Source organism: Streptococcus sanguinis (assembly GCF_003943735.1).
Classification (GTDB): domain Bacteria; phylum Bacillota; class Bacilli; order Lactobacillales; family Streptococcaceae; genus Streptococcus; species Streptococcus sanguinis_E.
Window position 1 is genome coordinate 113,954 of sequence record NZ_RJMV01000002.1, and the last position, 57,671, is coordinate 171,624.

Annotated in this window: 54 protein-coding genes, 1 tRNA gene, 1 other RNA gene and 1 pseudogene (2 of these 57 running past the window's edge); 46 read left to right on the forward strand and 11 right to left on the reverse strand. The window is 42.5% G+C overall.

What is annotated here, in order from left to right; translation table 11 throughout:
• The 18 genes from D8877_RS03005 to D8877_RS03090 form a co-directional block, all read left to right on the forward strand.
• On the forward strand, positions 1–509 hold the 3' portion of the coding sequence (locus D8877_RS03005; protein ID WP_125340248.1) for a GNAT family N-acetyltransferase. Its footprint begins 37 nt before the window's first position; 509 of the gene's 546 nt are visible here — the last part of the coding sequence; its start codon lies off the left edge, out of view; it ends in the stop codon at positions 507–509.
• Positions 475–1,074: an anaerobic ribonucleoside-triphosphate reductase activating protein gene (gene nrdG / locus D8877_RS03010; protein ID WP_185760148.1), complete on the forward strand. Its 600-nt coding sequence runs from the start codon at positions 475–477 to the stop codon at positions 1,072–1,074. Before D8877_RS03005 ends, nrdG begins: the two co-directional genes overlap by 35 nt.
• A 239-nt stretch (positions 1,075–1,313) precedes the next feature.
• The gene (gene cpsA, locus D8877_RS03015) at positions 1,314–2,786 is read left to right on the forward strand and encodes an LCP family glycopolymer transferase CpsA (RefSeq protein ID WP_446677707.1); all 1,473 of its coding nucleotides are present in this window, start codon (positions 1,314–1,316) and stop codon (positions 2,784–2,786) included.
• Positions 2,783–3,514: a capsular polysaccharide biosynthesis protein Cps4B gene (gene cps4B / locus D8877_RS03020; protein WP_125340251.1), complete on the forward strand. Its 732-nt coding sequence runs from the start codon at positions 2,783–2,785 to the stop codon at positions 3,512–3,514. Before cpsA ends, cps4B begins: the two co-directional genes overlap by 4 nt.
• Before the next feature lie 7 nt (positions 3,515–3,521).
• Positions 3,522–4,217 carry a Wzz/FepE/Etk N-terminal domain-containing protein gene (locus D8877_RS03025; RefSeq protein ID WP_002894051.1) on the forward strand — a complete coding sequence of 232 codons (696 nt, stop codon included), beginning with the start codon at positions 3,522–3,524 and terminating at the stop codon, positions 4,215–4,217.
• Between the two features lie 10 nt (positions 4,218–4,227).
• Positions 4,228–4,926 carry a polysaccharide biosynthesis tyrosine autokinase gene (locus D8877_RS03030; RefSeq protein ID WP_002905547.1) on the forward strand — a complete coding sequence of 233 codons (699 nt, stop codon included), beginning with the start codon at positions 4,228–4,230 and terminating at the stop codon, positions 4,924–4,926.
• A 38-nt stretch (positions 4,927–4,964) separates the two neighbouring features.
• Positions 4,965–6,767, forward strand: a complete 1,803-nt coding sequence (locus D8877_RS03035; protein WP_125352434.1) for a polysaccharide biosynthesis protein — start codon at positions 4,965–4,967, stop codon at positions 6,765–6,767.
• A gap of 15 nt (positions 6,768–6,782) precedes the next feature.
• Positions 6,783–7,388 carry a sugar transferase gene (locus D8877_RS03040; RefSeq protein ID WP_002908523.1) on the forward strand — a complete coding sequence of 202 codons (606 nt, stop codon included), beginning with the start codon at positions 6,783–6,785 and terminating at the stop codon, positions 7,386–7,388.
• Between the two features lie 6 nt (positions 7,389–7,394).
• On the forward strand, positions 7,395–8,255 hold the full coding sequence (locus D8877_RS03045; RefSeq protein WP_125352436.1) for an NAD-dependent epimerase/dehydratase family protein: 861 nt from the start codon (positions 7,395–7,397) through the stop codon (positions 8,253–8,255).
• A 10-nt stretch (positions 8,256–8,265) separates the two neighbouring features.
• Positions 8,266–9,099 carry a glycosyltransferase gene (locus D8877_RS03050; protein WP_185760149.1) on the forward strand — a complete coding sequence of 278 codons (834 nt, stop codon included), beginning with the start codon at positions 8,266–8,268 and terminating at the stop codon, positions 9,097–9,099.
• Positions 9,100–9,190: 91 nt separating this feature from the next.
• Positions 9,191–10,150, forward strand: a complete 960-nt coding sequence (locus D8877_RS03055; RefSeq protein WP_002916687.1) for a glycosyltransferase family 2 protein — start codon at positions 9,191–9,193, stop codon at positions 10,148–10,150.
• Positions 10,151–10,155: 5 nt separating this feature from the next.
• Positions 10,156–11,079, forward strand: a complete 924-nt coding sequence (locus D8877_RS03060) for a LicD family protein (RefSeq protein ID WP_125352440.1) — start codon at positions 10,156–10,158, stop codon at positions 11,077–11,079.
• Positions 11,079–12,404, forward strand: coding sequence for an O-antigen polymerase (locus D8877_RS03065; RefSeq protein WP_125352442.1), 1,326 nt, complete (start codon positions 11,079–11,081; stop codon positions 12,402–12,404). The genes D8877_RS03060 and D8877_RS03065 overlap by 1 nt, the downstream gene beginning before the upstream one ends.
• Positions 12,401–13,123: a 2-C-methyl-D-erythritol 4-phosphate cytidylyltransferase gene (gene ispD / locus D8877_RS03070; protein ID WP_002908531.1), complete on the forward strand. Its 723-nt coding sequence runs from the start codon at positions 12,401–12,403 to the stop codon at positions 13,121–13,123. Before D8877_RS03065 ends, ispD begins: the two co-directional genes overlap by 4 nt.
• The gene (locus tag D8877_RS03075; RefSeq protein ID WP_185760150.1) at positions 13,104–14,189 is read left to right on the forward strand and encodes an NAD-dependent epimerase/dehydratase family protein; all 1,086 of its coding nucleotides are present in this window, start codon (positions 13,104–13,106) and stop codon (positions 14,187–14,189) included. The genes ispD and D8877_RS03075 overlap by 20 nt, the downstream gene beginning before the upstream one ends.
• A 10-nt stretch (positions 14,190–14,199) precedes the next feature.
• Entirely contained in the window at positions 14,200–15,609 is a 1,410-nt protein-coding gene (locus tag D8877_RS03080) for a lipopolysaccharide biosynthesis protein (protein ID WP_125340258.1), read from the forward strand.
• A gap of 440 nt (positions 15,610–16,049) precedes the next feature.
• Positions 16,050–17,066 (forward strand): UDP-glucose 4-epimerase GalE, encoded by a 1,017-nt coding sequence (gene galE / locus D8877_RS03085; protein WP_125340259.1) that lies wholly within the window; start codon positions 16,050–16,052, stop codon positions 17,064–17,066.
• Between the two features lie 184 nt (positions 17,067–17,250).
• Positions 17,251–18,225 (forward strand): acyltransferase family protein, encoded by a 975-nt coding sequence (locus D8877_RS03090; protein WP_125340260.1) that lies wholly within the window; start codon positions 17,251–17,253, stop codon positions 18,223–18,225.
• 118 nt (positions 18,226–18,343) lie between these two features.
• On the opposite strand, the gene D8877_RS03095 is transcribed toward D8877_RS03090, so the two are convergent.
• On the reverse strand, positions 18,344–19,216 hold the full coding sequence (locus tag D8877_RS03095) for an RluA family pseudouridine synthase (RefSeq protein WP_125340261.1): 873 nt from the start codon (positions 19,214–19,216) through the stop codon (positions 18,344–18,346).
• Between the two features lie 176 nt (positions 19,217–19,392).
• On the opposite strand from D8877_RS03095, the gene pbp2a reads away from it, so the two are divergent.
• The 4 genes from pbp2a (at position 19,393) to nusG (ending at position 22,901) form a co-directional block, all read left to right on the forward strand.
• Complete coding sequence (pbp2a, locus tag D8877_RS03100) at positions 19,393–21,621, forward strand: penicillin-binding protein PBP2A (RefSeq protein ID WP_125340262.1); 2,229 nt, start codon at positions 19,393–19,395, stop codon at positions 21,619–21,621.
• Between the two features lie 68 nt (positions 21,622–21,689).
• Positions 21,690–21,842: a 50S ribosomal protein L33 gene (gene rpmG, locus D8877_RS03105; protein ID WP_002914139.1), complete on the forward strand. Its 153-nt coding sequence runs from the start codon at positions 21,690–21,692 to the stop codon at positions 21,840–21,842.
• A 9-nt stretch (positions 21,843–21,851) separates the two neighbouring features.
• On the forward strand, positions 21,852–22,031 hold the full coding sequence (secE, locus tag D8877_RS03110; protein ID WP_002894022.1) for a preprotein translocase subunit SecE: 180 nt from the start codon (positions 21,852–21,854) through the stop codon (positions 22,029–22,031).
• 333 nt (positions 22,032–22,364) lie between these two features.
• The gene (gene nusG, locus D8877_RS03115; protein WP_002894018.1) at positions 22,365–22,901 is read left to right on the forward strand and encodes a transcription termination/antitermination protein NusG; all 537 of its coding nucleotides are present in this window, start codon (positions 22,365–22,367) and stop codon (positions 22,899–22,901) included.
• Positions 22,902–22,986: 85 nt separating this feature from the next.
• Here nusG and D8877_RS03120 read toward each other — a convergent pair whose 3' ends face one another.
• Both D8877_RS03120 and D8877_RS03125 read right to left on the reverse strand, forming a co-directional pair.
• Complete coding sequence (locus D8877_RS03120) at positions 22,987–23,751, reverse strand: hypothetical protein (RefSeq protein WP_125340263.1); 765 nt, start codon at positions 23,749–23,751, stop codon at positions 22,987–22,989.
• 130 nt (positions 23,752–23,881) lie between these two features.
• Positions 23,882–23,952, reverse strand: a tRNA-Cys gene (locus D8877_RS03125).
• Between the two features lie 306 nt (positions 23,953–24,258).
• On the opposite strand from D8877_RS03125, the gene rpsB reads away from it, so the two are divergent.
• On the forward strand, positions 24,259–25,041 hold the full coding sequence (gene rpsB, locus D8877_RS03130; protein WP_002894015.1) for a 30S ribosomal protein S2: 783 nt from the start codon (positions 24,259–24,261) through the stop codon (positions 25,039–25,041).
• A 72-nt stretch (positions 25,042–25,113) separates the two neighbouring features.
• Positions 25,114–26,157 (forward strand): translation elongation factor Ts, encoded by a 1,044-nt coding sequence (gene tsf, locus D8877_RS03135; protein ID WP_002928238.1) that lies wholly within the window; start codon positions 25,114–25,116, stop codon positions 26,155–26,157.
• 104 nt (positions 26,158–26,261) lie between these two features.
• On the opposite strand, the gene D8877_RS03140 is transcribed toward tsf, so the two are convergent.
• Positions 26,262–26,750, reverse strand: coding sequence for a hypothetical protein (locus tag D8877_RS03140; protein WP_185760151.1), 489 nt, complete (start codon positions 26,748–26,750; stop codon positions 26,262–26,264).
• 146 nt (positions 26,751–26,896) lie between these two features.
• Between D8877_RS03140 and D8877_RS03145 the strand changes: the two genes are divergently transcribed.
• From D8877_RS03145 to D8877_RS03185, 9 genes are all read left to right on the forward strand, one after another.
• Positions 26,897–27,361 (forward strand): CtsR family transcriptional regulator, encoded by a 465-nt coding sequence (locus tag D8877_RS03145; RefSeq protein WP_125340266.1) that lies wholly within the window; start codon positions 26,897–26,899, stop codon positions 27,359–27,361.
• Positions 27,362–29,791, forward strand: coding sequence for an ATP-dependent Clp protease ATP-binding subunit (locus D8877_RS03150; protein ID WP_125340267.1), 2,430 nt, complete (start codon positions 27,362–27,364; stop codon positions 29,789–29,791).
• A 127-nt stretch (positions 29,792–29,918) separates the two neighbouring features.
• Positions 29,919–30,629: a DUF4272 domain-containing protein gene (locus tag D8877_RS03155; RefSeq protein ID WP_125340268.1), complete on the forward strand. Its 711-nt coding sequence runs from the start codon at positions 29,919–29,921 to the stop codon at positions 30,627–30,629.
• A gap of 43 nt (positions 30,630–30,672) precedes the next feature.
• On the forward strand, positions 30,673–31,158 hold the full coding sequence (locus D8877_RS03160) for an ECF transporter S component (protein ID WP_185760152.1): 486 nt from the start codon (positions 30,673–30,675) through the stop codon (positions 31,156–31,158).
• Complete coding sequence (locus D8877_RS03165) at positions 31,142–31,543, forward strand: DUF4430 domain-containing protein (protein WP_002911498.1); 402 nt, start codon at positions 31,142–31,144, stop codon at positions 31,541–31,543. The genes D8877_RS03160 and D8877_RS03165 overlap by 17 nt, the downstream gene beginning before the upstream one ends.
• Before the next feature lie 171 nt (positions 31,544–31,714).
• Positions 31,715–32,773: an AAA family ATPase gene (locus tag D8877_RS03170; RefSeq protein ID WP_125340269.1), complete on the forward strand. Its 1,059-nt coding sequence runs from the start codon at positions 31,715–31,717 to the stop codon at positions 32,771–32,773.
• Between the two features lie 21 nt (positions 32,774–32,794).
• Complete coding sequence (pnuC, locus tag D8877_RS03175; RefSeq protein ID WP_009660237.1) at positions 32,795–33,610, forward strand: nicotinamide riboside transporter PnuC; 816 nt, start codon at positions 32,795–32,797, stop codon at positions 33,608–33,610.
• A gap of 54 nt (positions 33,611–33,664) precedes the next feature.
• Complete coding sequence (locus D8877_RS03180; RefSeq protein ID WP_125340270.1) at positions 33,665–34,447, forward strand: NUDIX domain-containing protein; 783 nt, start codon at positions 33,665–33,667, stop codon at positions 34,445–34,447.
• 242 nt (positions 34,448–34,689) lie between these two features.
• A complete protein-coding gene (locus tag D8877_RS03185; protein WP_125340271.1) occupies positions 34,690–35,364 on the forward strand; it encodes a DUF6287 domain-containing protein in 675 nt (224 codons plus the stop codon).
• A 37-nt stretch (positions 35,365–35,401) separates the two neighbouring features.
• Here D8877_RS03185 and dusB read toward each other — a convergent pair whose 3' ends face one another.
• The 3 genes from dusB to D8877_RS03200 are packed head-to-tail and all read right to left on the reverse strand — an operon-like array spanning position 35,402 to position 38,248.
• Positions 35,402–36,379, reverse strand: coding sequence for a tRNA dihydrouridine synthase DusB (dusB, locus tag D8877_RS03190; protein WP_185760153.1), 978 nt, complete (start codon positions 36,377–36,379; stop codon positions 35,402–35,404).
• Positions 36,366–37,238 (reverse strand): Hsp33 family molecular chaperone HslO, encoded by an 873-nt coding sequence (gene hslO / locus D8877_RS03195; RefSeq protein WP_125352444.1) that lies wholly within the window; start codon positions 37,236–37,238, stop codon positions 36,366–36,368. The genes dusB and hslO overlap by 14 nt, the downstream gene beginning before the upstream one ends.
• Positions 37,239–37,297: 59 nt before the next feature.
• A complete protein-coding gene (locus D8877_RS03200; protein ID WP_125340273.1) occupies positions 37,298–38,248 on the reverse strand; it encodes a helix-turn-helix domain-containing protein in 951 nt (316 codons plus the stop codon).
• A 230-nt stretch (positions 38,249–38,478) separates the two neighbouring features.
• Between D8877_RS03200 and ptcA the strand changes: the two genes are divergently transcribed.
• The 4 genes from ptcA (at position 38,479) to D8877_RS03220 (ending at position 43,121) form a co-directional block, all read left to right on the forward strand.
• On the forward strand, positions 38,479–39,492 hold the full coding sequence (gene ptcA / locus D8877_RS03205; RefSeq protein ID WP_125340274.1) for a putrescine carbamoyltransferase: 1,014 nt from the start codon (positions 38,479–38,481) through the stop codon (positions 39,490–39,492).
• Between the two features lie 104 nt (positions 39,493–39,596).
• Positions 39,597–40,955 carry an APC family permease gene (locus D8877_RS03210; RefSeq protein WP_125340275.1) on the forward strand — a complete coding sequence of 453 codons (1,359 nt, stop codon included), beginning with the start codon at positions 39,597–39,599 and terminating at the stop codon, positions 40,953–40,955.
• 15 nt (positions 40,956–40,970) lie between these two features.
• Entirely contained in the window at positions 40,971–42,083 is a 1,113-nt protein-coding gene (aguA, locus tag D8877_RS03215; RefSeq protein WP_125340276.1) for an agmatine deiminase, read from the forward strand.
• Between the two features lie 219 nt (positions 42,084–42,302).
• The gene (locus tag D8877_RS03220; RefSeq protein ID WP_125340277.1) at positions 42,303–43,121 is read left to right on the forward strand and encodes an ADP-ribosylglycohydrolase family protein; all 819 of its coding nucleotides are present in this window, start codon (positions 42,303–42,305) and stop codon (positions 43,119–43,121) included.
• A 34-nt stretch (positions 43,122–43,155) separates the two neighbouring features.
• On the opposite strand, the pseudogene D8877_RS03225 reads toward D8877_RS03220, so the two are convergent.
• The 4 genes and pseudogenes from D8877_RS03225 to gshAB form a co-directional block, all read right to left on the reverse strand.
• Positions 43,156–44,452, reverse strand: a pseudogene (locus D8877_RS03225) (IS1182 family transposase); the annotation flags it as partial.
• A gap of 161 nt (positions 44,453–44,613) precedes the next feature.
• On the reverse strand, positions 44,614–45,870 hold the full coding sequence (locus D8877_RS03230; protein ID WP_002907849.1) for a toxic anion resistance protein: 1,257 nt from the start codon (positions 45,868–45,870) through the stop codon (positions 44,614–44,616).
• Between the two features lie 24 nt (positions 45,871–45,894).
• Positions 45,895–46,740 carry a hypothetical protein gene (locus D8877_RS03235; RefSeq protein ID WP_125352446.1) on the reverse strand — a complete coding sequence of 282 codons (846 nt, stop codon included), beginning with the start codon at positions 46,738–46,740 and terminating at the stop codon, positions 45,895–45,897.
• Between the two features lie 235 nt (positions 46,741–46,975).
• Positions 46,976–49,228, reverse strand: a complete 2,253-nt coding sequence (gene gshAB, locus D8877_RS03240) for a bifunctional glutamate--cysteine ligase GshA/glutathione synthetase GshB (protein ID WP_185760158.1) — start codon at positions 49,226–49,228, stop codon at positions 46,976–46,978.
• Positions 49,229–49,525: 297 nt separating this feature from the next.
• Between gshAB and D8877_RS03245 the strand changes: the two genes are divergently transcribed.
• The 9 genes from D8877_RS03245 to srlE form a co-directional block, all read left to right on the forward strand.
• Positions 49,526–50,818 (forward strand): adenylosuccinate synthase, encoded by a 1,293-nt coding sequence (locus D8877_RS03245; protein ID WP_125340281.1) that lies wholly within the window; start codon positions 49,526–49,528, stop codon positions 50,816–50,818.
• A gap of 244 nt (positions 50,819–51,062) precedes the next feature.
• Positions 51,063–51,566 carry a tRNA adenosine(34) deaminase TadA gene (gene tadA, locus D8877_RS03255; RefSeq protein WP_125340282.1) on the forward strand — a complete coding sequence of 168 codons (504 nt, stop codon included), beginning with the start codon at positions 51,063–51,065 and terminating at the stop codon, positions 51,564–51,566.
• Positions 51,561–51,659: signal recognition particle sRNA small type (gene ffs / locus D8877_RS03260), an RNA gene on the forward strand. The genes tadA and ffs overlap by 6 nt, the downstream gene beginning before the upstream one ends.
• Positions 51,660–52,146: 487 nt before the next feature.
• Complete coding sequence (locus D8877_RS03270) at positions 52,147–53,496, forward strand: glucose-6-phosphate isomerase (protein WP_002917809.1); 1,350 nt, start codon at positions 52,147–52,149, stop codon at positions 53,494–53,496.
• 184 nt (positions 53,497–53,680) lie between these two features.
• Positions 53,681–54,481, forward strand: a complete 801-nt coding sequence (locus D8877_RS03275; RefSeq protein ID WP_002902100.1) for an SDR family oxidoreductase — start codon at positions 53,681–53,683, stop codon at positions 54,479–54,481.
• Between the two features lie 62 nt (positions 54,482–54,543).
• Positions 54,544–56,370: a BglG family transcription antiterminator gene (locus tag D8877_RS03280; protein ID WP_080980480.1), complete on the forward strand. Its 1,827-nt coding sequence runs from the start codon at positions 54,544–54,546 to the stop codon at positions 56,368–56,370.
• Entirely contained in the window at positions 56,370–56,867 is a 498-nt protein-coding gene (locus D8877_RS03285; RefSeq protein WP_049547734.1) for a transcriptional regulator GutM, read from the forward strand. Before D8877_RS03280 ends, D8877_RS03285 begins: the two co-directional genes overlap by 1 nt.
• Positions 56,864–57,406, forward strand: coding sequence for a PTS glucitol/sorbitol transporter subunit IIC (gene srlA / locus D8877_RS03290; protein WP_002893982.1), 543 nt, complete (start codon positions 56,864–56,866; stop codon positions 57,404–57,406). Before D8877_RS03285 ends, srlA begins: the two co-directional genes overlap by 4 nt.
• A gap of 16 nt (positions 57,407–57,422) precedes the next feature.
• On the forward strand, positions 57,423–57,671 hold the 5' portion of the coding sequence (gene srlE / locus D8877_RS03295) for a PTS glucitol/sorbitol transporter subunit IIB (RefSeq protein ID WP_009660130.1). Its footprint extends 732 nt past the window's final position; only the first 249 of its 981 coding nucleotides appear in the window; the start codon lies at positions 57,423–57,425; its stop codon lies off the right edge, out of view.

Genomic DNA, 57,671 nt, shown 5'->3' on the forward strand with positions numbered 1-57,671 from the left:
CAATTTTAGAGATGATTGCTGAGTTCGATGCAGCAAAATCCTATATGCACGGTGGTATGGGCTCCGCTTGGAAGCAAGCAAAGGATTATGAGGATTGGTTAAAGATTGTAGAGCAGCAGGAGGATGCGACCAATTTGCCAGCAGGCTGGGTTCCTGCAATCAAATTTTTATCCTTTGATGAGACTGGCTTGCCTCTGGGGTTTTTAGCCCTACGCCTATCCTTAAATGAGAAATTATTTGTGGAGGGTGGGCATATTGGCTATTCTATCCGGCCCAGTCAACGCAGGAAGGGCCTGGCTAAGTTGCAGCTAGAGCTAGGACTAGCAGAGGCTCGAAAGCAAGGACTAGAACGAGTGCTGATTACCTGCGATGAAGACAACGAAGCCAGTCGACGCACGATTCTCTCTGCTGGCGGTGTTTACGAAAATACAATCGACAGAAGTCAGCGCTACTGGATTGATTTGGAGGATGAAGATGAACAATCCCAAACCTCAAGAATGGAAAAGTGAGGAGCTGAGCAAGGGGCGAATCATTGACTATAAGGCCTTTAACTTTGTGGATGGCGAAGGTGTCCGTAACTCCCTCTATGTCAGCGGCTGTATGTTTCACTGTGAGGGCTGCTATAATGCAGCAACTTGGTCCTTCAACGCTGGCATTCCTTATACCCAAGAGTTGGAGGAGCAGATTATGAAAGACTTGGCGGAGCCCTATGTGCAGGGGCTGACCCTCCTAGGCGGCGAGCCTTTTCTCAATACAGGTATTCTCCTGCCCTTGGTCAAGCGGATTCGGAGAGAGCTACCGGACAAGGACATTTGGTCCTGGACGGGTTACACCTGGGAGGAGATGATGCTGGAAACGGAGGATAAGCTGGAGCTGCTGAGTTTGATTGATATTCTGGTGGACGGCCGTTTTGACCTTACCAAGAAGAATCTCATGCTGCAGTTTCGCGGTTCTTCTAATCAGCGCATTATTGATGTCCAGAAGTCCCTTCAGTCAGGCCAGGTAGTCATCTGGGAGAAGCTCAATGATGGCTTGCAGGCCTATGAGCAAGTTGACAGAGATAAGATGCTTTAAAAAACAAGCAAAATACTGATATAAAAGAGGGTTCACCTCTTTTTCTGTTGCCAAAAACAGTATAAAATATCGGTTTTTCGAGAATGAAGAAGGAATTTACTGAAAATTAATACAGACTGTCCTTTTTTGTCAACAAAATTTGAAAAAAACTAAAATATTTTTAAATATTTTAGTGTATCATAATGCATTTATGATATAATAAAATGTATTTATATCTCAGGGGAGAAAAAGGGAGAATTATGAATCATCATAGGAGAAATGTGCCTGCTTCTAAAAAGGGGAAGAAGCTTAGGCTCTTTAATGCAGCTTTACTGACATTGGTAAGCTTGGTTTCAGGTTTGCTGGTTTTTTCTATATTTAAAAATAATGTTCTGGCGTTTCATCACCTGAACCTTGTTTTGTCTGCTTTTTTGGCGGCTGTTATTTTACTGGCAGCCTTCTTTATATGGAAAAATAAGTTCAAAGTTCTGACCACGGTGCTTTTGTTTGTGACCTTGCTGGTATCTTCAGGAGCCATGTACGGGGTCAAGGAATTGATGGACTTATCTAGAGGTGTGAACTCCACTTCAAATTACTCTGAAATTGAAATGGCCGTTTATGTCCGGGCGGACAGCGATAAATCAGATGTGACTCAGCTGCAGAAGCTGACAGCTCCGACTGAAAATGGAGACAAGGACAATGTAACGGCTCTTCTGGACCACATCAAGAAGACTAAAAAGACAGAGCTCACAGTGGAAAACAGCTCTTCATATATTGCAGCCTACAAGGCCCTCATCAATCAAGAGGCGGAAGCTATTGCCCTCAATAGTTCATTTGGAGATATGCTGGCTTCTCACGATGCTGATTATGCTTCAAAGATAAAGAAAATCTATACTTATAAAATCACCCGTCAAGTAGAGACAGGCAAGCGCAGGGATGATGCCAATGCGGATGTCTTCAATATCTATGTCAGCGGTATTGACACTTATGGGTCTATCTCATCTGTCTCACGCTCAGATGTCAATATCATCATGACGGTCAATCGCAAGACCAAGAAAGTCCTCTTGACTACAACTCCTCGTGATTCTTATGTGGCGATTGCAGATGGAGGGGCTGGGCAGATGGACAAGCTGACCCATGCAGGGATTTATGGAGTAGATGCTTCTGTCCACACGCTGGAAAATCTTTACGGGATTCGCATTGACTACTATGTTCGTCTGAACTTCACTTCCTTCCTCAAGCTAGTAGACCTGCTGGGTGGGATTGATGTTGAAAATGACCAAGAATTTACCAGCCGACATGGTAATCATCATTTCCCAGTAGGGAAAGTCCATATGAACTCAGATCAGGCATTAGGCTTTGTTCGCGAGCGTTACTCCCTTCAGGGTGGTGACAATGACCGCGGAAAAAATCAAGAAAAGGTTATCGAAGCAGTCATTAAAAAGCTGACTTCAACCAGTGCTTTGAAGAACTACAACGAGATTATTTCCGGCTTGCAGGACTCTATCCAGACTAACATGGAGTTGCCTGTTCTTATGAATCTGGTCAATACCCAGCTGGAGTCAGGGGGAAGCTATCAAGTTCAGTCACAAGCCATCAGCGGAAACGGACGCATGGATTTACCATCCTATGCTATGCCAGATTCTAATCTCTACATGATGGAAATCCAACCGGAAAGCCTTGATAATGCTAAGGCAGCGATTCAGCAGGTAATGGAAGGGAAAACACCATGATTGATATCCATTCTCATATTATATTTGATGTGGACGATGGCCCTAAGAATTTTGAGGATTCCAAAAAACTGCTGGAAGAAAGTTATCGACAGGGAGTTCGGACCATCATCTCTACTTCTCATCGCAGAAAGGGTATGTTTGAAACGCCTGAAGAGACCATTAGCGCTAATTTTAAAATGGTAAAAGAACTGGCAGAGCTTGTAGCGCCTGACTTGACGGTTCTCTATGGGGCAGAGGTTTACTACACTAGCGATGTGGCGGATAAGTTGGAAAAGGGGATTTTCCCCAGTCTAGCTGGTACACGCTATGTGTTGATTGAGTTTAGCATGGCGACGCCCTATAAGGACATTCATAAAGGCTTGGCTCAGATTCTGCGCTTAGGTCTAACACCGGTCGTGGCTCATATCGAGCGCTATCACTGCCTGGAAAATGATGAAAAGAAGGTGCAGGAACTCATTAATATGGGCTGCTATACTCAAATTAATAGCTCCAGTGTTCTAAAACCTAAGCTGCTTGGAGACTCGCATAAATTTATGAAAAAACGGGCTCAATTCTTTTTGGAAAAGGACTTGGTCCACTTTGTTGCCAGCGACATGCACAATCTAAGTCAGAGACCGCCCTTTATGAAGGAGGCCTTTGACATCGTCGCTAAGAAATACGGTTCCCGCCGGGCAGAAGCCCTCTTTGGCGGCAACCAAGCCTTATTATTGAAAAATGAATTGATTTAGGGGAAAAATGGAAAAACAAGAAAAGCAAATCGTAGAAATCGATATTTTGTCCTTGCTGAGAGCCTTATGGCTGAAGAAATTTACCATTGTATTGGGAGCGGTGCTCTTTTCTTTACTGGCTTTTGGCTACAGCGTCTTTATTGCTAAGAAAATGTATCAGAGCACCACACGCATCTATGTGGTTAGCCGTCAGAATGAAACGCAGGCAGCTTTGACTAATCAGGACCTGCAGGCGGGTTCATACCTCGTTAAGGACTTTAAGGAAATCATTCTTTCACAGGCGGTTCTATCACAGGCAATTAGTGAGTTGAAACTGCAAACGTCACCAAGAGAGCTGACACGTCACATCACCGTTTCCGTTCCGGCGGATACTCGTATCGTTTCGATTACAGTTAAGGATGACAATCCAGAGGAAGCGGCTCGCATTGCTAATGCCTTTCGTAATATCGCCGCTGAGAAAATTATCGAGGTGACAAAAGTTTCTGATGTGACAACTTTGGAAGAAGCAACAGTCCCAGCAGAGCCTTCTTCACCAAATATTCGGCGTAATGTTATCTTAGGATTTTTAGGGGGCAGCGTCCTGATGTCGATCTTTATCATCGCTGTAGAAATCCTGGATGATCGGGTGAAGAAGCCAGAGGACATTGAAGAAGTCATGGGCTTGACGCTGTTGGGCGTTATCCCAGATATGAACAGAATGTAAGGGAGAGAAAATGGCAACCTTAGAATTAGTTAGGAAAAAAAGGAATCTTGTCAAACTAACCGAGGAATACTATAACGCTCTGAGTACTAATGTACAGCTGAGCGGCGCCAATATCAAGATGGTCGAAATAAGCTCGGTGACGGCAAATGAAGGAAAGTCTACAACCTCAGTGAATCTCGCGGCCGCCTTTGCCAGAGCTGGTCATAAGACCTTGATGATCGATGCGGATATCCGCAACTCAGTCATGTCCGGTGTGTTTAGCAGTCAGAGAAAAGTATCAGGACTGACGGACTATCTGTCAGGACAGGCTGCCCTGCATGAAGTCATCAACGATACAGATCTGGACAACCTAGATGTGATCTTATCTGGTCCAGTATCACCTAATCCGACGGGGCTTTTGCAAAGCAAGCAGTTTGAAGCGCTTTTGACTGACCTGCGTGTCCGCTATGACTATATCATTGTGGATACTTCACCGATTGGTCTGGTCATTGATGCAGCCATCATTGCTCAGAAATGCGATGCTAGCTTCTTGGTGACACAAGCAGGACATATCAAACGAAAAGCAGTCATGAAAGCTAAAGAGCAGTTGGAGCAAACGGGAACTCCTTTTTTGGGTGTTGTCCTCAATAAATATAACATTGATTTGGAGCGCTATGGTGCCTACGGAACTTATGGGGGATATGGCAGCTATGGCAATTATGGGAAATAGGGAATAAAGAGTTTTAGGATAATTGGGAGATTAGGAACATGACAAGAGCGAGAAAAAGAGTCATCTTAATTATTGTTGATATTATTTTGCTCAGTATAAGTCAGGGGATTTCAAAATTCTTCTTAGCAAAATATGTCGGGATAACGGATTTGTCTTTTATCTCTATTTTAATGGGGATTATTGTACTATATTTGACATTTGCAACACTGTCGAATGTCTTTTCTACCATTACAAGGTATACAGATTACAAAACAATGTTTCGAGTTGGGGGCTCAATTTTGGGAGCTTACTCGATTGTATACATTGTAGAGAAAATTTTTTATGAATCCACAAACAGTAGATATATTGTCCTTTCTATGCTACTATCGTTTTTGTTGGTTATTGCTTCAAGGCTGACTTGGCGGGAGATTCATGAATTCGTGCAGCATCCTTCAGCTTTACTGGGTAAGAAAGTAGATGGGACGAAGACCCTTGTTGTTGGTTCAGGGGATGGTGCCAGTCTCTTTATCAAGACAGCCCAGCAAAAATCAAAAGATTTAAAAATAGTTGCGATTGTAGATGATGATAAGAACAAGCAAAATACGTATCTTCATGGAGTAAAAGTTGTAGGAACAACTGAGCAGATACCTGAAATTGTAGGGAATTATGAAGTTGAACAAATTGTCATTGCCATTCCTTCGTTGGCTCCGGATGATTACGAACGAATCGTAGAGTACTGCCAACAGACGGAGGTCAAGGTCAATGCCATGCCTAAGTATGAACAGGTGATTACGGGGAAACTATCTGTCAGCAAACTTCAGGAAATTGATATTGCAGATCTGTTAGGGCGTAAAGAAGTTAAGCTGGATCAGCAAAGTTTGAAGTCCAATATTAAATGCAAGACAGTTCTTGTTACGGGGGCCGGTGGCTCTATCGGCTCGGAACTTTGCCGTCAGATTGCTCAATTCTGCCCAGCTAGGCTCCTGCTTCTAGGTCATGGAGAAAATTCAATTTATTTGATTCACAAGGAGCTGTCAAGCCGTTATAAAGATGATATTGAGTTGATTCCAATCATTGCAGATATTCAAGATAGAGAGAGAATTTTCCATATTATGGAAACCTATCGTCCTGATCGAGTGTATCATGCAGCAGCTCATAAGCATGTTCCCTTGATGGAGTACAATCCGACAGAAGCTGTCAAAAACAATATCTACGGCACGCGAAATGTAGCAGAAGCAGCAAAGGCTGCTGGTGTCGCGAAATTTGTCATGATTTCTACAGATAAGGCGGTCAACCCGCCTAATGTTATGGGGGCAACTAAACGTGTAGCAGAAATGGTCGTAACCAGTTTAAATGAAGAAGGAAAGACTCTTTTCTCAGCTGTCCGCTTTGGGAATGTTTTGGGCAGTCGAGGTAGTGTTGTTCCTTTGTTCAAGGAGCAGATTGCCAAGGGAGGTCCAATCACCGTGACGGACTTTCGAATGACACGCTATTTCATGACGATACCAGAAGCCAGCCGCTTGGTGATTCAGGCTGGAGCCTTGATGCAAGGAGGAGAGGTTTTTGTCTTGGATATGGGCGAGCCTGTGAAAATTTTGGACCTGGCTAAAAAGATGATTACGCTCAGCGGCCATACTGAAGAGGAGATTCAGATTCAGGAAGCAGGCATTCGACCGGGCGAAAAGCTATATGAAGAGCTCTTGTCTGCCAAGGAAAAGGTCAATGATCAAGTCTATGAAAAGATTTTTGTAGGAAATGTTCAGTCGCTGCCCAAGACCGAGGTTGATTCCTATGTGGACTCTCTTCTGTCTCTTGGTGCAAATGACCTCAAGGACAGCTTGGTAAAGTTTGCACAGCAATAAGTTTTTAGGATAATCATGTATAAATTTTTTAAACGAACATTAGATATAGTCTTGTCATTCTTAGGAATGATTGTCTTATCACCGTTTTTTCTGCTTCTAGTACTCGCTATTAAATTGGATTCTAAAGGACCAGTTTTGTTCAAACAGAAGCGGGTCGGTCTGCATAAGAAACACTTCTATATTTTGAAATTCAGAACGATGCGAATTGATACACCTAAGGATACCCCAACTCATTTACTGGAAAATCCTGAGCAATGGATTACAAAGGTTGGGAAGTTTCTTAGGAAGACGTCTCTGGATGAGTTGCCTCAGATTTGGAATATTTTTGTCGGTGACATGAGTATCATAGGTCCAAGACCGGCTCTTTGGAATCAGTATGATTTGATTGAAGAGCGAGACCGCTATGGAGCTAATGATGTTTTGCCAGGTCTGACAGGATGGGCTCAGATTCACGGGCGAGATGAGTTGCCGATTGCTAAGAAAGCTGAATTGGACGGCTACTACGTCCAGCATTTGTCTTTTGGATTGGATGTCCGCTGTTTTTTTGGCACCATTAAGAGTGTTGCTAAGAGCGAAGGCGTTGTCGAAGGCGGCACGGGAAATATGGAAAAGAAAGATTAAAGGCTGATGAAAAGAATATTAATTACAGGAGAGGGTAGCTATATCGGCCGGAGCTTTAAGATGTATGTTTCTTCACGGGAGGATGTCCAGGTTGATGAGTTGGACGTCCGCGGAGAAGCCTGGAAGGAGAAAGATTTTTCGTCTTTTGATGTAATTTTGCATTTGGCGGCGATTGTCCATATCTCCAACCCATCAAAAGAGATGGAGTCGGTATATAATCAAGTCAATACTCAGCTACCTTATGAATTGGCTCAAAAAGCTAAAGGCGAAGGTGTCAAACAGTTTATCTTTATGAGCAGCATGAGTGTCTACGGAGAAGTTTTGGGAGACCGGGTTATCACAAAAGACACGCAAGAAGGTCCTAATTCTTTTTATGGCAAAAGCAAACTAGCTGCTGAGCAACTTCTGGCGGAATTGGAGAGCGAAGATTTCAAATTGGCAGTTTTACGGCCGCCCATGGTTTATGGTCATCAAGCTAAGGGAAACTATAAGCGACTGTCAAAGTTGGCTCAGAAACTACCAGTCTTCCCTTTGGTTCAGAATGAACGTAGTATGATTTATATTGATAACCTTTGTGAGTTTATCAGGCTGATTGTTCAGAATCAAGACAGCGGTGTTTTCTATCCTCAAAATCAGGACTATGTCAATACCTCTCAGCTAGTCAGAGAAATAAAAAGGGCTCATGGCCAGAGAGTAGTCTTGCTGCCTGCATTTAACTGGATTTTAAAAGGACTGTCCCGCCATGTTTCGACTCTGAATAAGCTATTTTCAGATTTAACTTATGAAAAAGATATGTCTAGCTATCCTCAGTCTTATCAGGTGGCAGATTTTAGGAGGTCTATTGAGAGGACGGAGAAGGGAAATTAGTTTAGGATGATTGGGGGGATTGTTAGTGAAGTTTTCGGTATTGATGTCTGTCTATCAGAAAGAGAATCCGGATTTCTTAAGGAAGAGTCTAAATAGCGTTCTTATAGAGCAGAGCCGCAAGCCAGAAGAGCTTGTCCTTGTAGAGGATGGGCCGCTGACAGAAGAGCTGTATCAGACGATTCAAGATTTCCAGGGAACATTTCCAGAGATGAAAGTTCTGCCTTTAAAGGAAAATGTCGGATTGGGAGAAGCTTTGCATCGGGGAGTTGAGGCTTGCTCTTATGACTGGATTGCTAGAATGGATTCAGACGACATTGCGACACCGGACCGTTTTCAGCAACAAGTGGACTATATTGAGCAGCATCCGCAGTTAGATGTTCTGGGTGGCAATATCATAGAATTTGACGCGGAACCAGATCAAATAGTGGCAGAGAAACAAATGCCGCTTTCTCATGAAGAGATTATCAAAAGGTTGCAGCGGAGAAATCCTTTCTGTCACATGACGGTATTTTTCAAGAAATCATCTGTTTTAAAAGCAGGCAATTACAAGCCCCTGCCTTTAGTGGAAGACTATTATCTTTGGGCGAGAATGGCTGCTCAGGGATGTCGTTTCGCTAATATTAATCGGGTCTTGGTTTATGCTCGTGTCGGAAATGGCATGCATACGAGAAGAAGCCAGACAAATCAGATTGCCAGCTGGAAAGTAGTCAATACTTTTTTGCTGTCACATGGTATGTTGAACCGAGGACAATATTATCAAAATATGTTGATGATTCGTGCTTTTGTGGGAACGCCTATTTGGATAAAAGCGTTTATTTATAAGTATCTGCTTAGAAGAAAGTAATCTTCTTCACAGACAGAGCAGTCTAGCTTAGACAGGGAGAAAGCTAAAAGTTAGGGGGATATAGGATGAAAAGTTTAGGAAGGAGGGAGAAATGATTTCTGTCGTGATGGCGACCTATAATGGGGCGGATTTTATTTTGGAGCAACTAGACTCTATCCGCACTCAAAAGCTGAAGCCTGATCAGGTCATTATCTGTGATGACTGTTCGACAGATCAGACAGTGGTGCTAATCAGGGACTACATCACCAAGCACCAACTGACTGATTGGCAGCTAATTGAAAATCAGGAAAATTTGGGTCATTATCGAACTTTTATAAAATTAGCGAGTTTGGCTGAGCATGATATTGTTTTTTTCGCTGATCAGGATGATAAATGGCTGCCTGATAAAACAGCTGCCTTGCAGAAAGTACTGTTAGAAACAGACGCTGCTATGGTGTATGGCCAGTCTTACTTGATTGATCAAAAAGGTCAGGTCATCAAGGAACCTAAGGTTTCAGGAGAATGTCGAGAAAGAAATCTAGCTTGGCTTCTGAAAAATTGGCCGTCAGGTTATCAGACAGCTTTTAGAAAGTCGGTACTGACTGATATTTTAGAGCAACAGTATACGGATTATCCTGGATTTGACTATCATGATGTTTTATTTGGTATGCTGGCTCCATTGTATGGAAAAGTTGTTTGCTTGGACAATCTTCTAGATCAGCATCGCATTCATCAGGCGAATGTAACCCAGTCTGCGTCGTCGCTCAGTTTTAATAAAACAAGGTTATCTAGGATTAACTATTTACAGAAGGTCATCAGTCGCTATGAGTCCGTGCAAAAAATCGCAGAAGAGCGCCAGATTTCTGAGGCGGATCATCGCCAGCTTGCTAGGGCTTTGGCCTTGACCAATCTTAGACTGAAATTATTACAGTCTAGAAATCCATTTTGGGCTTTGGGCCTGATGTTTCAAATAAGGGAGTATCGAACAATAAAAGATTTCATCAGTGATTTGGTATACACCTATTCACTGAATGGAGTTGCTAGGAGATTATTGAAAAAGTTTGGGAGGTAAGAAAAATGAGAGGAACCAGTAAGATTGAATGGGAGTTGGCTTTGGGAGAACGCTTCAGCCCCATGTATCAGAAAATTACGAATGATAAATTAAAGGTTTTACAAAAAGCCTATTTACAAATGTATAAAAAATTTGATGCAGAGTGTCGTCGGCATCATATTCATTCCTACATGGTTGCAGGGACCTTGATTGGTTCTTTGCGACATGGGGGCTATATCCCTTGGGACGATGATATCGACTTGGTGATGTTCCGAGAGGACTACAATCGTCTGCAGGAAATCTTTGCGGACAGCGAGGACTTCGAGCTAATCTCTCCTGCGGATGCGACAGATAGTGTCTTTAAGGTTCTAAAGCTGCAGAGCAAGTCACTGACCTACTATGATGTTTTAGGAGAAGGTTTCAGTAAAAAGAAACATCTTTATCTTGATATGCTGCCAATTGACTTTGTCCCAGAGAATAACATGCTTCGCAAGCTCAAGGGTCTTCTATTCAGAGCCTTGGATTTGTCACACAATAGCTCACGCTGCTATACGAAGTTTACTCCGCATCTGACCTATATGGCTAAAGAATCTAAAGAACTTAGACAAAATCTTTGGGTTAGAAGACTGATAGGCTTCCCTTCTTTTATCATGGGGCCGGCTAATATGTATAAGTTGATGGAAAAACTCATCCAGTCTAATAAGAAGACTTCAAAAATAACAATTGCTTATGGTGTAAAAGGCTATTTGGGAGAGACTATCGACTATGAAAGTTTCTATCCAGCTAAGAAGTATTCCTTTGAAGGCTATGAGTTCGATGGACCTAATGATGCGGACAAGTATCTGACCAATCGCTACGGTGATTACATGACACCGCCTGAAAAAAAAGAACAGACAGAACGTCATGTCAGACTGAGAGATAATTGGGTTGAATTAATAGAAGGAAGATAATGGTTTTTTTACTAATTTTGGGTGGCCTTTTCCTCTTGTTTTTGACAATCAAAACAGTAGGAAGAGACTATGCTAACCCGGCTTTTATATACTTGGCAATATGGTTGATAGCAAGCATTTTTACTGCATTTTATTCATCCAAATGGGGAGAGGGACTTTCTCTGATAACGGTCACTGTTATCTTTGTTGGAAATGCCATTTTTTTAATGGGAGTCCTCTTGTCATCGAATTTGTTTGCTGAGAGAAAGTTGGACGCCAAACCTAGTCAAATAAAGGTGAGTAATTTTTTCATTATTTTAGTTCTCTTGTTTTTGGCTTATGCGGTCAGGTTTATTTATTCCGATTTGCTTTACTTGGCGGCGCAGAGCAAGCAGGTACCTGGGGGATTGTTTAAAACCATTGAATTGGCTCGGCATATGACTACAAATTATGATTTCTCTCTTAGTCGTCTTAGCCTCAATTTGTTGCGGGTTAACTTTTCCTTAGGAATTGTTTTCTTCTACTTCTTTTGCGAGTCTCTTTTTTCAGGAAAAGATGGCATTTTTTACAAGGGCAAGTTACTGCTGGTTAGTCTGATTTCTTTAGGTGTTTCCCTCTTGTCTACTGGGCGTACGGAGTTGCTGGGCTTGGTTGCAGGCTATGCTATTGTGTATATGTTGTTTTTCTCGAAGTATTATTCGTGGAGAGACAGCAGGTATGGTGTGAAGCTTTTTCGATCTTTGCTGATAATTGGCTTTGTATTCCTTGTCTTATTCATGGCAGTTGGAACCTTTGTTCTCAATCGAGTGGATAGTCGGGCAGAGTTCGGAATTTTGGATAATTTGGTTAAATATATGGGTTCACCCATTCAGGCTTTAGACTATTATCTGAAAAATCCTACTCTTTATAGCGATAATCAAGTCTTTGGAGAAAATACTCTTATTGCTATCTATGGAACATTGAAATCCCTCGGTCTGTCTAGCCATGAGTTGACACCTTTCCTGCCTGTTGTTCATTTTAACGATGATAAAACCAATGTTTACACAATTTATTACTACTTTATTAAGGATTTTGGCTATTTCTCAGTCCTTATCTTTCAGCTTTTATATGGCTTCTTTTACGGAAGTTTCTACTATTCTATCAAAAAACGCTATTTCACCCCGCTAAAGGTTATTGTTTTCGCTTTATTTGCGTATCCTTTGGTCATTTCATTCTTTCAGGAAACGTTGCTGTCATTGCTGACAACCCATATTAATCGGATTATCTATGCTTTTGTGATTTATATGGCAGCTGATTTACTGAGTAGAGTACGATTTACAAGGAGAGGAAGGAAAGTATCGGTATGACGACATCAGCTCTGATATTCGCAGGCGGCACAGGCAGCCGCATGAATACCAAGACCTTACCCAAGCAGTTTTTAGAGTTGCACGGTAAGCCTATTATTATTCATACGATTGAGCACTTTGAAGACCATCCGGCAGTATCGGACATTGTGGTTGTCTGTGTAGACGGCTGGCTGGATTATTGCAGAGATTTATTAGCTCGATTCAATATTAAAAAAGTCAGTCAAGTGGTTCCTGGTGGAGAGACTGGACAAATGTCTATTTTTAATGGTCTATCTGTCTTATGGGAAAAGTACAAGAACGATGACGACTATGTGTTGATTCATGATGGTGTTCGCCCCTTGATTGACGGGGGAATCATTTCTAAAAATATTGAGGCGGCCAAAAAGTATGGGGCAGCTATTACGGTTAAGCCGGTTATCGAAACGGTTATTCAGGTCGATGAGGCGGATGTTATTAATCAGGTTATCGAGCGTTCCACTTGTCAGACAGCTGTCGCCCCTCAAACCTTTGCACTTTCAAAGATTCACTCCCTGCATTTAAAAGCTCAGGCAGAGAATCAGTTTGATATGACGGATTCTGCGACACTGGCTCGTTATTTTGGACTCCCTCTGCATACAGTCATGGGGGGCAGCGAAAATATCAAAATTACGACTCCCTCTGATTTTTATATTTTTAGAGCGATTTACGAAGCGCGTGAAAATGCACAAATTTTTGGTTGATATGGGAAATAATACAATTTTACAAAAGGATATGGAAGACCTAGCTACTGTCAGTCCTATTCTTAGAGAACTGAGAAATGTTACAGTCTTGGTAACCGGAGCAACAGGACTTATAGGCAGACACTGTATTTCCGCTTTGATGGCTTTAAACGATTTGTACGATGCCAATATCAGAGTAGTGGCCTTGGCGCGAAATCAGAAAAAAGCGGAAGAACTATTTCAGGATTTTTTACATAGTGAGAATCTGCAGCTAGTGTATGCTGACTTGCTGTCAGATTGGCAGATAGAGGAGGATTTGGATTATATTATCCATGGAGCCAGTGCGACGGACTCCTCTTTTTTCGTTGAGCATCCTGTGGAGACAATTGATCTAGCCGTAAATGGAACGAAAAAACTGCTGGAGCTGGCTAAAAATAAGCAGATTCGCAGTATGGTCTATCTCTCTTCTCTGGAAGTCTATGGAACGACAAATCCGGAAGCTTCCAGCATTAGCGAGAAAGATTACGGTTATTTGGATCCAACCAGTGTGCGTAGCAGTTATTCGGAAAGCAAGCGCATGGCAGAGTCCTTATGTGTAGGCTATTGTCATCAGTATCAGGTGCCGGTTAGGATGACTCGTTTGTCACAGACTTTTGGCCCAGGTGTGAGCTATGAAGACAACAGAGTTTTTGCACAGTTTGCGCGGGCTGTCCTTGAAAAGAGAGATATTATCCTCCGAACTAAAGGGGAGACTGTTCGAAACTACTGCTATACCAAAGATGCTATTGAAGCCATATTTTACATTCTGCTGAAAGGCCAAGCAGGTCAAGCTTATAATGTCGCCAATAAAGAGACGGCTATTTCCATTCGTGAGATGGCGGAAATGGTTATTGAGCTAAGTGGTAGCAATGAAACGAAGTTAGTTTTTGATTTGGCAGAAGATGTGGAAAAGCTAGGCTATAATCCGACAGTTAAGATTCGTCTTAATACGGACAAGCTTGAGAATTTAGGCTGGCAAGCTCATACTGATTTAGAAACCATGTTTTTACGGTTAATTGAGAGCATGGCGTCAGATAGGAAGAAATAGGAGGATAAATTTGTCTGGTGGATTTAAAAAAATAATAGCTAATTTTTCCTATGTCGTCTTGTCCAATTTGTTGACAGTAATAGTTTCTTCTCTGGTTGTCTTGATTTTGCCTAAGATTATGGGTGTAGAGGAGTATGGCTACTGGCAACTCTATATTTTTTATTTATCTTATGCCGGTTTTGTTCATCTGGGTTGGGTGGACGGAATCTACCTGCGCTACGGTGGTTTGGAGTATGATGATCTGGATAAAGAAAAGTTTTTCTCTCAGTTTCTCATGCTTTTGATCTATCTGACAGGGATTGGAATTTTATTTTTCTTAGGGATTTCTTCCTTCATTAGAGATGAGAGCAGTCGGTTTGTTTTTATACTTTTGGTTTATACCATGTTGGTCACCAATCTGCGCTTTCTCTTTGTTTACGTTTTGCAGATGACTAATCGACTAAAGGAAAGTTCCTATGTTGTCAGTGGAGACCGACTCCTCTATTTACTGCTTTTACTGGTCTTTATTTTCGTGGGTTTTCGAGATTTCAAGATTATGGTCTATGCAGATTTAATTGGTAGAGTTGTTTCTCTTTTTTATGCCATGTATCTATGCCGAGATATGGCCCTGCGACCTCTCAATCAGTTTAAGCTTGATGTACGGGAAACGGTTTGCAATATTGCTGTCGGTATCAATCTGATGCTATCAAATATAGCCAGTATGCTCATTATCGGTACGGTTCGAATGGGGATTCAAAAGGTATGGAACATTGCTACATTTGGGAAAGTATCCTTGACCCTGAGCATTTCCAATCTGCTTATGACCTTTATCAACGCTATCGGTTTGGTCATCTTTCCGATTTTGAAACGGACGGACGAAAGCAAGTTGCCTAAGATTTACAATCAGTTGCGGAATGTCCTTATGGTTCTTATGTTTGGTGTGCTTTTGCTGTATTATCCTCTAAAAATAGCTTTGGACAGCTGGCTACCGGCTTACAGAGAGTCCTTGATATTTATGGCTCTGGTCTTTCCTATGTCTGTCTACGAGGGCAAGATGGCTCTGCTTATCAATACCTACTTAAAAGCCTTGCGAATGGAGAGGCAGATTTTTAAAGTAAATGTTATTGCCATGCTCTTAAGCTTTGCTACTACCTTGATTTTTGCAGTTTCTTTGCGCAATCTGAATGCTACAGTGCTGTCTATCGTGCTGCTGCTGGCGACTAGGAGTATACTGGCAGAGCTAATCTTAGCCAAGAGGATGCAGATTGAAGTCGTCAAAGATATCTGGGTTGAGTTGCTAATGACGCTTGTATTTATTGCTTCGAATTGGTTTTTATCAGTTTATCTAGCTGCTGCAGCTTACGGATTTGTCTATCTGACCTACAGCATTTACAAATACAAAAGTTTGAAAGGTCTGCTCCAGCAATTGCGGGCTCGTTGATGCTCGGGAAATTATAAATAGTTTAACAATCTAAATGCTAAGCCCTGTCCGGGCTTTTTACGTTTGTAATGTAGCGTTAGCATACAAAATTACTCTGGCTACAATTAGTTTGCTGAACCAGATATTGTATATAGTGGAAATGAAAGACAATTTTTCCAGTAATTTATTGCAGATTATGGTATTTTTTGAGAATAATTAGAAATTAGCTAAAATAATTCCGTTCTTTATGCCTGAGAATATAAATGGTTTTGCAAGTGATTCTACCATGAAGAGATTTCAAAAGGCATCAGGAGAGCAGAGCTATAGGGTAGCAAATTAGGCTAGTTTTTGGTATTTTTAGTAAGTGCAGAATTTGGCGGTCAACTTTGGGAAGAGAAATACCTGTTAGTTGCAATAGTAAAATTAAAGAGAACTTGAGGATTAGCAAGAAGAGGTGTCCTATGAAAAAAATTTTAGTCACAGGCGGAACGGGGTATATAGGAAGTCACACAGTGGTTGAACTAGTCGCCGCGGGCTATGACGCCATTATCGTGGATAACTTTTCGAATAGCTCTCCAGAAGTGCTAGAGCGCTTAGAAACTATCACTGGTGTGAACATCCCGTTTTACAAGGGTTCGATTTCTGATAAAGATATGATGAACCAGATTTTCGAAGACAATCACATTGATGCAGTCATTCATTTAGCAGCCTATAAGTCAGTAGAAGAATCGGTGCGGGAACCACTTAAATATTACGAAAATAATGTCAGTGCTGGTATTTCTCTTCTTGATGTTATGGAAGAGCACAAGGTAGAACATATTATCTTTAGCTCCAGTGCCACGGTCTATGGAATGAATCATTGTTCATCCTTGACAGGAGATTTATCTACTTCAGCGACCAATCCATATGGTTACACCAAGCTGATGATGGAACAGATTTTGACGGATCTCGCTCTTGCACATTCAGATTGGTCTGTAACCAATCTTCGTTACTTCAATCCAATTGGTGCTCACGAGTCTGGTCTGATTGGTGAGGCTCCAAATGGAATTCCTAATAACCTTATGCCTTATATTACTCAGGTTGCGGTCGGTAAATTGCAAGAGCTTAGCGTTTTCGGAAATGATTATGATACGTATGACGGTACAGGAGTGCGGGATTATATCCATGTAGTCGATTTAGCCAAGGGCCATGTTTTAGCCTTGAAACATAATTTAGAAAACAAGGGGGTCGCTGTTTTCAATCTTGGTACAGGGATTGGTTATAGTGTACTGGATATGGTTAAAGCATTTGAAAATGTCAATGGTGTGAAAATTCCTTATACTATAAAGGATAGGCGACCTGGAGATGTGGCGACTTGCTTCGCTGATGCAAGTAAAGCAAATGACATTTTGGGCTGGAAAGCTGAGAAAACTCTCCAAGATATGATGCGAGATTCTTGGAGATGGCAAAGTTCAAATCCTAATGGCTATGAAGGCTAATGTAGAATATCCGCTAGATGAATAAAACTCTTCTGTAATAGTGCAGAAGAGTTTTTCTAGAGAAGAGATATAAGTTTCGTCGGATGAAAAACTTTTCAAAGATTGTCATCAATTGATATGTTTTTTAATGGGCATGTAATCTGGCCTTGATGAGCTGTAATAATAAACATGCTATAATGTCTGCATGAAGACTGAAAACACAACTTTGCACGCTTTCAAGGCCCTAGCTTGCTTTAGTATTGTTTCCTTACACTTTCTGTTGCCGGGGCAATTTGGCGTTTTTTATCAAATTGTGGCCCGCTTTGCAGTTCCCTTTTTCATGATGCTGTCGGGCTATTTTTCCTTTAATATTTCCAGAGATAAGGTCAAGTATCGTCTCAAGCAGATGCTCCTTTTGACAGCTGCCAGTCTGATGTTTTACACGATTGTGCATTTTGTCAATCTAGTGCTGACAAGAGAGTTAACAGAAAAGATGGCAGCTATAGACCTGTCTGATTTTGCAGACTTTTTCCTCTTTAACAGTCCCAGGGACTTGATTGGCTCGGCTGCTACACCGACCTGGTATCTGCTGGCTATTTCCTATATCTACACGCTTTATCTGGTTTTTTATAAGCATTTTCACCGCTTAACTAGCTTTGGTGTGTCTCTGTTCTTGTTGGTTCTGGCCTTTTGTATTGAGTTCAATATTAGTGGCACCCTGTACTATCGAAACTTCCTATTTATGGGCCTTCCCTTTTTCATTCTAGGGATGCAGTTTGCTAAGCATCGGGATCGGATTTTAGCCTACGACTTGTCTTCGGTGAAAAAATGGACTATTGGCTTAGGAATAGCAGGCTTGATTTTAATTGAGTACTATTTTATGGGGACGGAGTACGACCTCTATCCCAGCACTCTTTTTTCATCCAGTGCGATTTTCCTCTATGCGGTCAGAAATGGGAGCGATATTGACATTCCTGTTTTGAACAATATCGCCAAGAGATACGCGACCATGATTTATATCATTCATCCTTTCATTATCTTCATTTTCAGGTCGATAATGCCTCGGAATACTATTTATAGTTTTGGCTTTTTTATCATTTTCTTACTGTCTTATTTGCTGAGCATAGCTTTTCAGAAAGCCATCAGGCCCAAACTTATCAGTGCACTTCCGGCTCAGTGATGTAAGCTGTCATAGCTTATCCTCGCTTTGACTCCAAACTAAAAGCAACAGATGATTTCTGTTGCTTTTCATGGTTTATCTAGGATAAGGTTACAGTCTATCTCTCAGAGTAGAGCTTTTATGATTTCAGACTGCTTAAGACCTTTTCAAAGCTGTCGGAGCGAGCCTCGACAGTGATTTTTTCTAGCGTAAAAGGGTGGGTGAAGGTCAGGCGATGGGCATGGAGCATAAGCCGTCCCTGAGGCTGCGGATGATAGAGGGGGTCGCCGACCAGAGGGTGTCCGTGGTGAGCCAGATGGACACGGATCTGATGGGTGCGGCCAGTCTTGAGTTGGCATTTGACCAAGGCAGACTGTCCAAATTGCTTGAGCCGAGTCACATGAGTTTCTGCGTAGAGTCCTTTCCGGGGGTCAACCAGCCGTTTCCTGCGGTCATGGCGGTCGCGGCCAATCTTGTCTTTATAGATAATCTTTTTGCTTGGGAACTTGCCTTGGACCAGAGCCCAATATTGGCGGCTGATTTCTCGCTTTTCCAGCAGCCGATTGAGGATGGGCAGGACAAAGGGATTCTTGGCAAAGAGGACGGCACCGCTGGTTTCTTTATCTAGCCGGTGAACGACATAGCAGGTCTCGCCGACATAGGCAGAAACATGATTAAGCAGGGCTAGTTCCGTTGGTTCATTAGCATGGGTTTTCATACCCTCAGGTTTATTGACGATAATGAGGTGCTGGTCTTGGTAGAGTTCTTCTACGAGTTCGCCATTTCCAAGCAAGATTGTCTTTTGAGGATAATCCTCTTCATCAAATATCAGGCGGATATCATCTCCAGGTTTGATTACAGTCTGCCAGTTAATGGCTAGGCCGTTGACGGACACATGCTTTTTGGTTCGCAGAAAGTGCCGGATTTTTCGTGGAATGAGAAATTGTTCTTCCAGCAGCTCTTTGACTGTCATAGCGGGCAGTCCATCTGGGATAGTGAGTGTGAATTTCATACATTTATTGTAGCAGAAAGCTTGCTGTTTGGAAATAGGTAGTGTCGGATAAGGCTTGCTGCAGAGGCTTTTAAAAGGCTATTTAATATACCCTTTTTCTTAAAAATAACTAAAAATCAGACGGGAAATAGGGTACTTTCTTGTCTGCACCTAAATAAGGTGATAAAATAAGGTTTATGAAGAATTTAAAAGATTTGTTTGAAAAATTAGTAGATTATTTTACCATACAGAAACCTCAAAAAGAAGCAGCAGAGGAGGTAGAGCTGACAGAAGAGCAGGCTAAGTCTGGTCTCAGCCGTTCGGGCAAGGCCAAAAAGAAACCTCTCTCTCAGCACCCTATCCGCCGTTTTTGGCGCAGGTTTCATCTGACCAAGATATTCCTGATTCTCGGCTTGACCTTTGGTCTTGTAGTCGGTGGCTATCTCTTTTATGTGGCTAAGACGACCAATGTCAAGGATTTGCAGAATGCCCTCAAAGCTACCACGCTCATCTTTGACAAGGATGGCAATGAAGCAGGGAGCCTGTCTGGTCAGAAAGGAACTTATGTCGAGCTGACTGAGATTAGTCAAGACTTGCAAAATGCTGTTATCGCAACAGAGGACCGGACTTTCTATGAGAATGGCGGGATTAACTACAGTCGTTTTATCCTAGCTATCCTGACAGCCGGTCGCTCGGGTGGGGGTTCTACCATTACCCAGCAGTTGGCCAAGAATGCCTATCTGTCTCAGGACCAGACTATCGAGCGGAAGGCCAAGGAATTTTTCCTGGCTCTGGAAATCAATAAGAAATACAGCAAGCAGGAAATCCTGACCATGTACCTCAATAACTCCTATTTTGGAAATGGTGTCTGGGGTGTGGAAGATGCCTCTAAGAAATATTTCGGAGTTTCGGCTAGCCAGCTCAGTCTGGACCAGTCGGCTGTTCTGGCTGGTATGCTCAAGGGACCAGAGATATATAATCCGCTGTATTCGGTTGAAAATGCGACCAATCGCCGTGATACGGTGCTGCAAAATATGGTTGTTGCAGGTTTCATTGATCAGGGGACGGCCGATCAGGCTGCCGCTGTAGGAATCGGTGGTCAGCTGGTTGATGCTTATGCCGGTAAGTCAGAAGACTATCGCTATCCATCCTATTTCGATGCGGTCATCAATGAAGCGGTCAATGACTACGGCTTAACTGAAGAAGAGATTGTTAATAATGGCTACCGCATTTACACTGAGTTGGATCAGAACTACCAAGCCAGCATGCAGGTTATTTACAGCAATGTCTCTCTCTTTCCTGTGGCAGAAGATGGCACTATGGCTGAATCAGGCAGTGTTGCTTTGGATCCAAAAACTGGCGGTGTCCGGGCATTAGTTGGACGAGTCAATAGTGCAGAAGGTTCGACCTTCAGAAGCTTTAATTATGCAACCCAGTCTTCCCGTAGTCCCGGATCTACTATCAAGCCCTTGGTTGCTTACAGTCCGGCCGTTGCTGCTGGTTGGCCGACAGATAAGGAGCTGGATAATACCAGAACCACCTTTGGCGACTATACCATCAACAACTACGGCAATATCCAAAGCTCCCCTAAAGTTCCGATGTATCAAGCCTTGGCAGAATCTCTGAACATTCCAGCTGTTTCAACTGTAGACGAGCTAGGTATTAATAAGGCCTTTGAGTACGGGAAAAAGTTTGGTTTGAATATGGACAAGGTTGATAAGACTTTGGGAGTAGCCCTAGGAAGCGGAGTTACAACCAATCCAATGCAGATGGCTCAGGCCTACTCAGTCTTTGCCAACGGCGGGGTGATGAATGATGCCCATCTCATTACAAAAATTGAAAATGCCAGTGGTCAGGTCGTCAAGACCCATCGCCAAACCTCTACTCGGGTCCTTAATAGCTCAACAACGGATAAGATGAACAGCATGATGCTGGGGACCTTCTCGAACGGTACAGGTATCTATGCGGCTCCGTATGGCTATACTATGGCTGGTAAGACCGGTACGACTGAAACGGACTTTAACCCAGATCTATCTGGTGACCAATGGGTTATTGGTTATACACCAGATGTGGTTATCAGCCAGTGGTTAGGTTTTCCAAAAACTGATGAAACACACTATCTAACTGGGACCAGTGCTAATGAAGCCTCGGCGGTTTTCCGAAATGTTGCTAATAGCATCCTGCCATATACAGAAGGAACTTCCTTTGAAGGGCAGAAGAATGCCTATGCTGCCAACGGTATTGCCCCTGTGGACACCTATGGTACGGAGGAAACGGGTACTACAACTGAAAACAAAGACTTCCTGCAGGACGTTCAGGATCGAGCTCAAAATCTGGTGGATGAAGCCAAGAAAGCCATTGATGACACTGGTATTCCTGAGAAGGCGAAAAATCTCTGGGATACTGTTACCAGTTGGTTTCAATAGGATTTAAAAGAGCTGAACGGCTTGTCAAAAGTATAGAATCCTGCTATAATAAGAAAGATGGAGGCGTTATGGCATTAAAAAAAGCGAGTCTAGCGTGTACAATCTGTGGTTCTAGGAACTACTCGGTTAAGCTCAGTAGCACTCCAAAACCAACGCGTTTAGAAGTTAATAAATTTTGTAAGCATTGCAGTAAATACACCCTGCATAAAGAAACTAGATAGGAGATTGTTGTGAAATTCTTTAAAGACGTTTTTAAATTATTGAAAGATACAACTTGGCCTACCCGAAAAGAAAGATGGACAGATTTTATCTCTGTCATGGAATACACTGCATTCTTTGTGGTAATCATCTATATCTTTGACAAAGTAGTGGCAAGCGGTCTTTTCCAGATTCTGAATATTTTCTCTTAATGATTTAAGTAGAAATAAAAAAGTCTACAACAGGCATATTATTCAAAGTCCCACCTATTGTGAGTAGGTGGGGCTTTTGACGTATGCACTTATTTATGCGCTGACAATTTCAGTCAGCTTCAAAAAATCAAATCTATCTATAATTCATCGTTTGAAATAAAAATTTCTCATACTAGACAATACAGATTCAAGAATTTTTGGGCAGAATTGCAAGGCTTTGATTTGTCAGGAAAATAGTTATTAAATTCCTTTGCATTTGAGGAAATTATGGTATAATAGGGCTAGAAAGAAGCAGAAGCCCATAGGCTTTTTTATTTAGGAAAGGATGAACTCATGGACAGTTTTGACAAAGGTTGGTTTGTACTGCAGACCTACTCAGGCTATGAAAACAAGGTAAAAGAAAATCTTTTGCAGCGCGCTCAGACTTATAATATGCTGGAAAATATCTTGCGCGTGGAAATCCCTACTCAGACCGTGCAAGTAGAGAAAAATGGCAAGACCAAGGAAATCGAAGAAAATCGCTTCCCTGGTTATGTTTTGGTAGAAATGGTAATGACAGATGAAGCTTGGTTTGTCGTACGGAATACTCCAAATGTAACAGGGTTTGTCGGTTCACACGGGAACCGCTCTAAACCAACGCCACTCTTGGAAGAAGAAATTCGCAACATTCTCATCTCTATGGGTCAAACAGTGCAGGAATTTGACTTGGATGTCAAGGTTGGGGATACCGTTCGTATCATTGATGGTGCCTTTACTGACTATACAGGTAAGATTACGGAAATTGATAATAACAAGGTCAAGATGATTATTTCCATGTTTGGCAATGACACCGTGGCTGAAGTTAATCTTAGCCAGATTGCAGAGCTTTAATCGACGAAGCCGCTATCCTTGTCAAAAATAAAATCCAAGACTGAAAAGGTCTTGGATTTTTGTGTTTTTGGAGCCAATTGTAAGATTACTTATCCTTAATGACAGAGTCAATAATGTCTTTGGTTTGTTTCATTTGAGAGGTAGACATTACCCCAACGATTTGATTGTTCTGGGTAGAGAAACTAAACTGTTCGTCATTGGAATTTTTATAGACAAAGGTTGTATCGCGCTCTGAACGTATAATCATTTCCGGACGACCAAGCTTGTCGAAAGCTGTCTTGGGAGTGTCGGATGTGGTGATGCTAGAGTAACTGCTTTTGGCTGGCTGAGCGTCTTTTAGGCTAAAACTCAAATTCGTCAGTACATTATTGGTAAAGTAGCACATAATGTCTCCGTTGTCTGTGTGCCAGATGTTAACAGAGTTGCCAGGGTCATTCTCATCAGTGCTGAATGTAGGTTGGCCTAGAGCCGCTATTACCTCATCGTAAGACGTTTTAGGTTTGTCACCATTGATATCCTCTCCGTTTACCTGAATGACAAAGCCAGTGGAAATATGGAAATTTCTTATTTTCTCTAGTTCAGGAATAGAAGCTGCATCTGGTATGTATTGTAGTGCAGAAGCATCATCTGGATCAAAGGTAGCACGTTTCTGAAATACCTCATCACTACTTTCATAGGTGCTAGAGCTACTGCTAGATGATTTGCTGGATGTTTCCTTAGAGGATGAACTTTTCGAAGCTTTGAGGGAGCTAGGCGTCTTTTTTCTTTGCTGCGTCTGCTTGGCAGGCATGCAGGCTGAGAGAGCTAGCAGAGAGAGAAGGCTGAGGGCATAGAAGCTGACTTTTTTCATAATCAATCTTTTTTCCTTTCGCTGATGATGAATGATATTTTTATAATATTATATCAGCAAAATTTGCTAGAAACAATAGGAAATGAAATTAAAAAAGCCCTTTGGTGGGCTTCTAGAAATATATTTATGAAGGCGGTAGACGGATTTGAACCGACGATCAAGCTTTTGCAGAGCCGTGCCTTACCACTTGGCTATACCGCCGCAACTCTTATTATTCTATCGTAAATACTTGCTTTCGTCAAGAGGCTTTCATAGTCAAAGCAGAAAATGTTAGACGCTGCCATTCTGAACGCTTCGGGAACAAATGTTCTGCTGAGAAGTGGAAATCGTACTTAGTGGCAGAAAATCTGGCAAACACCTTGTCAAAGAGTAGCGCTTTTGTTATAATAGGGGATGCCGTATAAATGGCAAAATACTCATTTTAGATGAATTGTGGGACTGTTGCCCTTGGGTGGTTCTGCGAGCTGAAATCTAAAAGAGGAAAAAAACAAAAAGGAGAATTTACTCATGGCAGTAATTTCAATGAAACAACTTCTTGAGGCTGGTGTTCACTTTGGTCACCAAACTCGTCGCTGGAACCCTAAGATGGCTAAGTACATCTTCACTGAGCGTAATGGTATCCACGTAATCGACTTGCAGCAAACTGTAAAGTATGCTGACCAAGCTTACGACTTTATGCGTGATGCTGCTGCTAACGATGCAGTTATCCTCTTCGTTGGTACTAAGAAGCAAGCTGCAGACGCTGTCAAAGAAGAAGCAGAACGTTCAGGTCAATACTTCATCAACCACCGTTGGTTGGGTGGAACTCTTACAAACTGGTCTACTATCCAAAAACGTGTAGCTCGTTTGAAAGAAATCAAACGCATGGAAGAAGACGGAACTTTCGAAGTTCTTCCTAAGAAAGAAGTCGCTCTTCTCAACAAACAACGCGCTCGTCTTGAAAAATTCTTGGGCGGTATCGAAGATATGCCTCGCATCCCAGATGTGATGTACGTAGTTGACCCTCATAAAGAGCAAATCGCTGTTAAGGAAGCTAAGAAATTAGGTATCCCAGTGGTTGCCATGGTTGATACTAACACTGATCCTGATGATATCGATGTTATCATCCCAGCGAACGACGATGCAATCCGTGCAGTTAAATTGATCACTGCGAAAATGGCTGATGCTGTTATCGAAGGCCGTCAAGGTGAAGATAGCGTTGAATCAGTAGAAGCAGAATTGGCTGCAACTGAAACTCAAGCAGATTCTATCGAAGAAATTGTTGAAGTTGTTGAAGGTTCAAACGAATAATCAGTAAACTAACCTAAAGGGGCGGGGCTCAGCCCAGCTCCTTTATTTACATTAAAAAATAGGAGAAGAAAAATGGCAGAAATTACAGCTAAGCTTGTCAAAGAATTGCGTGAAAAATCTGGTGCTGGTGTCATGGACGCTAAGAAAGCACTTGTTGAAACTGATGGTGACATCGAAAAAGCGATTGAATTGCTTCGCGAAAAAGGGATGGCAAAAGCAGCTAAGAAAGCTGACCGTGTTGCCGCTGAAGGTCTGACAGGCGTTTACGTAAACGGTAATGTTGCCGCTGTTGTTGAAGTGAATGCTGAAACTGACTTCGTTGCGAAAAATGCTCAATTTGTTGACTTGGTAAATGCAACTGCGAAAGTAATCGCTGAAGGCAAACCAGCTAATAACGAAGAAGCACTTGCTTTGACAATGCCTTCAGGTGAAACTCTTGAAGCTGCATACGTATCTGCAACTGCAACTATCGGAGAAAAGATCTCTTTCCGTCGCTTTGCTTTGATTGAAAAGACAGATGCTCAACACTTCGGTGCTTACCAACACAACGGTGGCCGTATCGGAGTTATCTCAGTTATTGACGGTGGAGACGATGCTCTTGCTAAGCAAATCTCTATGCATATCGCTGCGATGAAACCAACTGTTCTTTCATACAAAGAATTGGATGAGCAATTTGTTAAAGATGAATTGGCACAATTGAACCACGTCATCGACCAAGACAACGAAAGCCGTGCAATGGTTGGTAAACCAGCTCTTCCACACTTGAAATACGGTTCTAAAGCTCAATTGACTGATGCAGTTGTTGCTCAAGCTGAAGAAGACATCAAGGCTGAGTTGGCTGCAGAAGGCAAACCTGAAAAGATTTGGGACAAGATCATCCCAGGTAAAATGGATCGCTTCATGCTTGACAACACTAAAGTTGACCAAGCTTACACACTTCTTGCACAAGTATACATCATGGATGACAGCAAGACAGTTGAAGCTTACCTTGAATCAGTAAATGCTTCAGTAGTTGAGTTCGCTCGCTTTGAAGTTGGTGAAGGTATCGAAAAAGCTGCTAACGACTTTGAAAACGAAGTAGCTGCAACAATGGCTGCTGCTCTTGGTCAGAACTAATCGTTTTTGGCTTTGTAAATAGAACAATAAAAGGTCTGAGATTTTTTCTCAGACCTTTTCATTTGTAGCATTTTGAAACATCAAGTTTAGAATGGTGAGCAGCATCACTTAGCTGCTTTTTCTCTTTCTTCCTTATGAGCAATCAAGCCATTGGTAAAAATCAAGACTACCAATATGAAGAGAAGAGCTGTGGTTTGGGGGTAAGTTAGGCTAAACTGGTAGACTTTGGTAATAAACAAAAGGGGCAGAGTAACCACCATCATAATCAGAAAGCTATACCATTTGACTCGGTTGCTGACCAGCTCCTGTTCGAAGAGCAGGGGAGCATAAAGACAGGCGATGAGAGCTCCGACAGGAATATCAACATAGTCAGCAGAAAAGATGGTGAAAATACTCAGAGCTGCAAAGAGCCATTTAAGTACATGACGAGAATAGTTGAGCCAATCCATTTTCATAGGATTATCCTCCTTGTTTAGATGATCGTTGGCAGGCAGGAGTTTCTGTCTGTCTTTTCCTTGTGGATTTCCACCTATATTATAACGCTTTAAAAGCAAAAAGCAAGCGGTTACACAAGCCTGACAAAGCTTTTTCACTAGTTTGAATTGTCAGACCTTTCAGTCATCCCTTTTTCTTTTAAAATAGAGATTTTTCCGGTATAATATTAGTCAAAGATAGTCAATGTTAGAGAAACAAGGAAAAAAGAAATTTATTCTGAAATTCTCAACTGGAAAGGGAAGTCATGGGTGCAAAAAACACATCGGACAGTATTGAAGCATATATCAAGTCTATTCTGGCTCAGGCTGGGATGGTTGAATTGAAACGCAGTGAACTGGCTGATGTTTTTCAGGTGGTTCCCAGTCAGATTAACTATGTGATTAAGACGCGTTTTACGGAAAGTCGGGGCTATATCGTTGAGAGTAAGCGTGGCGGTGGCGGCTATATTCGAATTGGAAAGATTGAATTTTCCGACCGGCATCAGATGCTTTGCGGCCTGTACGACAGTGTGGGAGAGCGTGTCAGCCAGCAGGTTTTCACAGATGTTATTCAGCTTCTTTTTGACGAGAAGATTATGACTGAACGTGAGGGCAATCTAATCTTGTCAACAGCAACGGACTCGATTTTAGGTGATGGAGCTGCGGTGATTCGTGCCCGGATATTAAAAAAGATTTTACAACAACTAGACAGAAAAGGAATGGAATCATAAATGAAATACTCAAAAGCCTTAATAGAAAGCTTGGAAGCAGCCCAGCTCTTGGCCGGCCATTTTATGACAGATTATCTGGAATCATGGCATCTGTTGATTGCTCTGGCTAATAATCCCTACAGCGTTGCTGGTTCAGTTCTCAATGAGTTTCCTGTGGAAGTTGATGGATTTGAAGAAGCAGCTTTTCAGATTACTGGTCAGGCTTATCAGAAAGACTGTCACTTTGAGCTGCTGCCTTTTTCTTATCGCTTAGAGGAGCTGTTTGAGGAAGCGGGCCAGATTGCAGAAGCTGTTCGCGCTAAGCATGTAGGTACTGAGCATGTGCTGCTGGCCATGCTATTTGATCGGGGGACCTTGGCCTCTCGTATTCTGGAATTTACCGGCTTTAGCTACGAGGATAAGGAGCAGGGACCGAAAATTAGTGATTTGCGAAAGGTCTTGGAGCAGCGAGCTGGCTGGGGCAAGGAAGATATCAAGGCTATTCGCAGTCTGAATAAGGGGGTAATGGCTGCCAAGCAGACCATGGCTAATATGATGGGGATGCCGGCTTCTACTAGCGGAGGCCTAGAAGACTACACCCGTGATCTGACCGAGCTGGCTAGAGATGGCCGATTGGAGCCAGTCATTGGCCGTGATCAGGAAATTTCACGGATAGTTCAGATTCTCAGTCGCAAGACTAAAAACAATCCAGTGCTGGTTGGAGACGCTGGGGTTGGTAAGACGGCTCTGGCCTTAGGATTGGCCCAACGTGTAGCGGCTGGTCAAGTTCCTGCTGAACTTGCCAAGATGCGGGTTTTGGAGTTGGACTTGATGAATGTAGTCGCTGGCACTCGCTTTCGCGGAGACTTCGAGGAGCGGATGAACAACATCATCAATGATATCGAAGAAGATGGTCATGTCATTCTCTTCATCGATGAGCTGCATACTATCATGGGCTCTGGCAGCGGTATTGACTCGACCTTGGATGCGGCCAATATCCTGAAACCGGCTCTTGCTCGCGGAACATTGCGGACAGTTGGTGCTACGACCCAGGAAGAGTACCAGAAACATATTGAAAAAGACGCTGCTCTTTCTAGGCGTTTTGCCAAGGTCAGCATAGAAGAGCCGAATGTGGCTGACAGCATTGCTATTTTACAAGGCTTAAGAAAGAGCTATGAAGATCACCACAAGGTGCAGATCAGTGATCAGGCGATTGAGACGGCGGTGAAATATGCCCATCGCTATCTGACCAGTAAGCACCTGCCTGACTCTGCCATTGATCTTTTGGACGAGGCCAGTGCGACAGTGCAGAATAGAGGACCGCAGAATTATGAGCAGTCGGATTTGACGCCAGTGGATCAGGCCTTGATGGCAGCGGATTTTAAAAAGGTGTCGAAGTTGCTTGAGCAAGAGCAGCAACCCAAGCTTTATAAGCTGAAAGTGGAAGAAGACGATGTCTTGGCGACCCTTAGCGGTTTGTCTGGTATTCCAGTGCAGAAGCTGACTCAGACAGATGCGAAGAAATACCTCAATTTGGAAACAGAACTGCATAAACGCGTGATTGGGCAGGACGAGGCGATTTCAGCTATCAGCCGAGCTATCCGACGCAATCAGTCTGGTATCCGCAGCAGCAAGCGGCCAATTGGGTCCTTTATGTTCCTAGGTCCGACAGGAGTCGGGAAGACAGAGCTAGCCAAGGCCTTGGCCGAAAGTCTCTTTGATGACGAATCTGCTCTCATACGATTTGATATGAGTGAATACATGGAGAAATTCGCAGCTAGCCGCCTAAACGGAGCCCCTCCAGGCTATGTAGGCTATGAAGAGGGTGGAGAGCTGACGGAGAAGGTGCGCAACAGACCTTATTCTGTCCTGCTCTTTGACGAAGTGGAAAAGGCGCACCCGGATATTTTCAATGTTCTCCTGCAGGTCTTGGATGATGGTCAGTTGACTGACAGCAAGGGCCGAAAGGTGGACTTCTCCAACACGATTATTATCATGACCAGCAATCTGGGGGCGACCAGTTTGCGGGATGATAAGACGGTGGGCTTTGGTGCGCGTGACATTCGCTTGGATCACGCCAATATGGAAAAACGGATGATGGAAGAACTCAAGAAAGCATATAGACCGGAGTTTATCAACCGTATTGACGAGAAGGTAGTCTTCCACAGTTTATCTGCAGAAGATATGCAGGAAGTGGTCAAGGTTATGGTCAAACCGCTCATTGCCAGTCTTGCTGATAAGGGAATTGAGCTGAAGTTCCAGGCTAGTGCCCTTAAGCTGCTGGCTCAGGAAGGCTACGATGTGGAAATGGGAGCACGGCCATTGCGCCGCACTCTGCAGACCCAGGTAGAGGACAAGCTGTCTGAGCTCCTCTTGACAGGAGACTTGACGACTGGTCAGACTCTTAAGGTCGGGGTCAAGGCTGGCCAACTCAAGTTCGAAGTGGCTTAGAAAGCGCAGTCTTTCAATGGAAAGTTGTGTGTTCGCGGTTAATCCCTGATAGCAATCATACCTATAGATACCGAACAGTTATTTCATCATTCAATGAAACTGGAAAATTGAAGGATTGGAGGCTGATATGTCGTTTTTTAAAGATTTGTTTGCTGGCAAGAAAGCCAGAGTGAAAACACCAGAAGAGCGCAAGGCGGCTAGTATCCAGCGCTTGAAGAAGGAGGGTATTCCTTATATCGAGCATTTGCCGGTTATCGAAGGTGCTGAGCAGGTGTGGCCGCGCTCGCTAGAAGAAATTGCGCGTCGTGCTATTACCAGCCTCTTGGTTATTCAGGCGGCCTTGGATATCGAAAATAATAATTATAATGAGGAGAGCCGCCAGTGGCTGCAGGATAAACTGCAGCAATACGGGGTGCAGGAAGAGTTGACGCCCAAAGAAAGGGCGGTCTTGGAAGATCGTGCCGACTCGGCAGCTATCATCAATATGGTTTGGAAATACGAGGCCTATTGGTCGCTGATTTGGTACTTAGGTCTAGTCGATACTTTACCGTTTCCAGATAAAATTTGTGATTGTGATGCTGCTATTGACGCAGTCGCTAGTGCGGTTGACTTTCAGGAATTTCTGGAAAAATGCCAACCGCGCAGCTTAGAAGAGTTACTGGATGAGGATGACTTGATTTATCGTTATCACTGGGCCTGTGTTGAGGCTCGGATTCATGACCAGCCAGCACCGGCTGGCCTTGATGAAAGTGTTGTTTTGGAGAGGCGGTCTGGCCTCGACTGGCTGCTGGGGCTGAATACGGCCCAGGACTGGGATGCTGTTGAGCTGCATACCTAGTCTAACTTCTCTTGATTCACTCAATTAGAAAAGGAGGTGGCCTTTGTCTGCTCGCAAAATGGCTAAAATTGCCATCCTATCGGCTTTATGTGTGGCCTTTCGCTATGCATTTTCCTTTCTTCCCAATGTGCAGCCTATCTCAGCTATCTTTTTCCTGATCGTTATCTTTGAGGATTTGCAGACTTCACTCCTAGTGATGGCTGTGACGATGTTTACATCAGCTTTTCTTTTGGGGATGAGCCCAATCGTCCTCTTTCAGTTGCTGTCCTTTGGACTGATTCTTTGCCTTTGGTGGCTGCTCTATCCTCGGTTAAATCTAGTGGGACAGGGAATAGTAGCAGCTCTCCTATCCTTTGGCTATGGCATTGCCATCGATACACTGACAGCCTTGCTGTACAACTATCACTGGTGGTCTTATGCGATTATCAATGCTTTGACCTTCAATATAGCGCACGGACTGTCGACCTTGTTTTTTTACCCACTCTTGTACCCTATTTTAAGGAGGCTCTATAATGAAAAAAATCTTTAGTTTGCTCACACTTGCTTTTGCCCTTCTCCTTGTTGGTTGCGGTAGCAGCCAGACAAATACTGACAAGAGCTCTAGCTCGGCTGATTCTTCTGTCAAAAAGGAACTGAAAATCAGTATCAGTATTGCACCAGAAGGTCAGGAGAAGAGCGAGAAAACGGTGGCTGTTGAAGAAGGAAAGACAGCTATGGATGCTTTGAAGAAGGCCTATAAGGTCGAAGAAAAAGATGGTTTTATCACTTCGATTGATGGTCATGCTCAGGATGAAGCAAAGGGCCTCTACTGGATGTTTAAGGTCAACGGAGAAATGGCTCCTAAGGCAGCCAATCAAATCACTGTCAAGGATGGAGACAAGCTGGAATTCTACCAAGAAGTCTATCAGCAATAAATCTTTTATAAAAAGAATCTGATGCTTAAGGCATTAGGTTCTTTTTTTGTGCCCTTGATATAGTTTTAAAATATCTGGAAAATATTTTTATAAAATTTTATAAAAAACTATTGACAAAAGAAAAATATAGTTTATAATAAAAATATAGAAAACAATAAAAAGGATAGGCCTATGAAAGAAAAAATTGCAATCGTATTTGGAACATTTGCTCCCTTGCATCAGGGGCATATCGATTTGATACAGAAGGCTAAGCGTTCTTATGATAAGGTGCGCGTGGTGGTTTCAGGTTATCAGGGAGACCGTGGGCAGGAAGTGGGTCTGTCTCTGCAGAAGCGTTTTCGATATACGCGGGAGACTTTCGCAGATGATGAATTGACCCAGGTTTACAAACTGGATGAAACTTCCTTTCCCCGCTATCCTCTAGGTTGGGACAAGTGGCTGTCGGCTTTATTGGAGTTGGTGGGCTATGATGCAGAACGCGAGGAACTGATTTTCTTTGTTGGAGAGGCTGACTATCAGGAGGAGTTAGAAAAGCGTGACTTCAAAACTTCCTTGCAGGAGCGCCAGTTTGGTATCTCAGCTACCATGATTCGGGAAAATCCTAGTCGTTATTGGAAATATATCGCCCAACCTTTCCGCCGTCACTTTACCAAGAAAGTACTGATTATGGGTAGCGCCAGCAATGGTAAAACGACTTTGGCTAAGGATTTGGCTCGCTACTATGATGCTCCAGTTAGCTTGGAATATGCTCGAGAATACCAGATTCAAAATAACGTGCGAGACGATGAGCTGACACCTAAAGACTATTATTATCTGCTCTTAGGACAATATGCTCAGACTTCCCGCTTGATTGACAGCAGCGCCAACCGCGGTCTGGTCGTGGCTGATACAAATTCTCTGGTAACCAAGGCCTACTATGATTACTATCTGAAAGAAAGTCCGGTTCAAGACGAGGAAACAGATACCTTTGACAATCTCTTTGCCAGCATCTTGTCCAAGGAAAAATGGGATTTGATTCTCTTTGCTGAGCCGGTTGGGGCCTATGTCAACGATGGATTTCGCGATATGAGTATGGCAGACGAGGCTATACGCAGTGATTTTTCAAGCTATCTGAAAAAGCTGAAAGAGCAGTGTTTGGCTCATATTCCGATGGTTTATCTGGCAGGCAGTTATTTGGACAATTATCAGGCGGCCAAAGAAGCAATCGATATGATTTATCAAGCGAATTAAAAAAGAAAGTGGTAAAATAGAATGGTAGTAAAAAATCAAAAACTCTCTCCTGCGACTCTCTACGCAGGACTGAAACAAAAATCTCAAACCTTTGTTCAGAATTTCCGCAATGTCTGTGTCGCAGCTAAAAAACAAGGTTTTAGCGGTATAGCGAAATTGTTCTGGCAGGATTTATTTGGCGGGCGTAGCTTGACTCAATGGCTCTACTTGCTTGCTCTTTCCAGTCTGCCTTTCATTCTGGAGTTTACCAGTGGTCAGAAGCAGCATGACTGGCTGGGACTCTTTGCTTCCTGGACAGGCATCGTTTGCGTTATTCTAGTAGCCGAGGGACGGGCCAGCAATTACCTCTTTGGAGCGGTTAATTCGGCAATTTACCTTATATTGTCCTTCAATGCTAGCTTTTATGGAGAAGTCTTGACTACAGTCTACTTCTTTATCATGCAGCCGATCGGGCTCTATACTTGGCTGTCCAACCGGGTCAATGAGCAAGATAAGGAAGAGCCTTCTCATTTTGAAGCTAAGAAGTTAGACTGGCGTGGCTGGCTTAAATATTTGGCCTTAACTGCCTTGATTTGGATTGGTATGGGCTTTGCCTATAAGAGTATTCACAGTCACCGGCCTTTCCGTGATAGTGTGACAGATGCGACCAATGGTATTGGTCAGCTTCTCATGACTGGTCTCTACCGCGAGCAGTGGCTTTTCTGGATTGCGACCAATCTCTTCAGTATCTATCTCTGGTGGGGTAGCAATCTCCATATCCAGGCCATGTACTGGGTTTATACCCTCAATAGTATCGTTGGATGGTATCAGTGGACCAAGGCGGTGAAGAAAGCTTAGACCAAGGCTTGAGATTTTTGATAGAAAAAGATAGCTTAGGAAAGGAAGAAACTCATGACCAAACAGGATATCCCAGCGGGAATGTCGGAAAAAGAATACTACGAAACCATGGCGGATGAGTCCGCCTTTTTGGCATGGTACAAGACACAGGATTTGCCCAAGTACGAGACGCCCAGCGTAACAGCAGATATGGTGGCCTACTGTTTTGTGGATGGTCAGGTGAAACTCTTGGTCATCAAGCGCAAGGCCCACCCTTATCAGAATAAATATGCCCTAGTCGGAGGTTTTGTAGATAAGTATGAGGATGCTTATCAGGCCTGCATTCGGGAAGTAAAGGAAGAGGTGGGGCTGGAGATACCGCTAGAAAAGGTGGAACAGCTGATGACGGTTTCTACTCCAGGACGTGATCCGCGCGGATGGGTCATCACTATTGCCCATTTGGTCTATCTGCCGGCCATAGCAGTAGATCAAGCGCAAGCTGGGGATGATGCCAAGGAAGTCACCTTTCTTGATGTTGACTTTAAGACTAATAGTTTTAAAGATGGTGAACGGCTCCTGACAGCAGAGGACTTTGCCTTTGACCACTACCAAATCCTGCTGGAATCCATCAAGCGGATTCAGGGACGACTGGACTGGAATCCAACTTTTCTTCATCTGCTGGAATCGCCGTTTACTGTCTATGAAGGGACTGAGCTGGTCAATCTCATCTCGCCTAGACGACCTATTGTTAGCAATAATTTTCTAGTTAAATTTGGAGAATACTTAGAGGAGGCTGGTGTCAAGCGAGTACCGAAGAAGAAACCGAGAAAAGTTTATCGGCTTAAGGTAGAAAAATAAAATTAAAAGAAAGTTGATCATATATTTCTCTTGCAGGACAAATTTGTCCTGTTTTTTCATTTTTAATTACGAATAGATAAGTAGGAGCGTGTTTCTCATGACAAAAGAAGCAGGGTGAGAAACAGAACTTTACTTGAGTAAAAAAATTTTTGAAAAATCTTGCATAAATGATTGACATAGTAAAATCATAGTGTTACAATAATGTTACAAAAAGATTTCTGGATATTACAAGGAGACAAAAGATGAAAACACGTACTTATACAAAAATGATGGCAGCTGCAGTTCTGGCTTCTAGTTTGCTTTTAGGGGCATGTGGTAAGAAAGAAGAAATTGCAACAAGTGCTAGTTCTAGTAAGGCTGTTCAAGCTTCTTCTAGCTCAAAAGTTGCGTCATCCAGCAAGGCCGGCGCTTCTCCTAAGGTTAATAATAGAGCTTCTTCAGAAGGAGCAGTTAGCCAGCCTGGACAAGCCGAAATTCCTGCTAATCAGCAACAGTCTACTGTCGAAGCACCTCAAGCCCAACAAACGCAGCCGCAGCAAGCTTCAGGTCGACAAAATACTCAGAGTCAAGCAACTCAACCAGCCCAAGCACCGGAAAGCAATCGCCAGCTTCAGAATAAGCAGGCAGCTAGCAATGCTCGCTATAAAGGTGTCTTGACTATGGTGGATGGGGATTTCTCAGCGGCTGCTGGTACTTGGAAGGATGCCAATGGAAATACTGTGACTGTATCAGGTAATGGTCAATTCACCGTCCAGTCTGCAGATGGAAAGACTGATAATTATTCCATCGCTTCCTACTCCTATACGCTGGATGATGGCAAATACAATGCGCAGTTAAGCGGACAAGGCAATGCCAATCTGCAGATTACAACAGGGGCAGATGGTTCAGTAACAAGCGTTATGGTGACCAAACCCTAAATAAAACAAAAGGAAGTCCGATTAGCTTCCTTTTGTTTTATTTTTGAATTTGCAAGAGTTCTTCAATTTCAGCCATACTTTCAGCTTGTGAAATAGCACCGCGGAGCTTGGCTGCTCCGGCAGTACCGCGCAGATAGTGCGGAGCTAGACCACGGAATTCGCGGATGGCCACATATTCTCCTTTGAGATTTACCAAGCGGGAGAGGTGGTCGTGGGCGATTTTCATCTTGTCCTCGAAGCTGAGGTCCGGAAGAACTTCGCCGGTTTCAAAGTAGTGGTTGATTTGGTTAAAGAGATAAGGATTTCCCATAGCTGCTCGACCTACCATTACGGCATCAGCACCGACTTCCTCAATACGCTGTTTAGCGTCTTGGACGCTGCGAATATCACCGTTAGCGATGAAAGGAATCTTAGTCAGAGCATGGGCTACGTCGTGCAAGGTCTCAAGATCAGCATGACCAGTATACATTTGCTCGCGGGTGCGGCCGTGCATAGCTAAAGCTGAGACTCCAGCGGCTTCAGCTGCTAGAGCATTTTCTACAGCTAGTGAGCTGTCAGACCAGCCAGTCCGCATCTTGACTGTCAGGGGAATATCCAGAACGGATTGGACCTTGTTGATGATTTTATAGATTTTCTCAGGGTCCTTGAGCCATTTAGCCCCAGCTTCGTTTTTGACAATTTTATTGACCGGGCAGCCCATATTGATATCGACAATATCGGTTTTAGTGTTTTCTTGGATAAATTCTGCTGCGCGAGCTAAACTGTCTTCGTCGCTACCGAAAAGCTGGATAGAAACGGGATTTTCTCCCTCATCAATATGGAGCATGTGGAGGGTTTTTTCGTTGTTATACTGGATGCCCTTGTCAGAGACCATTTCCATCACGACCAAGCCTGCTCCCAGCTCTTTGGCAATGGTCCGAAAAGCAGAGTTGGTTACGCCGGCCATAGGCGCCAGAACTGTGCGGTTGGGAATTTCAACATTCCCAATCATAAAAGGGGTATTAAGATTTATCACGAATCAGTTCCTCCAAGTCATTTTGGTCAAAGTGATAGGCTGTCTGGCAGAATTGGCAGACGATTTCAGCTCCTTGGTCTTGGTCGCGCATCTCTTCTAAGTCAGTCTTTGGCAGGGTAGCCAAGGCATTCATGAAGCGCTCTTTGCTACAGTCGCATTGGAAGCGGATTTCCTCTTCAGACAGGCGTTTGTATGGCTCATCACCATAGATGGCAGCCAGCAGAGCTTCGATATGGTCATCGGATTCCAGCAGTCTTGAGATAGCAGGCATTTCTTGGATCCGCTTCTCAAAGCGGGCGATATCAGCTTCCTTGGCACCAGGCAGAACTTGTACCAAGAAACCGCCAGCAACCTTGACCTTATCATTCTTATCCAAGAGAACGTTGAGGCCAACTGCGGAAGGTGTCTGCTGGCTTTCGGTCAGGTAGAAGGCTAGGTCTTCGCCGATTTCTCCAGAGATGAGAGGAGTCATGGAGTTGTAAGGGTTGCCCGTACCATAGTCTGTGATGACGAGAAATTCTCCTTGGCCGACAAAAGGACCAACTAGAACTTCGCCGGTAGCTGTCTTTTTGATATCTACACCGGGATTCTGTACATAACCTTTGACATTACCCTCTGTATCTGCCACTGTGATAATCGCGCCTAGTGAGCTGGTCCCGAGGACCTTGACGGTAATCTTGGTCTGGCCTTTTTCATTTGCAGCCAAAATCTGGCTGGCAATCAGTGTGCGGCCAAGTGCAACGGTAGAGCTTGCTTGAGTTTGATGTTTTTCTTGAGCGGTCCGAACCGTCTCTGTGCTATCCAGCACATAAGCTCGGAAAGAACCATTTTCTGAGATAGTTTTGATAATTTTGTCCATACCTTTTATTTTAACACAAAATAGAAAAACAAGCGCACGACTGCGCTTGTTTTTTGGGGTTAGGAGTGAGCATATAAGTAATTGTTGTATAGAGAGAATAGTTCAGCTCTTTTTTTAACATCTGTTTTGATGTAAATGTTGTGAATATGTGTCTTGACCGTTCCGATAGAAAGGAAGAGCTCTTCAGCGATTTCTTGATTATGTTTTTGCTCTAAGAGCAGCTGGCAAATCTGCTGTTCGCGCTCGGTTAGACGATAATCTTGGCAAAAAGAGTATATGAAAGATTGATTGTAGCTTTTTGAATTGGAGTGAGAGCTAGTAAAGAGTGGTGCATCGTTTAAGAAATAATAGATTGATAAAAAGCACAAGCTAATAGAGAAAAGATTTTCAGAGACATTGCGGTTAATGATATTTGTATGAAACATGCTGTATTGGTCAACAGTGAAGATAATAATGGAGTCTTCCATCAAAATAAGGAAGCTAAAAACAATCGCTAGGAGCCCAATCTTCTTTAAATATTTTTTATACTTGGGTTCCAATCTCTTGTTGTAATAACTGTAAAGTGCCTTAGCACCAAGATAGAATAGCCATAGCTGATTTGGTAAATAATAAAGGTAGGTTCTCCATGAGGAGCTTTGTTGGATAGGAAGTAACATAAAGAGGAAGATCCCTACTACAATCATGTATTCCCAGCGTTTAATTTTGCTGTGACTGATGGAGCTAATAAGCCATAGCTGACAGAAATTGTTGACTAGGAAAAAAGTTGTTTTGATAAATGAAGTCCCCTGAAAAGACTGGTTGTATTCGGAAGCGAAACTGGAGATCAGTTCCGTCATAGAAATAACGGAGTTATCTAAAATAAAAACAACAAAATATATGGAAAGTACGCAGAAGAAAGTTTTCCTGCTTTTTCTCTCCTCTTTGAAAGCATTCACTAATGAGATGGATAGGGCTGTGGAATAAAGAATAATTAGAAGTAAGTTGTAAATGTAAACAATTTCAGTTTCCATAGTGTCCTCCTTTTAGTAAAGCGTATACAAATATTATAACATTCTCCTAAACTTTTTTTATGACTGCTCTGTAACAAAGTACTAAACCTTAGGTTTATTTTATCAGAAAGCTTGATTTAATAGGGTTTAGTCCGCTGAATCAGCTCTTGTATGTTTACATCTGAGGGTTTATAGTCAACCTTCTAGAAATAAGTTAAGATAGAGCTATTAATATAGAGGAGGGCTCAATTATGATTAAAAAAATAGACTATATTACGACAGAAGATTTCTCCAAGGAAGAATTGCTTTACTTGGTTGATTTATCCTTGAAGATCAAGGCATGTATCAAGAATGGTTATTATCCTCCTTTGCTTAAGGATAAAACCTTGGGGATGATTTTCCAGCAGTCTTCGACCAGAACTCGTGTCTCTTTTGAGACTGCTATGACCCAGCTAGGTGGTCATGCCCAGTATTTGGCGCCGGGACAGATTCAGCTAGGGGGGCATGAGACGATTGAAGATACTGCGACAGTTCTTTCTCGCTTGAATGATATTTTGATGGCGCGTGTGGAGCGACATCAAAGTATTGTAGATTTAGCCCAGTACGCTTCTATTCCAGTAATCAACGGGATGTCAGACTATAACCATCCAACACAGGAGTTAGGAGATCTTTGCACGATGGTAGAACATTTGCCAATCAATAAAAAACTAGAAGATTGTAAGGTGGTCTTCGTCGGAGATGCTACTCAAGTTTGTTTTTCTTTAGGCTTGATTACTACTAAGATGGGAATGGAGTTTGTCCATTATGGACCTAAGGGTTTCCAATTGAATGACATGCATAAGGAAAAATTAGATGCGATTTGTAAAGTATCCGGTGGTAAATATACGGTAACGGATGATGAAGAATCTATTGTTGGAGCAGATTTTCTTTATACGGATGTTTGGTACGGTCTCTATGAGGCTGAACTGTCAGAAGAAGAGCGCATGAATATCTTCTATCCTAAGTATCAAGTGGATAGTGATATGATGGCTAGGGCAGGAGCAGATTGTAAATTTATGCATTGTCTGCCAGCGACGCGCAATGAAGAAGTGACTGATGAAGTCATGGATGGAACGAACTCTATCTGTTTTGATGAAGCAGAGAATCGTCTCACTTCTATTCGAGGACTTTTGGTTTATCTTTTGAGAGACTATGCGAAGAAAAATCCTCATGATTTAGCTAAACAATCGGCAGCTAAAGCTGATTTGGAAGAATTCTTAAAATAAAAATCGAAAGCAGGTAAACAAAGCTAATTCTGTTCTCTCAGAGTAGACTTCTTTTGTAAGACGTTCTCTAACTTCTCATATCTTATTTTGAAAGGGTGAAGTTGATGGAAAGCAAGAAAAAATTTAGTTTATTTAGTGCGGTCCTGTCGGTTATCTGTGTGGTATTTGTTGCAGAAGCTGCTGCTCCAGTCGCGGCTATTGGAAATTCTCAATTTTTCTGGTGGCTCTTTCTCTTATTGACGTTTCTCCTTCCCTATGGATTGATTTCTTCTGAGCTAGGAACTGCCTATATTGGAGATGGGGGGATTTATGATTGGGTAACCAAAGCATTTGGGCATCGTTGGGGATCCAGAGTTTCTTGGTATTACTGGATTAATTTCCCACTTTGGTTAGCTTCTTTAGCAGTTATGACACCTGAGCTATTGACAACCATTACAGGTATTCAGTTTTCTCTGTGGAGCAGTATTATTATAGAACTGATATTTATATGGTTGATTATCTGGATTAGCTTTTATCCGGTCAGTGATAGCATTTGGATTTTAAATGGAGCAGCTGTGATTAAGATGATTTTGGCGCTTTTGGTTGGAGGATTGGGACTTTATGTTGCCTTTACTAAAGGTATGGCTAATGAAATAACCCCGTCTTCTCTGCTTCCAAATTTTGATTTAGATAGCCTGTCTTATATCTCTGTCATTATTTTCAATCTGTTGGGCTTTGAGGTTATTTGTACTTTTGCTGGTGATATGGAAAATCCTAAAAAACAGATTCCTCAGTCTATTATTGTAGCTGGTTTAGTGATTGCAGCGATCTATATTTTCTCTGCCTTTGGTATCGGGGTTGCGATACCAGTGGATAAAATTTCAACCAGCAGCGGTATGATGGATAGTTTCAAACTGCTAGCGGGAACAAGCACAGGTTGGTTTATTATTGCAATGGCTTTCCTATTTTTGCTGACCTTGTTTGGTAACATGATTTCTTGGTCACTAGGAATCAATAATACAGCTTCCTACGCAGCAGAAAACGGAGATATGCCCAAGTTTTTTGCAAGAAGAAGCAAGGATAAAAATATGCCGATAGGTTCCGCTATTGCAAACGGCCTCGTGGCAAGTTTAGTAGTTGTGATTGCTCCGCTGTTGCCAAATCAGGATTTATTCTGGGCCTTTTTCTCACTTAATTTGGTCATGTTCCTTCTGTCTTATGTTCCGGTCTTTCCTGCTTTTTACCGTCTAAGAAAGATTGATCCAGATACCACACGGCCTTTTAAAGTGAGTGGTAATACAGGCTTTTTGAAAGTTCTGGTTGTCCTGCCTATGGTTTTAATTATTATTTCCTTGATTTTCACAGCTCTACCATTAGCATTTGATGCTGAGACATTGGCAGCGAAACTTCCTGTTACTATTGGTTCTCTTATCTTTATTGGTATCGGTGAGCTGATTATTATCGTCAAAAAAATAAAAGATTAGAAATGAGGTAGAAAAATGGCAAAACGGATTATGAATTCAACTCCTAAGCAAGACGGCTTTCGGATGCCAGGAGAATTTGAAGAGCAAAAGCAAATTTGGATGTTATGGCCTTGGCGTAACGATAACTGGCGCTTAGGTGCAAAACCAGCTCAGCAGGCTTTTCTTCAAGTAGCGAAGGCTATTAGTGACTTTGAGCAGGTCTCTCTCTGTGTGCCTCCAACTCAGTATGAGAATGCTCTGGCGCGCGTGTCAGCTTTAGATACAGATAATATACGTGTTATTGAAATGACCAATGATGATTCTTGGATTCGGGATTGCGGCCCAACTTTTTTAGTCAATGATAAAGGGGACCTTCGAGCAGTAGACTGGGAATTCAATGCATGGGGTGGTCTGGTTGATGGGCTTTATTTCCCTTGGGATCAGGATGCTTTGGTGGCTCGCAAGGTTTGCGAAATAGAAGGAGTAGACTCTTATAAAACGAAGGATTTTGTATTGGAGGGCGGTTCTATCCATGTTGACGGAGAAGGAACGGTCTTGGTTACAGAGATGTGCCTGCTACACCCTAGCCGAAACCCTCACTTGACTAAGGCAGAAATCGAAGAAAATCTCAAATCCTATCTCAACGCTGAGAAAGTGATTTGGGTTAAAGATGGAATTGATCCTTATGAAACAAATGGGCATATTGATGATGTAGCTTGTTTCGTTAGACCAGGAGAAGTGGCTTGTATCTATACAGAAGACGAAAGTCATCCTTTCTACAAAGAAGCTCAGGCAGCTTATCAATTTCTATCTGAACAGGTAGATGCTAAAGGAAGAAAATTAAAAGTTCATAAGCTATGTGTTACCAAAAAACCTTGTTATCTTCAGGCAGCAGCCAGCATTGATTATGCAGAAGGCAGCATCCCTCGGGAAGAGGGAGAAATCGCTATAGCTTCTTATCTGAATTTCTTAATTGTTAATGGAGCTATTATTTTACCGCAGTATGGTGATGAAAATGATGCTTTGGCTGTAGAGCAGGTTCAGGCTATGTTCCCTGACAGAAAAATTGTTGGAGTAGAGACCACAGAAATTGCTTATGGTGGTGGCAATATACACTGTATTACACAGCAGCAGCCAGCGGTGATTTAATGATGCCTTACTGATAGTATATATAAGTGTTTGATAAGAAAAATCAAAGCTACTATCTCCTTTTTAGTAGTTGTTTCTAGCATTCTTGAGGTTTGAAAAAGTTAGAAACTGTAATACATGAATTACTTAGGCTATTTCTCACGAAAAAAGACTGGAGATTATCTCCGGTCTCTTTTATGCTGGCACCAAAAATAGTATAATAAAACAAAGGAGGCTAGCATGAACCAATCTTTGAAAGCGGCAGTCTATGGTTTGGCGGTAGCTGATGCATTAGGCGTTCCGTATGAATTTTTAACCCGAGGCAGTTTTAAAGCGATTGAGATGGTGGGTTTTGGCAGCCATCAGCAACCAGCTGGCACTTGGTCAGATGATACCAGCCTTGTTTTGGCGACCTGTGATTCTATCAGGGTAAAAGGTAAGATTGACCCTGTCGATATGCAGCAGAGGTTTAAAAATTGGCTCTTCGAGGGAGCCTACACGCCAGATGGTTTGACCTTCGATGTAGGAAATGCGACTCGCGAAGCTTTGACAAGGGGACACGGTCTGTCTGATGAATATTCCAATGGAAATGGTTCTTTGATGCGGATTCTGCCTCTTGCCTTTACGGAAGCCAGTCCGTCTGATATTGAAGCTGTTTCTAGTATTACACATGCTCATGCGACTTCCGTAGAGGCCTGCCTGCTTTATGTGACCATTGCTCGTAGGCTCTTAAAAGGCCGGCAACTATCAGAAATATTATCAGGCTTAGAGACTAGTACAACCTATGCTCGTTTGCAAACTTTAGAAGATCTGACCGAAGATGACATTCGCTCTATTGGCTATGTGGTGGATACCTTGGAAGCAGCACTGTGGTGTCTGCTGACTAGCACTTCTTATCCGGAAACTGTCCTGAAAGCTGTTAATTTGGGCGATGACACTGATACAGTAGCAGCAGTTGCTGGCGGTCTGGCTGGCATCATCTATGGTTTGGAAGGGATTCCTGATAACTGGCTAGCCCAGCTGCGTAATAAAGAACTGTTGGAAAGCTGCTTGTTTTAAAGAGATAATCGGAAGAAAGGACTGTATTGATCATTTAAAAAGTAAAACAGTAAAAGAGCCACTTAGGCTCTTTCAGACCGAAGACAAACATTCCAAATGGTATTTGTCTTTTTCTGTTTGTCAGGCTAATATTTCATCTTTTGATAGAATAATGGTCATTTGAACAAAATAAAAAGGCTTGTCCACCCTCATTTTTACTAGTTTTTTAAGATTCAAACACGCCAAAGTAAGCCCAACCTTATCTTCTATCTTGGACTTGCCTTTCTCTCTTGTATAACGGAGGTTGTGGTATTCTTTGGCTGTCCCAAAGAGCCGCTCGATGGTTTCTTTGCGCTTCTTATAGAGCTCCTTCATCCCTCTTTGATGTCGAATCTCTTCACAAAATTCAAGGTCGTCTTTCCATACATGTCTTGTGATGACTTTCTGCTGATTCTGGCTCTGAGTACAAACGGATAATAGGGGACAAGCGACACATACTTTTGGGTTACTCTTATACTCACGGTAGCCTGCTCGGGTCGTCGTGCAATAGGCTAATACTTGGTTCTCTGGACAGAGGTAACAGTCATAGAAAGCATCATAAACAAAATCACCGGGTCTTAAGTTCCCCCTTACTCCCTTGGGGCGGGTATAGGGGAAGACAGGGATGATGTTTCGCTGTAATAAATAATGGGCAATGGCTGGGGTCTTATAGCCTGAGTCCGCAATAATGTAACGTGGGGAGAAAGCTTCTAACTTTGAAAAAAGGGCAGGGAAAGCCTGACTGTCATGAACATTTCCTGCTTCAACACTATAAGCCAAGGCCCAGCCATGCTTATCACACGCTACTTGGGCAGAATAGGCAAATACTTCCTTGTGTTGACCCTTGTGGAACCACCCACTCTCAGGATCTGTCGTTGAGATTTTCTTTTCTTTAGCCTCGCTTCCTTTTGCGTGCTTTAAGGACTTTTTTCGTGTTTTCTCCTATCTACATCAATCTCAACTTCCAATTGCTCCCTCATAAATTTAGCTTGTTGGGCAACCATTTCCTTATGATACTTGTGACTGTTAGCTGCCGCTTTGATAGGGGTACCATCCACAAATATTTCCGAAGGATCCATTAGACCAGCACATAAAGCTTGATGGAGTACTTGTGAAAATATCTCCGTAATCAGTGCTTTATCTTGAAAGCGACGGCTGTAATTCTTTCCATATGTGGTAAAATGAGGCACCTTGTCATCCAAGCTTAGTCCAAGAAACCAACGATAAGCTACGTTTACTTCAATGTCTTTAATGGTTTGGCGCATAGAGCGAATGCCATAAAAACATTGAATCAAGGGAATTTTGACTAACATGTTGGCAGCGATGATAATCTGGTTTTTCTTTGTGAAACATAACTTGCACCTCACAACTTCTCTTACCTCTATGATACTACTTTACAAAAAGAAAAGCCCTTAGAAAATTGTGTGCTAAGGACTTTGTCTTCAATCTGAAAGAGCCACTTAGGCTCTTTTACTTATTCTGTAGTTAATTCTTTCTGGGCTTCCTTGCCTTGGTCCAACAGGGCTTGGATAATCTTTTGATCACGTAGTTTGACAGAGTTGTTGATGGTCTCTGCAGACTGGATAACAGTAGCTTCTAGCAGAGCGCGTTTTTCCCGCCCTTTATCAATAGCTTCGATAATGCCTTGGTTTTGTGCGACAAGGCTTTCTGCCAGCTTAGTGACAGACTCAACAGCGATAGTAGGACTTTGAGAAATCCGCTCCAGCTGAGGAATGACTTCCTTGCTCGTTTCGGCGAGCATTTGCAGGGCAGCGTTATTCGCATTAGAAATGGCGTCAGCTACCTGACCAGACTTCATGGATTGCTGGAGAATGCCTAACTGGGCGATAGACAGTTTCATAGTTGGAATGGTATTGCGACGGAGCATTCCAAGTTTTTGGCGCATATCAGAGGAAACCTTGACCAGATTACGCATCTGAGGCGTTGTCGCCCAAGCTACATAGAGACGGCTGACATATTCAGTATGTTGCTGCTCTAGGGTATTGACCACCTCTGTCATTCGGGCTAATTCTTGCGATTTGACTTGGTAGTCAACGGTTGTCATATCTAACTGAGCAACTTCAGCCTGCAGTTTGAGCGCTCGATTGCCAGATTCTTGCTGAGCAGCTTCGATAAAGGAAATAACTCCGACTAGGTTTTCAATCGATTTGGTATTGTCCTCAATCAGCATTTCAGCAGAAACAATATTGCGAGCCAGAACATCTTCTTGTTTGACGACTGTTGCAGCCATGCCGTCCATTTTCTGCTCAATATTTTGTGAGTCAAAATAGAATTCTTGAAGAGTGTTTTTGCTCTGTTTGAAGAGTTTTTCCAGGAAATTAGGCTTTTTGTCCAGTTCTGCTACTTGAGCATCCTTGTATTTTGCAACAAAGCCATTGAGTTCTTTGTTAGTGTTTTTTAAGAGCTCATCTACCTGGGGAATTTGTAATTTTTTCTGCTCGGCTAAGATACGATTGACAGTACCGTTGACCTCTTCTACAGCAGATTGACCAAAGTCCAGCAAGGCATTTTGGTCTGATACGAAATTATCCACCAGCTGTGGAGCTTTAGCCGTAATAGCACTCTGTTGCTCAGGAGTCAGTTTTTCCAGAAAAGTTAGCTGGCCATTTTCTTGAGTCGTATTGGCTTCGATGATTTCTGTTGTTTTGTCGCTTTTGCTGATGGCATTGTTAGCAATTTTATCAATGTCAAAATTAAATTCTTGGCTCATAGTTTCTCCTTTGGTTTATCTAGCTTAAAAGCCGGTGTCTGTGTGCTTTTCTTTATCTAAGATACGCAGGCTAATGTCAAAGTCCCTCAAATCAGCTTCATTTAACTGGCGCAGCGCTTCGTCTAGGTCCAAGTCAAACTGCTTGATGGCTGCTTTGGCCTTGGCTAGCCGCTCCTCTGCATTGTAAAAATCTTTGGGAGAAGCTTTGATTTTGAGGTAGCCTTCTAAAATATCTTCGTAGTGCTCCATCTGGGACTGATGAATGGCAGTCAGCTCTTCCTTATTGTTGCTTTCGGATTGGGAGATTTTTTGAAGAATGGCCTCATGGTCAATCTGAATATTGCGAACCGTAGCGACCAATTCTGGGGCTAGCTCTTCTAGACTAGTTTTCTTAGGCTGCGCTTCTTTTCGTTTTTTCTCTCGTTCAATCTTTTTCAGTTGTTCATCGATTTCATCGGCGACAGTACGAATTTTAGTCTGGATTCGCTGATAGACAGAAGTGGGAATTTCTCCACGTAGATCGTTAGCAGCATTTTTGATATAGGTTAGCTGGGGAAGAATTTCTAAGGCTAAATTCTGATAGCTTTCTTGGTCCCCATCTTCTTGGTAGCCTTCCAATTCTTTAATGCGGCGGTCAGCATGACCAATTTCTGATTTCAGATCTTCAATACGGCCAATGCTGGCTTGCTTTGCTTCAATCCGAACTTTTTTCTGGCTTTGGTGGCGATAGATTCCGTAGCCAATAGCTCCCAGAATAGCTATGGGAATTAGATAGCTGGCTACAGCTCCAGAACCAAATACAAATACAAGTATCCAAATCCAGCTAAACCATTCTGGTTGCTGGTTGGAATCATCATTTCTCCTCGACATGGACGTTTCTCTTTCTTCTCAATGTGATATCTCTATTTTAACATAAAAGCTGGTTTTTGAAGGATAAAGATTGAAATGATTTTATATATTGAGACCATTTTTTATATTTGCTTAATTCAAAAAGACATTTGATTCCTATCAATAAAGCAAGCGTCATTTCTAAAACGAAAGTTTCTTCGTTTCTCTCAAGTATTCAAACAAAAATCGCAGGGCATACCCTGCGATTCGTGTTTTATCAATCCATTTCTGGGAAAAGTTTGGCCAGTATTTTAGGTGTGATGCTTTGTCCCGGCCCCTCAGCGCAATAGGTGTGCATATACATAGAGGGGTTGAAGTTTAGCTCGATGCAGGTACAGTTGGGATTTTCCTTTGTGGAAATAGCAGAGCTGTCAGGGATAATCAGGTCAACGCCACAAGCCCAAGCTCCCATAGCCTTTGCCATGTCCGCAGCGAGTTCCTTATAAGATGGGTGCATGCTGTCTGTGACATCAATCGAGTCTCCACCGGTAGAAATATTGGAATTGCGCCGCAAGTCAACTTTGACTCCAGCAGGCAGGATATCGTCGGGTCCATAACCTTGCTGGTCTAACATGAGCAGTTCAATGTCCCCCAGTTCAATGATTTCGAGTGGTGATCGATGATCTCGACCCCGCAGGGGATTGTCATTTTTGATGGCAACCAATTCTCTCACGGTATGCTGACCGTCTCCTACGACATTGGCTGCTACTCGCAAGAGGACTGCCTCACACTGACCGTCTAAGACAAAGAAGCGGTACTCCGTTCCAGCGATAAATTCTTCGACTAAGACAGCAGCGTCTTCTGAAAAGGCAATCTCTAAAGCCTTGCGATAAGATTCCAGGCTAGCTGGTTCTTGGAAGATGGAGATGCCTAGTCCGAAGTTGGTTGACTTGGGTTTGACGACAATTTGATGATCCTTAATCAAAGGGTAATAGGCCAGTCCCTCTTCAAGAGAAGAAAATTCTGCTCCAGCTGGAACGGGAAAGTCAGCTGCAGCCAAAATCTTTTTGGTGACTGTTTTATTGGCCATGGCCAGAGGGATGACATAGTTATCCTTGGAGGTCATATTGCCGTTCTTGACATATTCCACATGGTGACCATGCCAAAGCTTGAGAAATTGGTCATTTTCATCTAAAATTTCAAAGTTTAGACCTCTTTGTATGGCATCAAAGAGTAGCATTTGAGTAGATAATTCCATATTCTCGTAGCCTTTGAGAGCATAAGGAGCCGTCCAAGCATAGCGGTGATATTCCTCTGCTTTTTCTAGTCCAAAGGCCATTAAGGAATCCTGCTGGATATGAGGCAGGAGTTGACCAGATAGGGTTGGCTGAGGATTTAGTAGTGCCTCCTTAAGCTGCTCAAGCAAGCTTTGGTAGTAAGTTGGCAGTTCAAAATGCTGGATGAGCTCTTCCATGGCTTGGAGAAGTGCTGAGCTGTCTGCCTCTTCTGGCAGGGCAGTCAGCGGGTGGCTACAAGCAATCTTTTGGTTCAAGTCGTGGGCAGCTTTTAATGCCGTATCAACATTTTCTACATCATCTAGCCAGAGCAGGCTCAGTAAAAAGAGATGGACAGTATCTAAGGTCTCTTGGCTAATACCTAAATGGTCAAAAGGATTGAGATCGAAGCAGCGGAATTCCAGATAAGTGATCCCTTGCTCCAGATAGGCGCGATTGTGCTTCTGTCCACGGAAGCGAACGGCTGAGTAAAATTCTTTTTCAGCGCTGAGCTCGCCTGACTGAACGTAGTTTTCAATATCAGTTATATATTGTTCCAAAGAAGCGTAGGATACCTGAATATTCTCGTCATTGACATAGCCATAGTCGCTGTTACGAAAAGAGCGGATAGGCTGGGAAATTTCCTGACTGTAGAAACCGGCTTCTGCCCAAGGGGCAGCCCCGTAGAGATAGGTTAAAATCCAGCGGAAACGCAGAAAGTTTCGAGCCAGCTTGAGATAGAGGTCATTTTTAAAGTCCTTGAGTGAATGGTAGGAGCTGACTTGAAAGAGAGAAGTGACCAGATCTTTTCCTAGCTCCATGTTGTAGTGGATGCCAGAGATGGCCTGTAGTTTTTTGCCATATTTTTTCGCTAAACCCTCTCGGTAGTGGCGTTCGTAGTCGTTTTCCAAACGGGCGATGACAATCTCTTCTTCAGTCAGCTGCGGTGGCATGGACAGGGGCCACAGGCGTTCACTCTGGTCAATCGAGCGGCCAGCCACATCGCTGATAGCTCCCAGCAAGCGTCGTGCTTCCTTAGTCGAGTGAGCGATAGGTGTAATTAGTTCCAGTTGTTGCTCGCTGAAGTCTGTTTGGATGGTCGGGTGGAAATTGCGGGAACCCAGCTGACTCGGATGGGCAGTTTGAGCTAAGTGTCCGTCAGTTGTTACCCGCAGATTTTCTCTCTCCAGACCAAAGGTCGCTTGGAGAATGGGGCTTGCTGTATCCAGTTTCTGCAATAATTGATTAATCGTCATCATTTCACCGTCCTATGGTAGTAATTTTAGTCTATTACAAACAGAAAAAGAAAACAAATTTCCGCTACGATTTTACAAAAATTCCGAACTTTTATTTTTAATAAACTAACAAATTTCAGAAAATACAGATTTTTTGAAAATTTAATTCGTTTTCAAAAGGGAAAAAGCAAATCAAGAATGGATCCCACCTTGAAAAATTGTTAAATTTTTCATATAATGAGGTATAAAACATAATCGCAGGTGAGATTCCTGCCTGCTTTTCAAGAAAGGAAGAGCTGCTTCAGCTCAGACAGAATTATGACATCAGTAGTTGTTGTAGGAACCCAGTGGGGAGATGAAGGAAAAGGGAAGATTACAGACTTCCTTTCAGCCAATGCCGAAGTGATTGCCCGCTATCAGGGTGGTGACAATGCCGGCCACACTATCGTGATTGACGGCAAGAAGTACAAACTGCACCTGATTCCGTCAGGGATTTTTTTCCCAGAAAAAGTCTCTGTCATTGGAAATGGAATGGTGGTCAATCCTAAATCTCTGGTCAAAGAATTGAACTACCTGCATGAAGAGGGTGTGACGACGGATAACCTTCGTATCTCTGATCGAGCGCATGTCATCCTGCCTTACCATATCGAGCTGGATCGCCTGCAGGAAGAAGCAAAAGGTGAAAATAAAATCGGGACGACAATCAAGGGAATCGGTCCTGCCTATATGGACAAGGCTGCTCGTGTCGGTATCCGCATCGCTGACCTTTTGGATAAAGATATTTTTAGAGAGCGCTTGGAGCGGAATCTAGCTGAGAAGAACCGCCTCTTTGAGAAATTGTACGATAGTACAGCAATCAGCTTTGATGATATTTTTGAAGAATACTATGAATATGGACAGCAAATCAAGCAGTATGTGACGGACACTTCTGTTATCCTCAACGATGCGCTGGATCAAGGGAAACGAGTGCTCTTTGAAGGAGCTCAAGGGGTCATGCTGGATATTGATCAAGGTACTTATCCCTTTGTAACTTCTTCTAATCCAGTTGCAGGGGGAGTCACCATCGGTTCCGGTGTTGGTCCGAGCAAAATTGACAAGGTAGTTGGTGTCTGCAAGGCCTACACAAGTCGGGTCGGAGATGGGCCATTCCCAACAGAGCTTTTCGATGAAGTAGGTGACCGCATTCGTGATATCGGCCACGAATATGGGACTACCACTGGCCGTCCGCGTCGGGTAGGCTGGTTTGACTCTGTTGTCATGCGTCATAGTCGTCGTGTGTCTGGGATTACCAATCTTTCGCTTAACTCCATCGATGTCTTGAGCGGTCTGGATACAGTGAAAATCTGTGTAGCCTATGACTTGGATGGTCAGCGAATTGACCATTACCCAGCTAGTCTGGAACAGCTCAAGCGTTGCAAGCCGATTTACGAAGAGCTGCCAGGCTGGTCAGAGGACATCACCGGTGTCCGCAGTCTGGAAGACTTGCCAGAAAATGCCCGCAACTATGTTCGCCGAGTGAGTGAGCTGGTTGGTGTTCGCATTTCTACCTTCTCGGTCGGTCCTGGCCGCGAGCAGACCAATATCTTGGAAAGCGTCTGGTCTAATTTATAAAAAAGTCAGCACAAGGAAATTGCTTCTTGTGCTTTTTTGCAAGAAAATTTCATCTTAAGATTCATTTAAGATATATATTTTATACTAACAGCGTAAACAAAGACCTCCTAACTTTGTTTAAAAATCCTAAACTTTTTTCATAATAATCTCCTGAAAGTCACCCCAGTGGTGGCTTTTATTTTTTTTGAGAAGTGCAGCAGGCTTGTGGTATAATGAGATAGATGACTATAGTTTTAGAAAGACAATGATGAATTATACGATTGAAGAAAAAGAAGCATTTATGAAGGAAGCTTTGAAGGAGGCGGAGATTGCCCTAGCTCATGATGAAATTCCCATCGGCTGTGTCTTGGTTAAGGAGGGGAAGATTATCGGCCGCGGTCACAATGCACGTGAGGAGCTGCAGCGGGCTATTATGCATGCGGAAATTATGGCTATTGAAGAGGCGAATCGGCACGAAAATAGCTGGCGCTTGCTGGATACAACGCTTTTTGTGACCATTGAGCCATGTGTCATGTGCAGCGGAGCAATCGGTCTAGCGCGCATTCCTCACGTTGTCTATGGAGCAGCAAATCAAAAGTTTGGAGCAGCTGGCAGCCTTTATGATATTCTGACGGATGAGCGCCTGAATCATCGAGTAGAAGTGGAGGCAGGTGTTCTCCAAGAAGAGTGTGCTCAAATCATGCAGGAATTTTTCAGACAGAGAAGAAAAAATAAAATTAGCCAAAATCAAAAGTTTGTGTTATACTAATTAACGGAGCAACAGTTTTGCGTGAAGCGGGTCAGGGGAGGAATCCAGCAGCCCTAAGCGATGTAAGCTGTGTGCTCTTTTCTATTGCTCTTAATGAATCAAGCCTGAAAGGCGCAGATGAATCTTAGAGCAATGGATGCAGTTTTTCCCATAAGGGAAAAATCTGTAAACCTTATAAAGATTCTCAACGAATCAACTCCGAAGGAGGAAGATGAGTTTAGAGACATTGACGCAGTTTAGGCAAAGCGAGAACTAGGTTCCAATGTTGAATGAATCAAGCCTGAAAGGCGCAGATGAATATTGGAGCAGTGAATCTAGTTCGAATGGACCTGAAATGAATTCAGCTGACATTCAATCTTAAGAAGCATATTGGCTTTCTTGTCAATCAAAATTATTCTTCTTTAATAGGCCTAAAATTTGTTGACTTACGCAAACGATTGCTCTCAGTTATATCCTAGGATTAGCTTATTTAGAAAAATAGTATAGAATAAAAAATGTAAACGTTTTAAAATAGTAAAAGCACTTGCTTATTTTTTCTTAAAGCGTTATCATAAAAGAAAAGAACAATTGGAGGATAAACATGACACATATTAAATTTGACTATTCAAAGGTACTGGATAAGTTTGTAGCACCACATGAATTAGATTATATGCAGCCTCAAGTGACTGCAGCAGATAATGCTCTACGAAACGGAACAGGTCCTGGAGCAGAAATGACAGGCTGGTTGAATTTGCCTGAAGAATATGATAAAGATGAATTTGCTCGTATTCAAAAGGCGGCTGCTAAAATCCAATCTGATAGTGAAGTGTTAATCGTCATCGGTATTGGAGGATCTTATTTAGGGGCACGTGCAGCTATTGATTTCTTGAATAATTCATTTGTAAACTTGCAAAGCAAAGAAGAACGCAAGGCACCTCAGATCCTCTATGCTGGAAACTCTATCTCTTCAAGCTATTTGGCTGATTTGGTAGACTATGTATCAGACAAGGATTTCTCTGTCAACGTTATTTCTAAGTCAGGAACAACTACAGAGCCTGCTATTGCTTTCCGTGTCTTCAAAGAACTCTTGGTTAAGAAGTATGGTCAGGAAGAAGCAAATAAACGGATTTATGCAACTACAGACCGCGCTAAAGGTGCAGTTAAGGTTGAAGCAGATGCTAATGGCTGGGATACTTTTGTAGTGCCTGATAGTGTTGGTGGTCGTTTTACAGTATTGACAGCAGTGGGACTCTTGCCAATCGCAGCTGCAGGGGCTGATATCAGCAAGTTGATGGAAGGAGCAAATGCTGCTCGCAAGGCTTATGCTTCTGATAAGTTGGCTGAAAATGAAGCATATCAATATGCAGTTGTACGCAATATCTTGTACCGTAAAGGTTATTTGACAGAAGTTCTAGCTAACTACGAACCATCTTTGCAATACTTCTCAGAATGGTGGAAGCAACTGGCTGGTGAGTCAGAAGGTAAAGACCAAAAAGGTATCTACCCAACTTCAGCCAACTTCTCAACAGACCTGCACTCTTTGGGGCAATTTATTCAAGAAGGAACTCGTATCCTCTTTGAAACAGTTATTCGTGTAGATAAGCCTCGCAAAAATGTGTTGATTCCTGAATTAGCAGAAGACTTGGATGGCCTTGGCTATCTGCAAGGAAAAGATGTTGACTTTGTCAATAAGAAAGCAACAGATGGAGTGCTGTTAGCTCACACAGACGGCGGAGTGCCAAATATGTTTGTGACCCTGCCTGAGCAAGATGAGTTCACTTTGGGCTATACTATTTACTTCTTTGAGTTAGCTATTGCTCTTTCTGGCTACCTGAATGGTATCAATCCATTTGACCAGCCAGGAGTTGAGGCTTATAAGAAAAACATGTTTGCTCTTCTTGGGAAACCAGGCTTTGAAGAGCTGGGGGCTGAGTTGAATGCACGTCTTTGATTCTCATATGCTTTGAGTTCATTTAGAATATAAAAAGATCCACAAGTTCATTTCTTGTGGATTTTTTAGTACAAGCCTCTTAATTAGTTTATTATTTTTTTGAACAGTGTAAAAAAGAGTGTCTTAATTCTTTTATGAAAGCGCTGTATAATTGCCTTGTAAATAAAATTTGAGAGGTATCAAAATGAATGATTGGTTAGACATTAAAGGCAAAACAGTTCTTGTGACGGGTGCGTCATCTGGGATCGGTAAGGCAATCGTCGAAGAATTGTTGGAATTAGGAGTCAATGTAGCGAATTTTGATCTTAGCGACAACGATTTGCGTCACCCGAACCTATTATTTGTAAAAGTTGATGTAACTTCTCGCTCTGAAGTAGAAGAGGGTGTTGCCAAAATAGTGGAAAGATTTGGCAATATTGATGCGGTAGTCAATAATGCGGGGATTAATGTCCCTAGATTATTAATCGATGCAGAAAATCCTAAAGGTCCTTACGAGTTGGACGATGAGACGTTCGAAAAAGTAACAATGATTAATCAAAAAGGTTTGTATCTGGTTAGTCAGGCAGTAGGACGTATTTTAGTGAAAAATGGAAAAGGTGTAATTGTGAACATGGCTTCAGAAGCAGGCTTGGAAGGTTCTGAAGGACAAAGTGCCTATGCTGCAACGAAAGCGGCAGTCTATAGTTACACTCGTTCATGGGCGAAAGAGCTTGGTAAACATGGTGTACGTGTGGTTGGAATTGCTCCAGGAATTATGGAAGCTACGGGTCTTCGAACTCTTTCTTACGAGGAAGCTCTTGCTTATACCCGTGGAAAGACGGTAGAAGATATTCGAGCTGGTTATGCTTCAACTTCAACGACTCCATTGGGACGGAGTGGGAAACTACGGGAAGTAGCTGATCTTGTAGCGTTCTATATTTCAGACCGTTCTAGCTATATAACAGGTGTCACTACAAATATTGCCGGAGGTAAAACTCGCGGTTAAAACAATGAAGGTAGGGAAGAGAGTTGACCTTAGTAAATCGGTGGTATAATATTTTAGATAAAATGGTCTCGCAGCCAACTTATTCCTTGTTAGATATGCGCTCAGAACTGGATATTAGCTTGCAAACCTTGCAAAAGAGTATCCAACAATTAAATGATGTTTTGGCTCCTAATATCCAGATTATCGCACAAGATGATCAGTTAATGTTAGAAGTGTATGACTATACAGAGTTGGAAAGGATTTTATCTGGTAGTTTAAAACAGGAGAGTGACTTCAATTCTTCCAGTAAAAGAATTGCCTATTTGCTAAAACGTTTAATTGAGTCAACCTCCCCTCTTCTTATTGACGACTTGGCTGAGGAAGTAGGTGTTAGTAGAAGTACCCTTAATAAGGATTTAAAACAAGTAAAATCTTTGGCAGAGAGTTACTCTATCACTATTTCAGGAAAGCCCAACCGTGGGCTGGAGGTCTTGGGGAGCGAGCTGAATTTGCGCTTGCTATATATTCACCAAGTGGCTCCTTACTTTGAAGGAAGGACACTCACTGAGGCAACATCTTCTTTTCTGGAGACGCTAGTTCAGGACTATAAAATCCCTAAAGAAACACAGGAACTCCTTCGAAAGACCATTTCAATTATGGTGGAGCGTATTCATACATCTAGAGTGTTGAATTGTCCTATTCCTTACTATAGGAATGATTTAACAGAGACACCTTTAGCTGAGAAATTAATCTATCATATTGAAATGACTTATAAGATTTCCCTCAGTCAGTTTGAGATAGACTTTTTGTGTTTTCCGTTTAATGTCCGTTTTATTGACACTTTAAGCAAGACATCTTATCAATCTGAACAGCTTGCAAAGATTTTTCAAGGGATTGTCAAGAAAGTCAAAGAAACAATGTTGGTTCACTTTGATGATGAAGAATTATTTGAAGAAATCAAATCTCATCTAGGCCCCTTAATCAATCGACTGATTTTCCATGTGCAAGCTAATGATATATTTCATGGCGAGGTTCAAACTCAATATCCTTTTGCTTTTGAAATGGCAAAAATAGCTGGAGAAGAACTATCTGCAATTTTTGGTTCTGAATTGGAATTATCTGAAATTGGATATCTGGCTTTGTATTTTGAAATGATTTTAAGAAAGCAAAATTCTGCTGTTAAGGGTTCTCGCAAGCAGATAGCTGTAGTTTGCACAACAGGAAGAGGAACTGCTGCGATGATTATTCAGCAACTCAGACGAGTCCTTGGAAATGATGTAGACATTACTCAGTATTCCGAAGAGGATTTTAATGTGGATTTAAATCAGGACTATTTCGCGATTTTTACGACAGTTCCTCTAAAATATAAAGATTCTAAATCTCCAGTCATTCAAGTTAATCATCTTTTTGATGATCAATGGCTGCAGGAAGAATGGCAGAGGGCCAATGCTTTTCATCAAAAAAATCTAGAAACAGTCAGCTTACGTTTTCTTCGGTTGAGCCCCCAAAAAACCTATCAGCAATACTTGCTAAATATGGTTGCAGAGTTAGAGAAACTTCAGATGATTGATGAAGGTTTTAGAAATCGGATAATTGATAGGGAGAAAAAGCAATCAACCATTTTTGGTGGAGGAATTGCCTTCCCCCATACAATTAACCAGGGTTATGCAAAGACTATTTTAATGTTTGGAAAACTAGAAGAGCCTTATCAAAAAGGAGATGAATGGATTGAATTTATCTTTCTAGTCGCCATACCCTCAGAAATCGAAAGAAAAATGGAAAGTGAATTGCTGGAATTGTATGACGACATTTTTCGAATTGCAGGAGAGCCTTCTCTAAAAGAAGCATTGAGGGCTGTAGAAACAGAGACAGAGTTTCTATCATTTTCTAAGAGCAAAGGAGTATTTTAATGAATTCGCTAATAATTTTCGCTGTATTTGTCATGGCAGCTTATATATTTCAAATATTCCTCGGCTGGCAGCAACTCAAAGACTTCAATAAGACCTATACGATGCTCCGAAAACTGGGGCGCGTAGCGATTGGCAGGAAGTCCGGAAGAATAAAATCCGGTACGATTGTCATGTTCGCGGTTGATGAAAACGGTCGGGTTCTTAAAGCTAGCAAAATGCAAGGAGTCACAATCTTAGCGCGTTTTCAAAATATGGACGATTATGTTGGAGAAGACATCCATTATTTTGACAAGTATAATCCTCTTGTGAGAAAAGAAAATAAGTTGATGCAATCAGCCATAGAAGATGCTAGAAAAGTCTATCTTTGGCATGAGGCAGGTATTGAGAAAGAGACAAGTTCATCTGATTCTTTTCTGGGATTCGGCTTTTATGCGAATTACTTACAATTATCTATTAAACAGTTATTTAAAAAAAATAAGAAAAGGAGTTCCTTATGAATCACATTACAAAATTTGCAGAGAGTTTTATGAAACTCTTCCAATTAGGTGGAGAAACCTTTATTAGCTGGATGACAAATATTGTACCGCTTGTCTTAATGCTATTGATTGCAATGAATACCCTTATCGCTTTCTTGGGAGAAGAAAAGGTCAATTCCTTGGCTAAGATTTCTGCCAAAAATCCTGTTAGCCGTTATATGATTTTACCTTTCATTTCAGCCTTTATGCTGGGGAATCCGATGGCGATCAGTATGGGACGCTTCTTGCCAGAATATTATAAACCTAGTTTTGTAGCAGCTCAGATGCAGTTCTGCCATACTTCAAATGGTGTATTCCCACATATCAATCCTGGGGAATTGTTTGTATGGATGGGAATTGCGACAGGAATTCAAACTTTAGGTTTAAGTCAGATGGACCTGGCAATCCGTTACATGCTTGTAGGAATTATCATGAACTTTGTTGGTGGATGGGTAACAGATTTTACGACTGCCTATGTTGCAAAACAGCAAGGTGTTACCTTGAGTAAAACATTTGATTGATAGAAAGAGTGAAATTATGTCATATAAGAGTATAAAAGTTGTTAAAGGAAATGGTGGTTTCGGAGGCCCTTTGGTCATTACACCTAGTGAGGCTAAGCATAAATTTATCTATATCACTGGCGGCGGAGAAAAGCCAGATATTGTAGATAAAATTGCTGATTTGACCGGTATGGAAGCTGTTAACGGGTTTAAAACTTCTATCCCTGATGAGGAAATTGCTTTAGCAATCGTGGATTGCGGCGGTACTCTTCGCTGCGGTATTTAT

Coding starts and splice junctions, on each gene's coding strand:
- nrdG (WP_185760148.1), top strand. CDS start 475: ATGAACAATCCCAAACCTCAAGAATGGAAAAGTGAGGAGCTGAGCAAG.
- cpsA (WP_446677707.1), top strand. CDS start 1,314: ATGAATCATCATAGGAGAAATGTGCCTGCTTCTAAAAAGGGGAAGAAG.
- cps4B (WP_125340251.1), top strand. CDS start 2,783: ATGATTGATATCCATTCTCATATTATATTTGATGTGGACGATGGCCCT.
- D8877_RS03025 (WP_002894051.1), top strand. CDS start 3,522: ATGGAAAAACAAGAAAAGCAAATCGTAGAAATCGATATTTTGTCCTTG.
- D8877_RS03030 (WP_002905547.1), top strand. CDS start 4,228: ATGGCAACCTTAGAATTAGTTAGGAAAAAAAGGAATCTTGTCAAACTA.
- D8877_RS03035 (WP_125352434.1), top strand. CDS start 4,965: ATGACAAGAGCGAGAAAAAGAGTCATCTTAATTATTGTTGATATTATT.
- D8877_RS03040 (WP_002908523.1), top strand. CDS start 6,783: ATGTATAAATTTTTTAAACGAACATTAGATATAGTCTTGTCATTCTTA.
- D8877_RS03045 (WP_125352436.1), top strand. CDS start 7,395: ATGAAAAGAATATTAATTACAGGAGAGGGTAGCTATATCGGCCGGAGC.
- D8877_RS03055 (WP_002916687.1), top strand. CDS start 9,191: ATGATTTCTGTCGTGATGGCGACCTATAATGGGGCGGATTTTATTTTG.
- D8877_RS03060 (WP_125352440.1), top strand. CDS start 10,156: ATGAGAGGAACCAGTAAGATTGAATGGGAGTTGGCTTTGGGAGAACGC.
- D8877_RS03065 (WP_125352442.1), top strand. CDS start 11,079: ATGGTTTTTTTACTAATTTTGGGTGGCCTTTTCCTCTTGTTTTTGACA.
- ispD (WP_002908531.1), top strand. CDS start 12,401: ATGACGACATCAGCTCTGATATTCGCAGGCGGCACAGGCAGCCGCATG.
- D8877_RS03075 (WP_185760150.1), top strand. CDS start 13,104: ATGCACAAATTTTTGGTTGATATGGGAAATAATACAATTTTACAAAAG.
- galE (WP_125340259.1), top strand. CDS start 16,050: ATGAAAAAAATTTTAGTCACAGGCGGAACGGGGTATATAGGAAGTCAC.
- D8877_RS03090 (WP_125340260.1), top strand. CDS start 17,251: ATGAAGACTGAAAACACAACTTTGCACGCTTTCAAGGCCCTAGCTTGC.
- D8877_RS03095 (WP_125340261.1), bottom strand. CDS start 19,216: ATGAAATTCACACTCACTATCCCAGATGGACTGCCCGCTATGACAGTC.
- pbp2a (WP_125340262.1), top strand. CDS start 19,393: ATGAAGAATTTAAAAGATTTGTTTGAAAAATTAGTAGATTATTTTACC.
- rpmG (WP_002914139.1), top strand. CDS start 21,690: ATGGCATTAAAAAAAGCGAGTCTAGCGTGTACAATCTGTGGTTCTAGG.
- nusG (WP_002894018.1), top strand. CDS start 22,365: ATGGACAGTTTTGACAAAGGTTGGTTTGTACTGCAGACCTACTCAGGC.
- D8877_RS03120 (WP_125340263.1), bottom strand. CDS start 23,751: ATGAAAAAAGTCAGCTTCTATGCCCTCAGCCTTCTCTCTCTGCTAGCT.
- rpsB (WP_002894015.1), top strand. CDS start 24,259: ATGGCAGTAATTTCAATGAAACAACTTCTTGAGGCTGGTGTTCACTTT.
- tsf (WP_002928238.1), top strand. CDS start 25,114: ATGGCAGAAATTACAGCTAAGCTTGTCAAAGAATTGCGTGAAAAATCT.
- D8877_RS03145 (WP_125340266.1), top strand. CDS start 26,897: ATGGGTGCAAAAAACACATCGGACAGTATTGAAGCATATATCAAGTCT.
- D8877_RS03150 (WP_125340267.1), top strand. CDS start 27,362: ATGAAATACTCAAAAGCCTTAATAGAAAGCTTGGAAGCAGCCCAGCTC.
- D8877_RS03155 (WP_125340268.1), top strand. CDS start 29,919: ATGTCGTTTTTTAAAGATTTGTTTGCTGGCAAGAAAGCCAGAGTGAAA.
- D8877_RS03165 (WP_002911498.1), top strand. CDS start 31,142: ATGAAAAAAATCTTTAGTTTGCTCACACTTGCTTTTGCCCTTCTCCTT.
- D8877_RS03170 (WP_125340269.1), top strand. CDS start 31,715: ATGAAAGAAAAAATTGCAATCGTATTTGGAACATTTGCTCCCTTGCAT.
- pnuC (WP_009660237.1), top strand. CDS start 32,795: ATGGTAGTAAAAAATCAAAAACTCTCTCCTGCGACTCTCTACGCAGGA.
- D8877_RS03180 (WP_125340270.1), top strand. CDS start 33,665: ATGACCAAACAGGATATCCCAGCGGGAATGTCGGAAAAAGAATACTAC.
- D8877_RS03185 (WP_125340271.1), top strand. CDS start 34,690: ATGAAAACACGTACTTATACAAAAATGATGGCAGCTGCAGTTCTGGCT.
- hslO (WP_125352444.1), bottom strand. CDS start 37,238: ATGGACAAAATTATCAAAACTATCTCAGAAAATGGTTCTTTCCGAGCT.
- D8877_RS03200 (WP_125340273.1), bottom strand. CDS start 38,248: ATGGAAACTGAAATTGTTTACATTTACAACTTACTTCTAATTATTCTT.
- ptcA (WP_125340274.1), top strand. CDS start 38,479: ATGATTAAAAAAATAGACTATATTACGACAGAAGATTTCTCCAAGGAA.
- D8877_RS03210 (WP_125340275.1), top strand. CDS start 39,597: ATGGAAAGCAAGAAAAAATTTAGTTTATTTAGTGCGGTCCTGTCGGTT.
- aguA (WP_125340276.1), top strand. CDS start 40,971: ATGGCAAAACGGATTATGAATTCAACTCCTAAGCAAGACGGCTTTCGG.
- D8877_RS03220 (WP_125340277.1), top strand. CDS start 42,303: ATGAACCAATCTTTGAAAGCGGCAGTCTATGGTTTGGCGGTAGCTGAT.
- D8877_RS03230 (WP_002907849.1), bottom strand. CDS start 45,870: ATGAGCCAAGAATTTAATTTTGACATTGATAAAATTGCTAACAATGCC.
- D8877_RS03235 (WP_125352446.1), bottom strand. CDS start 46,740: ATGTCGAGGAGAAATGATGATTCCAACCAGCAACCAGAATGGTTTAGC.
- gshAB (WP_185760158.1), bottom strand. CDS start 49,228: ATGACGATTAATCAATTATTGCAGAAACTGGATACAGCAAGCCCCATT.
- D8877_RS03245 (WP_125340281.1), top strand. CDS start 49,526: ATGACATCAGTAGTTGTTGTAGGAACCCAGTGGGGAGATGAAGGAAAA.
- tadA (WP_125340282.1), top strand. CDS start 51,063: ATGATGAATTATACGATTGAAGAAAAAGAAGCATTTATGAAGGAAGCT.
- D8877_RS03270 (WP_002917809.1), top strand. CDS start 52,147: ATGACACATATTAAATTTGACTATTCAAAGGTACTGGATAAGTTTGTA.
- D8877_RS03275 (WP_002902100.1), top strand. CDS start 53,681: ATGAATGATTGGTTAGACATTAAAGGCAAAACAGTTCTTGTGACGGGT.
- D8877_RS03280 (WP_080980480.1), top strand. CDS start 54,544: ATGGTCTCGCAGCCAACTTATTCCTTGTTAGATATGCGCTCAGAACTG.
- D8877_RS03285 (WP_049547734.1), top strand. CDS start 56,370: ATGAATTCGCTAATAATTTTCGCTGTATTTGTCATGGCAGCTTATATA.
- srlA (WP_002893982.1), top strand. CDS start 56,864: ATGAATCACATTACAAAATTTGCAGAGAGTTTTATGAAACTCTTCCAA.